Genomic DNA, 57,671 nt, shown 5'->3' with positions numbered 1-57,671 from the left:
CCTCCGGCGAAGAGGTCGCGGCCAACTCCAGCGATTCGTTCATTTCTTCGTGTACGCCGCGCAGCAGGTGCTCCATGGTCAGTCCTGTTGCTTGCCCGGTGAGCGCGTCCTTGATCGCATACTTCTTCGCGCGTTCCACGATACCTGCGATGAGTGCGCCAGAGACAAGGTCCGCCAGGTAGATGCGCTTATGATCGCCGCTCACCAGCGTCGCAAGGAAAAGCGCAGTCGTCTCGTCACGGGTGTAGAGCGCGTCGACCGCTCGCGTGATCATCCCGGCCACGGCCTCGTCGATACCGCCGGCGCGCGCAACCTCCGCCGCGTGGATGGGCACGGCGGGCGTCAGGTACTTCGAGAAGATGTCGAGCGCACCCGCGCGGTCGGGGCGATCCACTCGAATACGCACGTCGAGGCGCCCGGGGCGCAGGACGGCGGGGTCGATCATGTCCGCGCGGTTGGAGGCACCGATGATGACAACGTTGTCGAGAGACTCGACGCCGTCCATCTCGGCCAACAGCTGCGGGACGATCATCGTCTCGACGTCCGAGGACACACCCGTGCCGCGCGTGCGGAACAGCGCCTCCATCTCGTCGAAGAAAATGACGACGGGGGTATCGCCTGCCGCAAGCGCGCGGGCGCGGGCGAAGATCGCGCGGATCTGGCGCTCGGTCTCACCCACGAACTTGTTAAGCAGCTCGGGTCCCTTGATCGACAGGAAGAATGTCGAAGCACCGCCGCGCTTGGACAGGGAGTTCGCGACGGCCTTGGCGATGAGTGTCTTACCCGAGCCGGGAGGGCCGTACAGCAGGATGCCCTTGGGCGGGCGCAGGCCAAACTGACGGTACAGCTCGGGATGGTTGAAGGGCATCTCGATCGAATCGCGCACCTGCGCGATCTGGGCGTCCAGGCCGCCAATATCCGCGTAAGTCACGTCGGGAACTTCGGGAGTGAGCAGCTGCTCGACGTCCTCGCGCACGATGCGTTCAAGCGCGATGCCGGAGCGCATGTCCACGACGAGGGAATCCCCGGGGCGCAGGTTGCCGTGGCGCAAAGGTCCGGCCAGCTCCAACAGAGTCTCCGCACCACCCTCGGCGGCGACGAGCACGCGATCCGGACCCACCATCTCGAGGACCGACACCACTTGGCCGCTGCGCGCGAAGTCATCAGCGGCGACGGCGATCATCGTGTCGTCTAGGCGCACCCACTGCCCGTACGACAGGTCGGTGACGTCCAGCTTGGGGGCGACGGCCACGCGCATGCGCTTACCGCCCGAAACGACCTCGATCTGACGTGCGACCGGGAAGGCACGCACGAAGGTCGCGAGCGTCTGCGGCGGGCGCGAGACATCCGCCAGCTCGCCCTGGAGGCGAATCAGCTCGGTGCGGGCCGCCGTCAGTGCGCTGGTGAGGCGACCGTTCTTTTCCTCGAGCGAGATGATGCGCCGCTCGAGTGCTTGGCGCTGCTCGACCTCACTCATTGGTCTGAGCCTCGCGTCCCTGCGACGCCCACGTGTCTGCCTGCGCGACGACGTCGCGGCGCACCTTGCGGACCTTCTTCTCAGAGTTCACGCGCTGGCCGACCTTCTCCAGGGACCAGTCCTGCTCGTCGTCCCACGCACCGCCCTGGCCTTCGGCAGCCTTGGCTGGGCGTGTCGAGCGCTCCTGCGGCGTCACGCCGGGGGCGAGCAGACGAGTCACCACAAGGAATCCGGTGTGAGCGACCATACGATGCTCGGGGCGCACCGCCAGGCCGTCAAGATGCCACTCGCGGCGCATATCCTCCCACGCGATCGGATCTGTGAAGCGTTCGGATGCGCGCAGGTCCTCGACCAGGCGCGACATCTGGGTCACCGTCGCGACGTAGCAGACGAGAACGCCGCCGGGAATGAGCGCATGCGTGATGGCCTCGATGTTTTCCCAGGGGGCCAGCATGTCGAGGACTACGCGATCAATACTCCCCTCGTCGACCGCCCACAGCACCTCGTCCACGTCGCCGACGCGCAGATCCCACGCGGGATGACGGCGTCCGAACCACAGGTCCACGTTCGCCGCAGCGATGTCTGCGAAGTCCTGGCGGCGTTCGACGGAGATCAGGCGACCGCTCGGTCCTACGGCGTCCAGGAGCGCCATGGACAGGGCACCCGACCCGGCCCCAGCCTCGATGACCGTGGCACCCGGGAAGATATCGCCCATGTGGGTGATGACGCCCGCATCCTTGGGGTAGACAACCGCTGCGCCGCGCGGCATCGACATGACATAGTCAACCTGAAGGGGACGCAGGATCTGGAACTGACGCCCCTCATCGGTCACGATGACCTGGCCGTCGGGGCGGCCGATAACGTCGTTGTGGTTGAATCCACCGCGGTTGGACTGGAAGCGTCCGCCATGTACCAAGATCACTTGGTGGAAGCGTCCCTTCGGGTCGCGAACCTGAACGCGGTCGCCCTCGGTCAAGGGGCCTCGACGGGTGGTCTGGCCAAAGTCAGTGGCCGTTTCGGAATTATTACGCTGAATAGTCATTACGTAAAGAATAGCGCCTTGGGCCTCCCCGCCCCTGCCAGGACACAAATGGGGGTGGTGAGGGTTAGCGTGGTGTTCATGACAGACCTGATTGCCCCCTCCCCCGGTCCTCGTACGTGGGATCCCGCGCTGTCGGCCTCGCGCGCGAAGGAATACGAGCGCTGCCCCCTCCAGTATCGTCTGCATGTCTTGGACGGTTACCGCGAACCCGAGACGCGCGCGAAGGCGCTGGGCACGGTGGTCCACGCGGTCCTTGAGGAGCTGTTCGGACTGGCCCCGCACGAGCGTACGCCTGAAGCTGCCCGCTCACGGGTCGCCCCCGCCTACGAGGCCGTCGTGGCGAAGACCCCTGCGATTGCCGATCTTTTCGCCGATGAGGAGGACCTTCAGGCGTGGCTTGAGGACGCGCGCGGGGTCATTGACGGCTACTTCGCCATTGAGCAGCCGCAGTGGATCGCCCCGGCCGCGCGCGAGCAGCGCGTGACGACGACGACAGCGGGTGGCGTGCGCCTGCTCGGTTTCATCGACCGCATCGACGCAGCCCCCGATGGACGACTGCGGGTCGTCGACTACAAGACTGGCAAGGCCCCCGGACCGCGCTACGTGGACGAAGCACTCTACCAGATGCGCTTTTACGCGCTGCTCTTGGCCCGCACGAAGAGGCTGCCGGCCCGCATGCAGCTGGTCTACCTGCGCGCGGGTCAGGTCATCACCTTCGATCCGGTCGCCGATGATATTCGCGCCTTTGAGCGTCACATCGATGACCTATGGACGCACATCGCCTCCGACATCGCCAATGATTCCTTCGCTGCGCGCAAGAATCCGCTGTGTAATTGGTGTGGCGTGCGCTCACTGTGTCCGGTGTTTGGGGGAACCACTCCCCCGATGCCGATGGAGCATGCACAGTGGTTGGCTCGGACTCGGCTAGGCTAGGGGGCATGGATTCGAAGCAATGCGGACGTAGCGGCCTATACCTGTCGTCGATCGGTTTGGGGACCCTGACGTGGGGGCGCGATACAGATGCGCCTGAGGCCCTCGAAATGCTCACGCACTTCGTCGACGCGGGCGGTTCCCTCCTCGAGTGCTCCCCCTCGCACGGCGACGGTATGGCCGTGGACGTCGTGTCCGAGGCCGTAGCGTCGGTGGGCAGGCACCGCGTGGTTCTCGCGTGGCGCGGAGGGATGCGCCGTGCGACTGAAGGCGCGTGGGTGGGCGCGGCCGGACGCGGGGATCTGCTGCGCAGCCTGGATGATGCGTTGGCGCGACTGGACACGGATTATGTGGACGTGTGGCTCGTGGAGCCGCGCCCGGAGGTGCCGTTGGAGGAGACCCTGGAGGCGGCGACCCTCGCTTACCGTAGCGGGCGCGCCCGCTACGTGGGTCTATCGCGTTCGTCTCACTGGCAGCTGGCCGAGGCGGTCACTCGTGGTGTCGTGGGTGTCAGCGCACCGATCACGCTCGTCGAATTCCCGTTCTCCCTCGTGGATGCTGCCTGCGCATCAACGGTAGCGGAACTGGCCAGCAGGGGGGTTGGTGTTCTGGCCGCGTCGGCGCTGGCAGGCGGTGCCCTGACGGGCAAGTACCGCCACACGACCCCCGCCGATTCGCGTGCTGCTTCCCCGCATCTTCGTCACATGGTTGAGCCTTACCTGTCGGGTTTCGCGAACAGTGTTATCGAAGCGACGCACCGCGCGGCTTCAGGCCTGGATCGCCGCACGGGAGACGTCGCCCTGGCGTGGGTACGCGATTACCCGGGCATCTCCTCGGCTCTCATTGGACCGCGAACAACTCGACAGCTCGACACCCTCCTGGAGTACACGGAGCCGCTGCCCGCCCCGATTCGCGAGGTACTCTCCGAGGTTGCCCAGTAGCGGCGAGCAGCTTGCAGATACGAACGAGGGGCCGAACCGTGTGGTTCGGCCCCTCGCCTCATGCGCGTGCGAGACGATTGGTCTCAGTCATCGACTTCGATGAAGTCGTCGTCCTCGTCTTCGTCCTCATCGTCGTAGTCTTCATCATCTTCGTCGTAGTCATCCTCGTCAATCTCATCGAGGATGTCGAAGGGGAGTTCCACGCCCAGCTGGGTGAAGAGGATATCGTCGTAGGTGAAGAAGGCGTCGCGCAGCGCCAGCTCGGCGGCTTCGAGCGCGGCGTCATCAGCCTCGTCTCCATCGCGTGCGATGTCGAAGTGGTTCTCGAAAGCGTTGAGCAGGCGCGTCAGTGCGCGGCGGGCATCTCCAGTCATAGGTCACAGTCTACCGTGAGGACGCACACTTTTTCAGGGCAGGTTGAGCTGCGAACGGATAACGGACACCATGAGGTCCGTGCCTTTGATTTCCGCCGTCTGATCGGCACCCAGGATGCGCGTCTGCCCGTCGGAATCCAGCAGCTGCGAGGCACCCATGTTCGGACCCAGCGGCAGGATGACCCATTCCTTCGTGGGAACGTAGTGGGCGTCGGGCTCCTCCCCTTCGATCTGCGCGGTGATGTTGGCGATGACAACGCGGGCCTGCTGGCGCGCGGCGTCGGCGCGCTTGGACTCGCGCACGTCGGTCAGGTCGCCGACAGCGTAGACGGTGGAGTGGCCCGCCACCTGCATGGTCGGCTCGACCCGGATCGTGCCGTTGGGGTGCATGACAGACTCGTACTCGCTGCCGATCAGGAATCCGGTGTTGGCGCGTGCGCCGTAGCACTGGAACCAGAGGTCGGCCTCGATGACCTCGCCCTTCTTGGTTTCGACCATGAAGTGCGCGAGGTCGCCGACGTTCTGAGGGGGCAGGTAGGCCAGCTCGGAGCCGGTGACGACGCGAACGCCGAGGGTGGCCAGCTGCTCGCTGATCTCATTGCGCAGGGCGTCGGTGTAGCCGGGGGTGCCCAGGATCTGGTCCGAGGCCTCGACGATCGTGATGTCCAACCCGGGGAAGGCATTGGCGAGCTCACCGGTCAGCTCAATGCCGACGGTGCCACCGCCAACGATCATGACCGAGCGGGCACGCGAGAGGTTCTCGTGGAGTTGCTCGAGGCGCGCCTTGGCGACGGAGGAACGGTAGGAGGAGTACTTGGCCGGGAAAGGGTAGGTAGAACCCGTGGCGAAGACGACGTAGTCAGCCTCGATGGGGTCATGACCGAATACGTGAACGGTCGTTCCGTGGACGGCGGAGACGGTGCCTCGCACGACCTGGCCGCGGCTCAGGAGATTCGTGTAAGGCATGAAGATCGCGTGTTCCCACACCGTGTCAACGGCGGCGCGTAGCGCGGCCGCGTGGTGGACGAACTGGTCCTTCTGCTCAATGAGGATAACGTCCGCGAGGGGGTCAAGCCCCTTGGCGACCGTGACGCCTCCGTATCCTCCGCCGATGACTGCGACGCGTGCCATGACATTCCTCCTTTTGAATGGACCGCGTCTATTGTGTCATCTCACGCCCTCAAATGCGCGTGATAGGGACCTTAGTCCGCTTCCCCTCTGTCGGTGTGACTCTCAAGGCCCAGGCCGCGCGCAATATTGGGCTGGAAGAAGTTCGGTCCCTTTAAGACCTTGCCGTCCTCGCGGAGCTTGACGGATCCGTCGGGCATGAGCTTGGACAGGTTCGACGCCTGTACTTCGGCCAGGACCGAATCGAGGTTCATCCCCGACTCGATGGCCATGCCGTAGACGACGTAGACGAGGTCAGCCAGGGCGTCGGCGGCCTCGATAACATCGCGTTCCCCCTCGTCGGCGGCGACGGCCTCGGCGGTGGCGGCCTCGATGATCGCGCGGGCGCGCGGGCCGTAGACTGCGCCCATAAGTTCGGCGAACTCCTCGGCGATCAGGCTCATGCGCATGTTCATGCGCTCGTAGTCCAGCGTCGGATCGCTGAAAGGACGGATGGGGACGGAGTAGGTGTGGTGGAACTGCAGGACCAGCTCCATCGGGCTGGGTGCGGGTGTTGGGACGGACGAAGCCGTGGTGTCCTTCTCGCTCATGCGTGGTCCTTTCGTGCGTTATCCCAGGCAGTGGCCAGGATGTTGGAAAATGCTGTGACGGTCTGATGTCCGTCGACGAGGAAGTGGGAATCCATGACGTAGGTGGGAACCGAGGCCACCCCCATGTGCATCGCCATCTGATAGTCGGAGTAGACGCGCGAGGCCCATTCCTCGTCGCCAACAGCGAGGGCGGCGAGGTCGGGCGGCATGCCAATGTCCTGCGCGCAGCCGATGAGCACCTCGGGATGGGAGATATCCAGGCCCATTTCGAAGTGGGAACGCATAATCGCCTCGGCGACTTTGAGGTGGAGAGAGTCCGGGCCGGCGACCGTGTCGTTGTCGATGTCGGCGTCGTGGGCGGCCGCGATAACCCGGTGCGCACGGGAGGTAGGAGCGATGATGAGGGAGTCAAAGTCAAAGCGAATGCCCTCTCGAGCACCCAGCGCCCGCATGCGTTCGTCGGCCTCGCGTACCTCTTCCAGGTTGGCAGCCCCGGATTCAACCAGAGCGACGATGCGTGGCTTGTCGAGCGCTGCCTCCAGGTCGGGGTCGAGCAGGTAGGCGTGCAGGTAGACCTCCATCTCGGTGCCGTGTTCACAGCGGGACATGGCGGTGCGCAGGTGTCGTAGGCCCAGGTAGCTCCACGGGTCACACGTGTCGAGCCACATATCAATTCGCACAGCGTCTCCTCACGGTTGATATGGAAAACCCCGGGGCCTTTCGGCCCCGGGGCATTTCGTGCGCGGAGGGGGACTTGAACCCCCACCCTCGTAAAATGAGGACTAGCACCTCAAGCTAGCGCGTCTGCCTATTCCGCCACCCGCGCAGGTGATCGGCGCGAACCGTTGTGATCCGCAAGCGAGTAGAAGCTTAACACGATTACATCGACATGCGCCAATCGAAACTAGGAATCGGTTTTTTCGCCCTTCAGACGGGAGTCCAATGTCGAGAAAACCTTTGCAATTGCTTCAATATCGGCATCCGTCATGCCGTCTAGGAGATACTCAGCCACCGTCTGCTGATGCAATTCTGTGGCAGCAAGCACAGTCTGGATTCCCTGAGTGGTCAGGCATGCGTCGTAGCCGCGGCGATCAACCTTGGAAGGGATGCGCTCGACCCAGCCGTCGCGGGAGAGGTTAGAGACCAGGTAGGTCACACGCGACGGCGAGTAGACGACGCGATCAGCCAGCTCACCCATGCGCAAGCGATGGCTGGGGGCCTCCCACAGTGCCAGGAGAATATTGTAGTCGGGCATAGATACGCCGTAGGCGCGCTTTAGGCGTGTTTCGAGGATTCCCTGCAGGCGTCCGGACGCCTCGAAGAAGACTCGCCACGCGGCTGCACGCGCGCTATTGGCTTGAACGATCGGGGTGAGCCGTGCTCGCGATTCCACGTGTGCCTCTCTCATAGTCGTTTCGTGTGTTTCTCTCGGGATAATAGGGCATAGTGACTAAGAAAGCACCAAGAACCAGGGGATTTTATGTCGTTGACTTTTTCTGCTGTGCTGTTTGATGTTGACGGGACGATTGTTAATTCTGCGCCCGTCATCATGGGAGCATTCCGGAGCACATTGTCAGACTTTGGACTGGAGATTCCAGATGATCAGCGCCTTCGTACCTATGTTGGCCCTCCCCTGTGGTACTCGTTTGGCGACCTGGGTTATTCGGGGCAGCTGCGCGCGGACCTGGTTTCGCGTTACAGGGAACGCTACATGGACCACTATCTTGATCCTGAGCCTTTCGACGGTGTGCGTGATCTGCTGTGGGATCTGCACCATGCGGGCGTTCCCCTTGCGACGGCCACATCCAAGCAGACACCGATGGCGATCGCGCAGATGGAGCATTTGGGCCTTGCGGATGCCTTCGACGTGATCGCGGGGGCGACGCCGGATCCGGGGTCATCGAAGACGACGGTCATTCACGAGGCCGTGGCTCGCTTGGGCGCGATGGGTGCGGACGTGTCGCATCCCGTCATTGTTGGCGACTCTATCTGGGACGTGCGCGGCGGCCACGAGGCCGGCATCCCCGTCATCGGTGTCGGTTGGGGGTATGCGACGGAGGATGGCCTGGATGACGCCGAGGTTGTGTGCGAGACGGTCGAGGATCTTCGCGCGCTTCTCATGCCGACCGGCTACTGAGGGGCGTTAGCGGAAGTCGCGCGAGCGCACCTGGATGGGCAGACGCACGGGAGCGAGCCGGAAGGCTCGAACGTTGACTGCGCCGTCACCCCACTCGAGCGTGCCACGTACGAGCAGGGCACCCGACTCGAGGCCGATGCGTCGAAATTTGTTCCAGGTACCCACAGCCACCGAGACGTTAACGAATCCGGACTCGTCTTCGAGGGACAGGAAAGTGACGCCGCCGCCGGTGTGGGGGCGCTGTCGGTGCGTGACCAGCCCAGCCACGTCGACGATCCTCCCGTCAAGGTGGGCGCCGAGTTCTGCAGCGCGCAACACGCCGGGCGGCAGGTCCCCTCTCAGATAGGAGAAGGGGTGTTTCCCGGGGGTGAGTCCGGTTGTCTCGATATCGGCGCGCATCTGCTCGGTGTGCGTCAGAGGTGGCAAGTCGGGGACGCGGGTGTCTACTTCGGTACCCGGTAGGAAGGGCTGCCATTCCCCCTGGCGCGCAGTCGGCGCGGCCAGCGCCCCCGCGGCCCAGGTTCCCTCACGTCTGCCCACGCCCAAGCATTCCAGCGCTCCAGCCATAGAAAGACACTCCATGTCCGATGCGCTCAGGTGGGCGCGGTTCGCCAGGTCCGCTTGGGAGGAAAAAGCTCCCGTTTCTCTCACCCTCACGATGCGCTCGGCAGCCCGCCCCAGGCCTCGTACCGACGATAATCCGATGCGCACCACCAGCTCCTCGTCCACGTCCAGCGGAATGACCTGACGCGACGGGAGTGGGTCGGGGCGGCCCTCCCGATACTCCTGCTCCCCGGGAACGCCGGGTGCACATTGCACGCCCGTGTCCAGGAAAGAGTCGTTGACCGAGGGTCCCAGGACCGTCACTCCGTGCCTGCGCGCGTCCTGGACCAGCGTCGCCGGCGAGTAGAAACCCATCGGCTGGGAGGAGAGGATCGCCGCGTAAAAATGCTCGGGCGCGTGAACCTTGAGCCACGCGGAGGCGTAGACGATGTGCGCGAAAGAAAAAGAGTGCGACTCGGGGAAACCGAAGTCCGCGAAGGCCTTGAGCTGATCGAAGATGCGTTCGCGCGTGAGCGTGTCGATCCCGCGCTCTTCCATGCCCGCCATGAGTTCTCCCTTGAGGGCTTCCATGCGCTCGGGGCTACGCTTGGCACCCATCGCTCGGCGCAGCTGGTCAGCGCGTGCCCCAGACAGGCCAGCGGCATCCGTGGCAATGCGCATGAGCTGCTCCTGAAAGAGGGGCACCCCGAGGGTTTGGCGCAGCGCGGGTTCGAGGAGCGGGTGCAGGTAGGTGACCGGCTCACGTCCCGCACGCCGACGCAGATAGGGGTTGACCGCATGCCCCTGAATGGGGCCGGGGCGCACGAGTGCTACTTCGACGACGATGTCGTAGAAACAGCGCGGTTTGAGGCGCGGCAGCGTATTCATCTGCGCGCGCGACTCGACCTGAAACACACCCACGGTGTCGGCGGCGCAGAGCAGGTCGTAGACACGCGGGTCTTCTTCTGGCAGGGTATGCAACCCCAGAGGCTGATCCCGGCGTCCACGCAACGAACGTGGTGCCCACCCGCGCAAGCGTGGATTCGCCGGTCCATCCGCTCGAATGTCGTCAGCTTGTAGTTCGTCAAAGGCGACGCGCAGCGCCGTGAGCATACCGAGGGAGAGCAAGTCAAACTTGACCAGACCAGCGTCCGCGCAATCCTCCTTATCCCACTGCAACACCGTGCGTCCCTCCATGGCAGCCCATCCCACCGGACAGATACGAGAGACCGGCTGGTCGGTGAGCACCATACCGCCCGAATGGATACCCATGTGCCGGGGCAGGCGCAACAGAGCCCGGGCGGCGTCGCCAACGAGTGCTGGCACTTCCCCCTTTCCCCGCGACCACGCCTGCGCGCTGCCCGCCGGGTATCCCAGCGCCCGCGCCGCGTCACGCATCGCCGAACGTGGTCGATAGGTGATGACGTTAGCGACCTGTGCCGCGCGGTCGCGCCCGTAGAGGTCGTAGATGTGCCGGATAACCTCCTCACGCCTACAGGCCTCGATATCGATATCGATGTCGGGCGGCCCCGAGCGCGCGTCCGACAGGAAGCGCTCGAAAAGGAGGTTGTGGCGCACCGCGTCCACCGCCGTGATGCCCAGGCAAAAGCACACAGCCGAGTTTGCGGCACTGCCCCGCCCCTGACACAAGATGCCGCGCTGGCAACAAAAATCGACGATTTCCTTGACGATCAGGAAGTATCCCTCGAATCCGAGGCGCTCGATAATGACTAGCTCGCGGTCAATCGTCTCCCAGGCCCGCGGGTCTTCCTCCCGCGGGCCGTAGCGCTCGCGGGCCCCCTCGTGAGCGAGATAGGCGAGCCAGCTGCCAGAAGAGTATCCCTCTGGGACGTGGATGCGCGGAAGCCGGGGAGCGACGAGACGCAGGTCGAAGGACGCTTCCTCCGCGACCTCGCAGGAGTGCACGAGTGCCTCGGTGTGAGCGGCATGCAGACGGGCCATCTCTGCGGGTGAACGTAGGAAGGGCCGATGTGCTCCGAGGTGAGCCACGGCCTCGTCCAATGAGGAACGCAGACGGGTCGCCGCAAGGATGTCACCGAGGGCACGCTTGGAAGGCGCAGACATTCGCGCACCCGTCGTGGCGAGCAGTCGAACCCCCATCCCCTGTGCAAGCTCGGCGAGAGTGTCTCCCGCGTCGAGGCCGTCTCCGGCTGCTGCCTGCCACTCGATGAGGAGGCGATCCACCCCTCCAACCGCCTCCGCGAGCGCACCGGCCATGCGCCGCGCCCATGTGGGGCCACCGGTGTATAGGGCGCGCATGAGGGGTCCGCGCCTCCCCCCGGTCATGATGAGCAGGTCAGCGCCAGCCTCGTTTACGTCCTCGAGGGTAAAACGTGGAGCGCGCTCCCCTGTCTGTGACAGCGCGCGCTCGCTCATCATGCCGACGAGGTTTTCGTAGCCGTGGGGGCTTGAGGCCAGGATGGGGAGGCGGATACCTGGCTCCTCCGCGCCGGGGGCGAGTCCCCAGCCACTCGCCTGAGCGCCTGGAACGACTGCTCGCAGCGTGCTCGGGTCCAGGGTGATCTCGGCTCCGTAGACAATCGGCAGGCCGCAGCTGCGCGCCGCCATCGTGGTCTGCACAGTCGAGTACATGCCGTCGACATCGAGAATAGCGAGAGCATCCAAGCCCAGGCGTGAAGCCTGTGCGACCATATCCGCAGGCTCGTCGGTGCCTTCCAGGAAGGTGAACGCACTGTGTGCGTGCAGCTCGGCGTATCGGGGTTCATTGGTCACCCATCCATCATATCGAACATATGTTCGATAATGCTGTGTTGGCCCGCATTGCCTCCGTACAACCGAATCTCCTCCGAGATCTACAAGCCCTATCCTGGTCGCATGGATTCCATGCTCGCAGCGTCGCTTCCCTCCCCCGGCTCCCTCACTCTGGTTCGCCGCCCACTGCCACTCCTGGGGCCGCGCGACGTCCTCCTAAGAGTGGAAGCCACGACCCTGTGCGGCACGGACTTGCGTATCGTCACCGGACAAAAGACGCACGGCGTCGCCCCCGGCGCGATCCTCGGCCACGAGATCGCCGCGCGCGTGTGGAAGCTCGGCGTGGACCTTCGCCCAGGAATCGACGCGCCCGCACCGGGAACCCAGGTGGGCCTCGCCCCGGAAATCGCCTGCGGCCATTGCGCGCCCTGCACGGCCGGACGTTCAAACGTCTGCGCGAACATGGCGCTCTTTGGAACCGGAGTGGACGGAGGACTCGCCGACGTTGTCCGCGTACCCGAACGGGCGCTGGCATGCATCACCCCCAGCGCCCGCGAGATTGCGCCACCACTCCTGGCCCTGGCCGAACCCCTCTCATGCTGCCTGCGTGCCCGAACTCGCCTCCCCATCACCTCAACCTCGCGCGTCCTTATCCTGGGCACAGGCCCCATCGGCCTCATCCACTGCGCGCTCGCTGCCGCCGCGGGCGCGTCCGTCATGGCGTGCGGGCGACCCGCGCGTTTGGATCCCGCGCTCGCCCTCGGCGCGAGTACCGTGACCGCCTCACAGGGCGATGAACTCGTCGCGACGGTCCGCGAGTGGAGCGGTGGAGCTGGCGCGGACGTCGTCATCATCGCAGTGGGCGATCCCAGCCTCGTCCCCATCGCCGCCCAGTGCACCGCCATTGGCGGCTATATCTCCTGCTTCGCGGGCTTCCCCGCAGGAACGCTCGCCCAGATCGACCCGAACCTCATCCACTACCGAGAGCTCACCATCTCGGGTAGCGCGAACGCCACCCTGGAGGACTACGCGGCCGCCGTCGCCACCCTCTCAACGGGCGCGCTCGACCTGTCCCCACTCATCACCCACGAGTTCCCCCTCACCCAGGTGGATGCCGCGCTCGACGCCGTACGCTCGCGCGCCGGCCTCAAGGTCGCTGTGCGCCCCGGACGCGGCAAGCCGACCGAGTGCTAGTCAAGCAGCCCCCGCAGGTCCGCGGCGCTGAGTGACGCACTGGCACCCGTCCCATTCATCACCGAGGAAATGAGCCGACGCTTACGATCCTGCAACTCCACAACCTTCGCCTCGATCGTGTCAGCGGCAACCAGACGATAGACATTCACCTTCTTCGTCTGACCAATGCGGTGCGCGCGGTCGATCGCCTGCTCCTCAGCAGCCGGATTCCACCACGGATCCATGACGAAGACATAATCCGCCTCCGTCAGGGTCAGGCCCGACCCACCCGCCTTGAGAGAAATGAGGAACACCGGTGCCTCACCCGAACGGAAACGCTCGATAACCTCCGCCCGGTTGCGGGTCGAGCCATCCAACTGCACAACCGACACGCCACGCCGCTCCAGCACGTGCCGAATACGCGCCAGGAACGACGTGAACTGGCTGAAAATCAGCGCACGGTGGCCCAGCGGCACGATCTCGTCGAGGCGGTCCGCCACGTACTCCACCTTCGCCGACCCCACATGCACATAGGACTCCTCCACCAGGGCCGGGTCGAGCGCGAGCTGACGCAGCCTCGTGATCGATGCCAGAACGCTCATGCGATTCGCGTCCGGATCCACCAGCAAATCGAGGATGCGCGCGCGCTCGCGGGCCAGATACTGGTCGTAGATGTGGCGATGTTCCTTGCCCAGCTCGACGCGCACGACGTCGACGATCTTGTCGGGCAGGTCGGTGGCCACCTGTTCCTTCGTGCGCCGCAGGATAAAGGGCGCAACGTAGGAGGTCAGGCGCGCGAGCATGTCGGGATCCCCACCCTCGATGGGTCTGCGCACCTTCTGGGTAAAGGCCTCCCACGGGGGCAGCAGCCCCGGGCATGTCAAGGACAGAAGAGACCACAGGTCGCCCAGGGAATTCTCGATGGGGGTGCCACTCACTGCCAGACGCCAGGGGGCATCCATGTCGCGCAGTGCGCGGTATATTGCCGTGCGAGGATTTTTGACCGCCTGCGCCTCGTCGATAACGACGCCGGACAGGGCGACCTCGCGCCACTGCTCGGCTTCGAGGCGCACCAACGTATAGGAGGTAACGACGATGTCGCAGGCCTCGGCCTCCTCGCGGATCGTCGTTCCCCGGCGCGCGGCAGTCTCAGCGACGCAACGCACGCGCAGGCCGGGCGTGAACGTCGCGGCCTGCTCCGCCCACACACCCACGACCGAGGTAGGAGCGACCACGAGGACCGGGCCGCGCCCCACCTCCGCCGCGCGCAGGGACGCGATCGCCGACAGGATCTGCACGGTCTTGCCCAGGCCCATGTCGTCGGCCAGGACCCCACCCAGTCCGGCGGATAGACGCGAGGTCAGCCAGGCGTGCCCGTGCCGCTGATAGGGGCGTAGAAGCGAGGCCAGGGCGGGGATGGGGGCCAGCCCATTGTCCGAGTGCTCGCCACGCAGCGCGGCGATACGCGTGCGCCACGACGCCGAGAGCGACACTGAGTCGGCCTGCTTCTCGAAGATCTCGTAGAGGCCCACCTGCACGGGAGTGAGGCGCAGGCCCTCGCCCTCCCACCCCGCAAGAGACCGAGCCTCGTCCAGCAGAGTAGCCAACGCGCGGATGCGCGGGCCGTCCAGACGCACCCACACACCGTGGGCCTCAACATAGTCGTCACCGCGTGCGATCGCCTCCAACGCCTCACGTACGCTCAGCAGATGGTCGCCAACGCGCACGCGCACGTTCAGATCGAACCAATCCGACTCCGTGCTCTCGACGGACACGTCCACATCCATCCCGTCTTGCGACACCTCGATGGCGCGCACATCCTGCGCGACGTCCCACACGAGGCCGTCCACGCTCTCGCGATCAACGACGGTTGAGAGAAACTCCGGCACGCGCCACGGGTCGATGCGCCCCAAACCCGGCAACGGCGTCCACAGGTCTGCTCCCACCGAGATTCCCCACCTGTTGACGCGATCCGCGAGGGTGGCCACAGCCTCGTCCCCCATGCTGTGGGCGAGCGGGGCACGCGAGCGCGAGCGCCCCTCCTCGTACTCCGCCCACCAGCGCACGACGACGGAGTTCTCGTCGCAACGCAGCGTGCCCACAACCGTGACCTGCGGTGTCGCATCGGCGTCGAAGCTCCCATCTGAAGAACTCATGACGAAACGCCGACGCAGCGCCGTCAGCCACGTCCCTCGGAATTCCGCCACATCTGCGGCTGGAACAACCAGCAGTCGATCCAGCGGGAACCCTTCCAACGCCTTCAAGCCTTCGATGCGCGCCGCGCGCATCCCCCCGTCAAGCAACAGCAACCCCGTGTCGCGGTCAATACGCGGGTGTGCGACGACCTGATCACCGTTGCGAGCGACAACCCGCATCTCAAGGCCCTCCTCGGAGGTCCTCACGTCAATATCCGCATCCCACGTCGCATGCGACAGCACAAAAGGTTCACGCCCGTCCACCGACGCAAAAAGCTCCACCCCCGCGCGCACCAGGCGCGCGAGCCACGCGTACGCATGCTCGCCGAGCGAACTGAGCGTCACCTCGGTGCGCGCATGCCACGAACGCGACTCACGCGAGAGCCGATACCCCTCACGCAGCAGCGACACGTGAGTCGGATCCAAACCATCCGTCACCGACTCCCACTGCGTCGCCGTCAGGTCCAGCCACGACGCCCGTTTCGCACTCCACGCCGACGAGGCACCCCTGCGCAGCGGGATCAACGACACCGCCACGCTCGGATCGTGCGCATCGATAACGAGTGCCAGCGGATCCCCGCCGCGCTCACGAGATATGCCCAGCACCTGCTCGAGGACGCGACTCCACTCGGGCACGGCCCCCCTGCTCTCGAGCGCCTCGGCGCGCGCAGCGATCAGCACCGCCACGGCGTGCGGACAATCCGAACGCAAGGAACAGGCGCATGCGAGTGATGGGCGAAGCGCACCGTGGGCGATCCGTACACGATATGTCAGTCCCTTGTCTTTGACACGGGCCTCAAGATGGTCCTCGGATTGGTCCCAGAGCAGCTCTTTCACCGCTCCATTGCGTTCCAAACGCAGGCCGTTTGCCCAGGTGGCGGGGCCGACGAGGGCCATGATGTCATCGTCCGACATCGATGCGAGGATATCGCTGAACTCGTGGGTCACCATCCTTTCAGTCTACGGCACGGCCGCTGGACTCGTCACCGTCAGTTGTCAAGGCCCTCTGCCATCCACTCACCCCCACTCCACACGAGAAGCGCTACCTGTCCATCTTCGAGCGTGGCCCGCATGTAGGCGCGGGCGCGCTCCCCCGACCACCAGCACCCGCCCACGGGCCAGGGGCCAGCGATAGCGCGGATTCTGCAACGCTGACCGGCACACAGCTGGGGCGAGTACTGCGAGCGCTCCCAAGACTCACCCGAGGGAAGAAGCCGACCCGGTAACCCCTCCCCGCCGTTCTTGGTGAGGAGGTAGGCGGGGGTCGCTGTCAATGATCCGCGTTGGTCGACGCGCACGTCGCCACCAGCTCCCGGCTCTGCGACCAGGAGCACGGGGATGGGAGTGTCGAAGAGGGTGGACGGCGGCTCGGCGACGGCCCCCTCCCAGGCACCCACGCGAGAGCGCAGCGGCTCCTGGTTGCCCCAGGGTGCCATGACGATGCGGCTGCGCGGATCATACCCGCCCTGCACGCGCGGGACCAGCAGCGCGTCCGGCCCCGCCAGCCCCTGGATCCGCACGGCGCTGCGCGACACATCTGACTTCCTGTTGCTGCGCCCCCACAGGGCCGAGGGGCCGCTTCCAGGGCACGGGTCGCAGGCCGTGAGGCGAATCGAGCGGGCCTCGCCGGAGGGTCCCTGGTCGCACGCCATCCACCCTGTGAGAGTCCACCGCACGCGCAGGGCGATGTCGGCGGGCACCGACAGGTCGCACCCGCTCCACGTGCGGCTGCGCGAGCCGCCCCCGCCGTCCTCCACGTCGATACGAAGCGTGTGCGACACCAGAGCGGCACCATACAGTCGGCCAGCGAGCTCCTCGGCTGCGCGGATAATGGGGACCGTCATGGTCTGGACGCTTTCTCCCCCACCGTCGATGTCGTACTCGACCGTAATATCCGCCTGCGCGCGCTCGCTGGACAACACGGCGGCATCGCCTCCCGAGGCCAGGATCCACAGCCGTTCACCGACGTCGCCGAAGCGTTCGAGGACGGGGCCTCGTCCGAGCTGCAGCAGATCCGCGCAGCTGGTGATGCCCAGGCTCGCCAGGAGGTCGACGGTGGCAGAAGTCCGATCTCGCATCGACGGCGGCACGCATCCCAGAGCGCGGGACAGACCGATCCCTGACAGGAAGAATCGCGTGTCCTCGGCGGGCACAATTCGCCCCGCCCTGGCGGCCTCCACCGAGGCCAGCGGCCCGTCAGCAATACCGACAAAGCATTCGACACCCACAGCCTCTTCAATCGCATCAACGAGTAGGGAAGCTGCCTGTTCCTCGCCACCCGCCCAGCGCGCGGGGCCGCGCGCCCGACACCTGGCTAACCCCGGGCGCAGGCACTCGACACCGGCAGCGACCGTGTCGAAGGCATCGATGACACCGTTGAAAGCGCGGGCCTCACGGTCCGGATCACGCGGTAAGCAGATCAGCTCCGGGCACAGGTAGGTCGCCTCGCGCACACTCATACCTGCCCGCACACCGCAGCGCCGGGCGGATGCACTGGCAACCTCGATGCGCTTAGCATGAACAACCGCGCCGACACCACCCGGGGGCAGGTCGACCACGAGGCAGTTGACAGGCCAGTCAGGAATCCACAAGACCATGTAGCGCACCTAGACCACCAGCCGCATACTCCCCGCTCCTGCTGCGTCGCGCGAGAGTCCCGGCCACATGCGCAGTGTCACGAGGGTGCGCCCCAGAGAGCGGGCACGCGCCGCCAGGGTTCGTTGCTCGGTACGGGAGAGCTGGGGAAGATCCAGGCACACGACGTCGCACCCCTCCAGAAGTAGCGCGCACAGCTGCCCCGCGTTCGCCTCCTCATCAGGATTCAGGACCAGCACGCGCTCTAAGTCCATCCCCTGGCGCTGCGCCCACTCCCATCCGATATGGCGCACGCCATATACGCCAACCCATCCCTCAGAGGGGCAGACATCAATGAGGAGCCGAATCAACTGCCTCCTCTTCTGCGGACCCAGGAGCACCGGAACGAACCCACCCATCGAATACCTCTCCTCGACGTCGAGTCGACCACGCAGACCGACCGAATTTTCGGCGCGACTCAAGGCCTCGCGGGCCTTACGCAGGCGCACGCGCGCGTTGGACACCTCTCCTCCTTCCCCAACACATATAGAACATCTGTTCGATACGGGAAGTGTAGAACCCCGCTCACACACCTGCGTCCCGAGCGCACGTTCCCCATCTCATACGCAACAATGGAGAGGAGAGAAAAGGAGCACACATGAACATCGATACTCGCCCCCCAGCACCCGCCCCCTTCGAGGGAATCGATCTGCCCAGCTTCACCCTAACCTCGTCCACCCTTACCGACGGCACACCGATGCCGGAGGCGGCCACCGCGCGCGGAGGCTCGCTCTCCCCCGACCTGGCGTGGGAGGGGTTCCCGGAGGGCACGGCAAGCTTCATGCTGACCTGCTTCGACCCAGACGCCCCGATCCCCTCGGGCTGGTGGCATTGGGCGATCCTGGATATCCCCGCATCGATGACGCACCTGGACGAGGGTGCCGGCGCATCCGACCTAACCCTCGACGGTCCCGCATTCCACCTGCGCGGTGATGCGGGCGAGGCCTCCTATTTCGGTGCCGCGCCGCCCGCCGGTGACCGCCCACACCGCTACATTTTCACGGTGCACGCCCTCGACGTGGACACCCTGGGCCTCAATGACGACGCGACCCCCGCCATGGCCTCGTTCGCGGCGCTCGAGCACACGATTGCGCGCGCCACCCTGACCGTCACACACCAGGCCTGAGGACATGCTGCACATCATTTTCTGGGAGCCGGAGATCCCCGGTAACACGGGTGCGGCAATCCGCCTGTCGGCCTGCACGGGGTCCATGCTGCACCTCGTGAAGCCGCTGGGCTTCGACATGGACGATGCGAAGCTGCGCCGTGCGGGGCTGGATTACCACGACCTCGCGCACGTCATGGTGCATGAATCCCTGGACGACGCGCTCGCGCAGGTTCCGGGACGCGTGTGGGCGTTGACGGGGCATGCGAGCGCCATGTATTCGGACGTGTCCTACGCGGATGGCGACGGCCTGCTATTTGGGCGCGAATCGGTGGGCCTGTCCGAGGAGGCGATGAGCCACCCGCGCGTAGAGAAACGCATTCGCATCCACATGCGCGAGGGCGTGCGTTCACTCAACTTGGCCAATTCAGCATCGATCGTCCTGTACGAGGCGTGGCGTCAGCTGGGCTTCCCGGGCGGCGTCTAGCCGCTGGCAGACAAGAAACCGCAGACAGGAACGAGGCCCGGGTCGGATTACTCCGCCGGGCCTCGTGACGCGCGATCACCTCAGGGACGAGACTGTGGTCAGTGCCCCTTCCACGGCGAACTCGAGCGCTCGACCTGTTCGGCGAGCGACACGATCCTGCGCGGATTCGAACGCCACATCCACACGACCCCAATAAGGGAGACGAGTAACGGCAGATAGTAGAAGTCCGCGCCCATGCCGGTCCACGCCGAGCGCGCAACGTTGAGTTCGTCCAAGCCGAGGGAAGCAACCCACAGGATGATCGGCACGGCGATCGACAGACCGATGCTCACCCAGCCGACCTGTCGCATGCGCTTACCATTGTGAGTCAGGGCCGTCGCGGCGACGAGGTAGTCGACGCCAGCCAGGAGTGCAACGATCTGCGGACCCCAAGGCTTGCCCTGCCCATGGAAGAGATCGACGATAGCCGTTACAAAAATCCAGGCCCCCAGGAGCCAAAACAACGCAATGATAATGCGCCCAAGCCCCAGGGAGGGAGGGCGCTTATCGCGAGCGTCGCCAACATCAGGAGTCGCGTCTTGTTCATGCACGCTTTGATCCTACCGACAGGTCCGTTGTGTCGCACCGCGTTCCGCATGACAACGCGAGGAATGCGATGCGTGTGGCCCGATGCACCAAGCCGCTCCACCGACCTGTGGGACAGCGTCACACAAACGTGGGACAATGGGCCTATATGGACCGTGAGGCCCGTCATGAAAACAACCATCTGAGCGTTAAGCTCATCAACGAGGAGTTATCTACCTTGAGCGAATCGACCTACGACATCGTCATTCTGGGGGCGGGTTCCGGCGGCTATGCGACTGCCCTGCGCGCAGCACAGCTCGGCATGACAGTCGCCCTTATCGACGGCGATAAGGTGGGCGGCACCTGTCTGCACCGCGGTTGCATCCCGACGAAGGCGTACCTGCATGCCGCCGAGACGGCCGAGGCCGTGCGCGAGTCCGCGAAGTTCGGCGTCAACTCCACCTTCAACGGTATCGACATGGCCCAGGTCGGCAAGTACCGTGACTCGGTCATTGCTGGCCTCTACAAGGGCCTGCAGGGGCTTCTCAAGTCCCGCAAGGTCGAGCTTATCTCCGGCTGGGGTCGCCTCGCTGACGCCAACACCGTCGAGGTGGGCGGCCAGCGCATCACCGGCCGCAACATTGTGCTGGCCACCGGCTCCTACTCGCGTTCGATCCCCGGCCTCGAGATCGGTGGCCGCGTGATCTCCTCCGATCAGGCGCTCCAGATGGACTGGGTTCCCTCCTCTGTCGTGATCCTCGGCGGCGGCGTCATCGGCCTCGAGTTCGCCTCCGTGTGGCGCAGCTTCGGTGCCGAGGTCACGATCATCGAAGCCCTGCCCCACCTCGCCAACAACGAGGACGAGGCCATCTCCAAGCAGCTCGAGCGCGCCTACCGCAAGCGCGGCATCAAGTTCCACACGAACACCCGTTTTGCCTCCGCGACACAGTCCGAGCAGGGCGTACACGTGACCACCGAGGACGGCAAGGCGTTCGACGCCGACGTTCTCCTGGTCGCCGTTGGCCGCGGCCCCGTCACCGAAGGCCTGGGCTACGAGCAGGTCGGCATCACGTTGGATCGCGGCTTTGTCATCACGAATGATCGTCTGCACACCGGCGTGGGCAACATCTACGCGGTTGGCGACATCGTCCCCGGCCTCCAGCTGGCCCACCGTGGCTTCATGCAGGGCATCTTCGTCGCCGAAGAGATCGCCGGCCTGAACCCGACGATGCAGGCCGACATCGACATCCCGCGCGTGACCTTCTGCGAACCTGAAATTGCCTCGGTCGGCATGACGGAGAAGCAGGCCCGCGAGAAGTACGGCGATCAGGTGCGCACGGTCGAGTACAACCTCGCCGGCAATGGAAAGTCGTCTATCCTGGCAACGTCGGGTCTCATCAAGCTGGTCTCGGTTGAGGGCGGTCCGATCGTGGGCTTCCACGGTATCGGCGCGCGCATCGGGGAGCAGATTGGTGAGGGCGAACTCATGGTGAACTGGGAGGCGTACCCCTCGGACGTCGCGTCCCTGATCCACGCGCACCCGAGCCAGAACGAGTCGCTCGGCGAGGCAGCTATGGCGCTGGCCGGCAAGCCCCTTCACGTCCACAACTGATACAGCTTTTATTAGGAGAACACACATGGCAACGTCAGTGACTATGCCCGCTCTGGGCGAGTCCGTCACCGAGGGCACCGTTACGACGTGGCTCAAGCAGGTCGGCGATACCGTCGAACTCGACGAGCCCATCGTTGAGGTGTCCACCGACAAGGTTGACTCCGAGGTTCCTTCCCCCGTCGCCGGCGTCCTCCTCGAGATCCTGGTTCCCGAGGATGAGACCGTCGAGGTCGGCACCGAGATCGCGCGCATTGGCGACGCGTCCGAGGCCTCGGCCCCCGCTGCTGCTCCTGCCGCCGCCCCGGCAGCTCCCGCTCCGGCGGCTCCCGTGGCAGCTGCTCCGGCTACTCCTGCCGCCGCGCCCGCTCAGGGCACCGAGGTACGCATGCCCGCCCTGGGCGAGTCCGTCACCGAGGGCACCGTCACCACGTGGCTGAAGGCCGTGGGCGACGCCATCGATGCCGACGAGCCACTGCTTGAGGTCTCCACCGACAAGGTTGACTCCGAGGTCCCTGCTCCCGTCGCAGGTTTCCTCGCGGAGATCCGCGTGCCCGAGGACGAGACCGTCGAGGTCGGCACGGTCGTCGCGATCATCTCCGAGACTGCTCCATCAGCGGCCCCTGCAGCCCCTGCCGTTGCCGCCGCGCCTGTCGCTCCGGCTGCTCCTGCCGCCCCGGCCGCTCCGGCTGCTCCGGCTGCGCCTGCCGCCCCGGCTGCTCCTGTTGCTCCCGTCGATCCGTTCCCGAACGCGTCGACTCTGGCTGCCGCCGCAACTGGCGCTCCCGTCGTTGCGACGCCGGCCACCGCAACCGGCAGCGTCTACGTGACACCGATCGTGCGTAAGCTTGCCCGCGACCTCGGCGTTGACCTGGCCACTGTGTCGGGCACCGGCGTCGGTGGCCGCGTGCGCCGCGAGGATGTTGAGGCCGCCGCCGCAGCCGCTCGTGCCGCTGCTGCCACGCCTGTTCCGGCTCCGGCTCCCGCCGCAAAGGTCGAAGTTGTCCGCGAGCCCTCGCCGCTGCGTGGCACGACCGAGAAGATGTCGCGTCTGCGTCAGACGATCGCCCGCCGCATGGTGGAGTCGCTGCAGACCGCCGCCCAGCTGACCACTGTCATTGAGGTCGACGTCACCAAGGTTGCTGCGCTTCGCGCTCGCTCGAAGGACGCGTTCCTGGCCAAGCACGGCACGAAGCTCACCTTCCTGCCCTTCTTTGTGAAGGCCGCGACGGAGGCTCTGGCCTACCACCCGAAGATCAACGCGACCATCAACGACAAGGAGGTCACGTACTTCGATTACGAGCACGTGGGCATCGCTGTTGACACGCCGCGTGGCCTGCTCGTGCCCGTCATCAAGAATGCGGGCGAGAAGGACATCCCGGGTATCGCAGCGTCTATCAATGACCTGGCGGCGCGCACGCGCGACTCCAAGATCGGTCCCGACGAGCTGTCTGGCTCTACCTTCACGGTCACGAACACCGGTTCCGGCGGTGCCCTTTTCGACACGCCCGTCCTGAACATGCCCGAGACCGCGATCATGGGTGTCGGCACGATCGTCAAGCGTCCCGTCGTGATGAAGGGTATCGACGGCGCAGACGTCATCGCGATCCGCTCGATGGTCTACCTGTCGCTGTCCTACGATCACCGCTTGGTTGACGGCGCAGATGCTTCTCGCTTCCTCATGGATGTGAAGAAGCGCCTCGAAGCCGGCGAGTTTGAGGCCGACCTGGCTCTCTAATCCGCCTGTCAATGTGCTGATGGGGTGGGTCCGCGGACCCACCCCATCAGCACATGCACCACAATGCGTCTACTTGCCCGACTGCGTGGCATCCTCAGTCGACGCGTGTGTGAGCGTCGCGGAGACGACCTTGCCCGAGATCGGATCAACACGCACGTCCAGGTAGGTGGAATACGGCGCACCATACAGGTTGCAGCCACTGGCCGTGCACGTTTCGGCTTCCGATACGAGCAGGGTCACGCGCGCGTCCACGGCATCGGGTTCGCATGAGACGATGGCGACGTTCTGGACGCTTGACGACAGGGCGCGCACCTGCACGCCGCCTGCGCGCATATCCTCGATGCGCTGAGCGTCTTCCGTGAGCAGTTCACCGCCGAGTACGGCATCGAGCGTTGACGTATCCCCGTCTTTCATCGCCTGGTCGCGCGCCTGGATCGCTGAATTGATGAGGTCGGCGGCAGCCGTGGGATCGCAGAGTCCGACTGGCGTGTCTTCGGTCGGCGTCGTGGCAGGTGGCACCTGCGAAGGCTGCGACATTCGCGCGGATGTCCAAGCCCCGTACACGGCAACCGTCGCTCCCAAGGCAACAATGACGGAGCACGTGACGATCAACGCGGCCAATCCTTTACGGTGAGGAGACCGAGAGCTGTCCGAGGATGCAGCGCCGCGCCGCATGTGCGACGCGCGCACCTCGTCCTCGGTGAGTGTGTCCTCACGCAGGGCTGCCGCTCGTAGGTCGGCAATCACTCGTTCAGGGTCGATGGGTTCGCGCGCAATCACGTGCTCTACCGGGTCGCAGACAAGCGGCGTTGCTCCCGATCCGACGGTCGCAGCCAGCTCGTCGAAGCCCAACTCAGCCAGGACCTCGTCCATCTGAAGGAGCGACGCGATGCGGCGCAGGCACTGCCGATCCCCCTCCATACCCGACGTCTCGAGGCTCCACCCGGGAGTTCCCGCTCCAGGCCCGATCTCATCGATTATGTCGATAATGACCGCTCGTCCTTGTGGCGTCACGATGATGTTCGCGGGCGTCAGGTCTCCATGCACGATACCCGCGCCGTGCAGGGCGCTCATGCCGGCGGCGATCCCTTCGACAATCTGACGTCGCGTAGCCTTCGGACGTAGGTCGGCTGATCCGATCTCAACATCGAGTGGACGTCCGGGAACGAAGTCCTGAACGATGGCCCACCGCCCATCATCTGAGCGCACGACGTCACGCAGGGCAACGACGTGCCGGGAGGAAACAGACGTCCACGCCTTCCACCGGTCGAGCAAACGCTCCCCATCGTCGGAGGAGCGCAGGGCAAGAAGCGCTTCACCGTCACTCGAACGCGTCCTCCACAGGGGGCCGCGCGCGCCGACGTGGAACACCTGACCGATCTCGTATCCGCCTATATTCATGGTGATATTGTCTAAATTCGCAGAATGTGATGCAACTCATCTCACATAGTGCCAGGTCGGACGCGTGGACTTTCTCAGGGTGTATGCACGTAGAATGGAGATGCTATGAGTGAAAAGAATCCCCCCGCGAAGAGGCGCTTCTATCAGAACATCCTCGACGCATACCGACTGACCGCACGCACATATCCGGCACTCCCGTGGATGCTCCTGGGAACCGCCGCACTCGTCATCGCCGCGTTCATGCTGTTGGCGTTCCTGACGAACACCTCCTGGATTGGCTGGCTCATTGTCGGCATCATGGGGTCCATCACCGCGGCACTTGCCCTTCTCAGCTTCCTGGCACGCCGCGCGCTGTACGCACAGGTCGAGGAAACCACCGGTGCCATCAAGGTTGCACTCTCGCAGATTCAGCGCGGCTGGATTATCCCCGAGCAGCCCGTCGCTTTCACGCGCGAACAGGATCTTGTGTGGCGCATCGTCGGTCGCCCCGGCGTCGTTCTCATCTCTGAGGGTCCGGCCTCTCGTGTGCGCCCACTGCTGTCCGCAGAGTCCAAGCGCATCACCAAGATCATGCGTAACGTTCCCGTCCACCAGATCCAGGTTGGCCGCGACGAGGGGCAGATTCCCCTCAAGGACCTGCAGAGCGCGCTGCGTAAGCTAAAGAATGTCCTCACGGCCGAGGAGGTCCCCCAGGTGTCAGCGCGCATCAATGCACTACGTTCGGGCGAGCCGCCGATCCCTAAGGGCATCGATCCGCTGAGGGTCCGCGGCACGTCGAGGCGCGGACTGCGCGGCAACTGAGTCACACAGTCAAGTGGGCGAGCACTATGTGCTCGCCCACTTTTGCATCCAGGATGTGAGACTCGATGGACATGCATAGTATGCGTCTGTTTGCATAAACAGTATCACTGACCGCCAGCAATACAGATACCAAGGAACATAACCATGCACACAACGAAGATTCTCGCAGCCCTAACCATGGCGACGATGGTGGTCACTCTCACCGCCTGCGCCGACCCGATGACAAACTCGACAAGTGGCGCGCAGAGCAACGCCGCTGCCTCGTCGAACACCACGGCCTACGATGTCTCCCAGATCCCCACCGACGCCGACATCGCCGCGCTGGTTCCGGAGGATGTCAAGAAACGGGGAACACTGCGCAACGGCGCTTCGACGGGTTACGCTCCGGCCGAGTACATGGCCACCGACGGACAAACCCCCGTCGGCTACGACATCGACATCAACAAGGCACTGGCCAAGGTGATGGGCCTCAAGGAGGGCAGCACGCATCACGCCGAATTCCCCACGATTATCCCCGCCCTTGGCACGAAGTTCGATGTCGGCCTCTCCTCCTTCACGATCACCTCGGAGCGAGAGCAACAGGTCAACATGGTCTCCTATCTGAATGTGGGATCCGCATGGGGCGTCGCGACCGGCAACCCGAAGAACTTCGACACCTCCAACCCCTGCGGCACGACCGTCGCCGTTCAAACAGGCACCGCACAGGAAACCTATGCGGAAGAGCTGTCGAAGCAGTGCGAAGCTGACGGAAAGGGGAAGATCACCGTTATGCCACACGAGCTGCAAACCGATATCGCCACGAAGATCATCAGCGGCCAGTACGACGCCACCCTGGCCGATTCGACCGTGATTGGCTACACCGCTGCAGGTTCAGATGGCAAGATCGAACAACTCGGAGAGACGTTTGAATCCGCCCCCCAGGGGATCGCCATCAACAAGGATGACGCAGAGCTGACCGAGGCAGTCCAGAAGGCTATGCAGTACCTCATGGATAATGGCTACCTGAAGGATATCCTGGCTCACTACGGCGCAGACAGCGCGACACTTACCACCGCCCAGCTCAATCCATCGGTCGGCTGACGACGTGACACTCAACGCATAATATGCATTGTTATGCATATAGGTGCATAATGATAGCAACAGCGGGGCAGACGGCCCCCATCCCATCGGAAGGCACATCATGACCATCACGAAGGCACACGCTCTCATCGCACTCGCAGCCGCAGCAGTACTGCCCCTGGCCGCCTGCGCGGACCCGACCTCGTCCTCCAATGGATCGAACGCCGGCACGAGCGCGGCCGGCACGAGCGCGGCCACGACCTCGTACGACGTCTCCCAAATCCCCACGGACGAAGAGATCGCCGCCCTGGTCCCCGCTGAGGTCAAGGCACGAGGCATCCTGCGCAATGGTGCCTCGGCCGACTACGCGCCGGCAGAGTTCCTGGCCGACGATCTGCAGACCGCGCAGGGCTACGACGTGGATATCAACAAGGCACTCGCTAAGGTGATGGGTCTGAACGACGGCACCACAAACCACGCGGAGTTCCCCACGATTATTCCCGCGCTGGGCACCAAGTTCGACGTGGGTATTTCCTCCTTTACGATCACTTCCGAGCGTGAAGCACAGACCAACATGATTTCCTACGTCGAGGTCGGCTCCGCCTTCGGTGTCGCCGCGGGCAACCCCAAGAACTTCGACCCGACTAACCCGTGCGGAACCACCATCGGCGTCCAGACCGGAACCGCGCAGGAAGACTACGCGACCGAACTGTCGGCACAGTGCGTGGCCGACGGTTTGGACAAGATCACGATCATGCCGCACGACCAGCAGACTGACATCACACCCAAGGTCACCGGAGGGCAGTACGACGCGACCTTCGCTGACTCCACGGTCATCGGCTACACCGTCACTCTCTCAGGCGGCCAGATGGAGCAGGTAGGCGAGGTCGTCGAGTCCGCTCCCCAGGGCATCGCCGTCAACAAGAACGACGCCCAGCTGACTGAGGCGGTCCAGAAGGCCATGCAGTACCTGATGGACAACGGCTATCTGAAGGACATCCTGGGCCACTACGGCGCGCAGGACGCCGCTCTGACGACGGCTGATCTCAACCCGGCTACCACCGAATGAGGTTTGTATGGACACCATGAAAGACGGCGTTGAACTCATTAACGCCAAACCCGTTCCCAAGCCGGGGAGGTGGGTCAGCGCGATCATCGTCGCGATCCTCGCGGCGATGGCCATCCACGGCCTGGTCACCAACAAGAACTACCAGTGGAACGTCGTGTTCCAGTGGTTGTTCTCCCAGTCCCTCATGCAGGGCGTGGCCTTCACGATCATCCTGACGGTTCTCGCAATGGTGATCGGCACGGTGCTGGCAATCACGATGGCGATCATGCGTCAGTCGGTCAACCCGGTGTTGCGCTGGGTGGCGATGGCCTACATCTGGTTCTTCCGGGGTACGCCTATCTACACGCAGCTGATCTTCTGGTCGCTGCTGCCCACGCTCTACCCGTCGCTGTCGTTTGGCGTTCCGTTCCTGGGTTCGATGTTCGGCTGGGAGGTCAGCTTCGATACGGCCACCTACTTCACGCCGTTCTGGATGGCGTTCCTGGGTCTGGGTCTGAATGAGGGCGCGTACCTGGCAGAGATCATGCGTGCCGGTCTGCTGAGTGTCTCGAAGGGCCAGTGGGAGGCGGCGACGGCCCTGGGCATGCCGCGGGCGACGATCTTCCGCAGGATTATCCTGCCACAGGCGATGCGCGTGATCGTCCCACCGATCGGCAACGAGACGATTTCGATGCTCAAGACCACGTCGCTTGTCTCAGCAATCCCCTTCACGCTGGAGCTGACGTTCATCGCGCGTCAGCGCGGCCAGGCGACGTTTGCCCCGGTGCCTCTCCTGATCGCCGCGGCCATCTGGTATCTGGTGATCACAAGTCTGCTCATGTGGATCCAGTCGATCATCGAGAAGCACTTCGCGAAGGGCTTCGAGCGGCGCGATAACACGGGCGGGCAAAGCGCCTCGGGCGACACGGCCTCGGATGAGGACAAAGAGATGAATGGCAAGCTCAAGTTTATGGATGTGACACCATGACGGGTACGGATCTGGAGACGGCGACCGGCACGACGCCCATGGTGGCGGTGCGCGGAGTCCATAAGTTTTTCGGTGATCTGCACGTGCTGCGCGGCATCGATCTGGATATTGCTGCCGGTGAGGTGTGCGTCATCCTGGGTCCCTCGGGTTCGGGTAAGTCCACCCTGCTGCGCTGTCTGAACATGCTGGAGGACATCAGTGCGGGCCGTGTGTACGTCGATGGTCACATGCTGGGCTACCGTGTGGACTCCAAGGGTGTCCTGCACGAGCGCCGTGACAGGGTGATTGCGGCGCAACGCTCCCACATTGGCATGGTGTTTCAGCGCTTCAATCTCTTCCCGCACATGACGGCTCTGGAGAACGTCATGGAGGCACCGGTTCAGGTGCTCAAGCGTTCGAAGAAGGAGGCCCGCGCACAGGCTCTTGAGCTGCTCGACCGGGTGGGGCTGGCGGATCGCGCGGACCACTACCCCGCTGAGCTCTCGGGTGGCCAGCAGCAGCGCGTCGCGATTGCTCGCGCGCTGGCCATGGATCCGGAGATCATGCTGTTCGATGAGCCGACGTCCGCGCTCGACCCCGAGCTGGTCGGCGAGGTTCTTCAGGTCATGAAGGATCTGGCGGCGTCGGGCATGACGATGGCCGTGGTCACTCACGAGATCGGGTTTGCCCGAGAGGTCGCCGATCAGGTGGTCTTTATGGACGGCGGCGTGATCGTCGAGGCGGGTGCTCCCGCCGACGTGATCGATAATCCGCAGGAGGATCGCACCAAGGAGTTCTTCTCCAAGGTTCTCTGAGTTATTCGACGAGGCCGGGGCTGGTTCATTCCAGTCCCGGCCTTTGTCGTGGGTGCCTTCGGGCACGGCGGGTGCGCCTGGGCTGAGGGGATCGCGCGCGGTTAGTGGGTATGCGACGGCTCGCGATGAGGTCAGGTGAGCGTCACCAGGTCGAGGTAGCTGTCGTCCCAGAGGTCCTCGTCGGCGTCGGGAAGGAGCAGGACGCGCTGCGGGTTGAGGGCGGTGACGGCACCGGGATCGTGGGTGACGAGGATGACGGCTCCTTCGTAGTCGCGCAGGGCGGCGAGGATTTCTTCACGTGAGGCGGGATCGAGGTTGTTGGTGGGTTCGTCGAGGAGCAGGACGTTGGCACCGGAGACGACGAGGGTGGCCAGGGCGAGTCGGGTCTTTTCTCCGCCTGATAGGACGGACACGGGCTTGTCGACGTCGTCGCCTTGGAAGAGGAACTGGCCGAGGATGTTGCGCACGTGTGTGTCGTCGAGGGTGGGTGCGGCCTCGGCCATGTTCTCGCGGATCGTCCGAGTGTCGTCGAGGGTTTCGTGTTCCTGGGCGTAGTAGCCGAGTTTGAGGCCGTGTCCGGGCACGACGCGCCCCGAGTCGGGTTTCTCGATGCCGGACAGGAGGCGCAGCAGCGTCGTCTTACCGGCACCATTCAGGCCAAGCACGACGACCTTGGAGCCGCGGTCGATGGCCAGGTCCACGCCGGTGAAGACTTCGAGGGATCCGTAGGACTTGGAGAGGCCTTCGGCGGTGAGGGGGACGCGCCCGGAGGGAGCGGGGTCGGGGAAGCGCAGGCGCGCGACCTTTTCTTGGACGATCTCCCCTCCCGCCTGGGCGAAGAGTTCTTCGGCGCGGCGCAGCATTTGCTGGGCGGCGACGGCTTTGGTGGCCTTGGCACGCATCTTTTCGCCCTGGGCCTTGAGGTGTTCGGCTTTCTTCAGGGCGTTGGCGCGTTCCTTGCGGCGGCGGCGCTCGTCTTCCTCGCGCTGCTTGAGGTAGGCGTCCCACCCCAGGTGATAGATGTCGACGTGAGCGCGGTTGGCATCCAGGTAAAAGACCTGGTTGACGGTGTCGCCCAGGAGCTTAACGTCGTGGGAGATGATCATGACGCCGCCGGGGAAGGTCTTGATCCAGTCGCGCAGCCACATGATCGAGTCGTGGTCGAGGTGGTTGGTCGGCTCATCGAGGAGGAGCACATCCGCGTTGGAGAAGAGCACGCGGGCGAGTTCGACGCGGCGGCGCTGACCGCCCGAGAGCGTGTCGAGCCTCTGGTCGAGGACGCGGTCTTCAAGGCCGAGGGAGTGCGCGATTTGCGCAGCCTCGGCGTTGGCGGCCCATCCACCGGAGTTGGTGAACTGCTGGTCGAGCTTGACGTAGCGTTCCATGGCCCGCTGCTGGCGAGCGCCCTCGGTCGTGGACATCTCGTGCTCGGCCTTGCGAATGCGCGCGATGATCGAGTCGATGCCGCGCACGGAGATGATGCGGTCGCGAGCCTTCATCTCCGGGTCACCAACCTGGGTGTCCTGCGCGAGGTAGCCGACGGTGCCGTTGGAGCTGATGGTGCCGGTGTACTCGGCCGCTCCCCCACGGTCGGCTTCTCCGGCGAGGAGACGCATCGTCGTGGTCTTGCCGGCACCGTTGCGTCCGACGAGGCCGATGCACATGCCTTTGTCGATCCGGAAGGATACGTGGTTGACGAGTTCGCGGGCACCGATTCGCAGAGAGAAGTCCTGGACGTTAATCACGCTCCAAGAGTAGAGGGAGGGGCGGTTGTGGGCGAATCAACCCGGCCGATGACCCGTCCTGTTGTCCCACCTTGCAGCAATTGCGGGCACAATGGGTGGTGTATATAACCATTCCATCTCGGCATTGTGAGGATTCTACCCATGTCAGATAGCCCGGTCCCGTCTGGATCGGCGCGCCCCGCGCGCGCCCTCGACATCATTTCGGTCGCGTTCGTCGCGTTGCTCCTTATTTCTAATATCGCCGCGACGAAGGCGTTTATGGTGGGTTCTTCCACCCATTATTTGATTTTCGATGGGGGCGCAATTCTCTTCCCTCTGACCTACATCATCGGTGATGTGCTCTCCGAGGTGTATGGTTTTGCCCGCGCGCGGCGGGTCATCGTCATGGGCTTCGTGGCCTCGTTCCTGGCTTCGCTCACTTTCTTCATCGTCCAGTATTTGCCTCCGGCACCCGACTACGAGAACCAGGAGGCTTTCGCGGCGGTCCTGGGCGTCGTATGGCGTGCGGTTGTCGCGTCGCTCGCGGGTTACTTGGCCGGGCAGCTCCTCAACTCCTACGTGCTCGTGTGGATCCGTCGCCGCTGGGGTACCAAGCACTTGTGGGCGCGCCTGATCGGCTCGACGATCGTCGGTGAGGCCGCGGATACGATCCTGTTCTGCACGATTCTGTTCTACGGGCAAATGACGTTCGGTAACTTCGTTAACTACACGGTCACCGGCTACTTCTACAAGGTCCTCCTCGAAGTCGTCCTCCTGCCCGTGACCTATCCCGTGATCGCTGCCATCCGCCGCGTTGAAGGCTTGAAGAAAGACGAGGTGTTTGATCGATGAACGCGAACTGGCTGAGTGCTCCTTCCCCCGAGGAGTGTGCGCCCTTCGACGCCACGGCCTCGTCGGGAACCCACTGCCCCGACCGCGGGTTCGAGGTCGGCACTCGCCTGGGTGCCGACCGCGGCCTCGGGCGCACCGGTGTCATCCACACCGCGCATGGCGTGATCCGTACCCCGGCGTTCATTCCCGTGGGCACGAAGGCGAACGTGAAGGCACTGACTCCGGAGATGGTGCGTAGCCTCGGTGCACAGGCCGTCCTGGCCAACGCCTATCATCTCTACCTCCAGCCGGGTTCCGACATTGTGGACGACGCCGGCGGCTTTGCGTCTTTCATGAACTGGGCGGGTCCGACGTACACGGACTCGGGGGGCTTCCAGGTGCTGTCTCTGGGTGCGGGTTTCAAGAAGGTTCTCTCCCAGGAGTTTTCCGGCAAGGCCGACCCCAACGACCCGGCTGTCCAGATGCAGGCGATCAAAGCGTCAAATGCTGTTGTTGATGACGATGGCGTCGTGTTCTCCAGCCACATCGATGGCACGAAGCATCGTTTCAACCCCGAAGTGTCGATGGGTATTCAGCATCAGCTGGGTGCCGATATCATGTTCGCTTTCGACGAGCTGACGTCCCTGCTGCACCCGCGTGGCTACCAGGTCGAGTCGCTCGAGCGCACGCACGCGTGGGCCGCGCGGTGTCTGGCCGAGCACAAGCGCCTCACGCAGGAGCGTTCCCACAAGCCCTACCAGCAGCTGTGGGGCGTTATCCAGGGCGCCCAGTGGGAGGACCTACGTCGCCAGGCAGCGCGCACGATGGCCGACATGGAGGTGGACGGCCAGCGCTTCGACGGCTTCGGCGTGGGCGGAGCGCTCGAGAAGGAGAACCTGGGCACGATCGTGTCGTGGGTGTGCGAGGAACTGGGTGAGGACCGTCCCCGCCACCTGCTGGGTATCTCCGAGCCCGAGGATCTCTTCGCAGGTGTAGCAGCCGGTGCCGACACCTTTGACTGTGTTAACCCCTCGCGAGTGGCACGAAACGCGGCGATCTACACGCCCGATGGGCGCTTCAATATCACGAATGCGCGTTTCAAGCGTGATTTCACACCCCTCGTCGAGGGCTGCGAGTGCTACACCTGCACGCATTACACGCGCGCCTACGTCCATCACTTGTTCAAGGCGAAGGAGATTCTGTCCTCTACGCTGGCGACCATCCACAACGAGTGGTTTACGCTGCGACTGGTGGACGCTATCCGCGCCTCCATCGAGGACGGCTGCTTCGAGGCGTTCCGTTCCGATATGCTGGGCCGTTATCAGGCCGGGCGGCGTCCCTGACAAGAAGGAGTACCGATGAGTTTCAACGACAATATCCACCTGGATCCTTCGCGTGTGAGTACCTCCGGCGCTGGCCGGAAGATCGCTGGTGCCGGTGGCGGCTCAATCCTTGGAGTCCTGCTGATCCTGGGGTTCTCCTACCTCACGGGCATCGACCTGACCAGCCTCATCTCCTCCCAGGCCCCCTCGTCGTCCTCGTCCTCCTCGTCGGTCGACGTGTCGACGTGCCAAACGGGCGCGGACGCGAACGAGCGCGTGGAGTGCCGCATGGTGGCCACCGCGCAGTCCCTGGACGAGGTGTGGAAGACTCAGCTGGCCGATCAGCATACGGGAGTTTCCTACGAACTCCCCGATTTCCAGATCTTCACGAACAGTGTGTCAACCGCGTGCGGCTCGGCGACGAGCGCGGTGGGTCCCTTCTACTGCCCGGGCGACTCGACGGTGTACCTGGATCTCGGTTTCTTTGATGAGATGGTGACTCAGTACGGTGCCTCGGACTCGGTGCTCGCACAGGAGTACGTGGTCGCCCACGAGTGGGGCCACCACATTCAGAACCTGCAAGGTGTCTTCCGCACGTACAACACGCGCGAGACCGGCTCGCAGGGGGCGGGCGTTCGCTCCGAATTGCAGGCTGACTGCTATGCGGGCGTGTGGATGCACTGGGCGTCCACCACCCCCGATCCTTCGACGGGCACCCCCTACCTCCAGACCCCGACGTCCGACCAGATCATGGGCGCCCTCCAGACGGCCGAGGCCATTGGCGACGACCGCCTGCAGACGAAGTACCAGGGGACGACGAACTCCGAATCCTGGACGCACGGCAGCGCACAGCAGCGCGCGACGTGGCTGCAGACCGGCCTGGACTCCGGCAGCATTGCGACGTGCAACACGTGGGATGTTCCCCGCGTATGACCCTCGTTGTGCGCGCCGGTAGACTTGTTAAGACCGATCACAGGAGGATGTCATGACACGGAGTATCGTCAGCCAGGCACACGACTTTTACGACGCAGTGCCCTACGAGGTGCCCGTGCCGGACACGTCCCTCTACGAGCTGCTCGACACCGCGGCCCGCCTGTACCCGGATCGCGTGGCGCTCGATTACTTCGGTGCCACGACGACCTACGCGCAGGTTCGTGACCAGGTGCTGCGCGCTGCGCGCGTCTTGCACGAGGCCGGGGTACGTGCTGGGGACACGGTGGCGATTTCGCTGCCGAACTGCCCGCAGGCGTTCGTCGCCTTCTACGCGTGCATGCGCATCGGAGCGGTGGCCGCCCAGCACAACCCGCTGGCACCGGCCGCCGAGATCGCGGGCCAGCTGGAGCGCCACGGTGGCCGGGTCGCCATCGTCTGGGAAAAGTGCGTGGAGTCCTTTCCCCTGGATCGTCTCAACACGGTGTTCACGGTCGACATTTCGCACGGCATGCCCGCCTCGCAGCGTTTCCTCCTGAGCCTGCCGGTGCCTCGCGCCCGCCAGATGCGCGCGCAACTGCGCGGCCCCGCGCCCAAGGGTGCCATCTCCTGGGACCGCGCCACGGCCTCGTCAAGCCCCATCGACGCCGACCACCCGCTGCCCTCACCCGGTGACCGTGCCGTCATCTTGCACACGTCGGGGACGAACGGCGTACCCAAGTCCGCGCCCCTCACCCACCGCAATATCGGTGTCAATGTCAACCAGTGCATGTTCTGGGTGTGGAAGCTGCACGAAGGGGCCGAGACCTTCTTCTCACTGCTCCCCTACTTCCATGCCTTCGGCCTGACCTTCTTCCTGTGTGCGTCCGTGCGCAAGGCAGCCACCCAGGTGTTGCTGCCAAAGTTTGACGCACAGATGGCCCTCGAGGCGCACAAGCGCCGACCCGTCACCTTCTTCGTGGGCGTGCCGCCCATGTTCGAACGCATCCTGGCGCGCGCTAAGGAGACCGGCACCGATCTCTCATCCATTCGATACTCGGTAGCCGGTGCCATGCCACTGTCGACCGCGCTCGCGGATGACTGGGAGGCCACCACGGGCGGCCTCATCGTCGAGGGCTACGGCCTATCCGAAACCGCTCCCGTACTCACCGGCGCTCCTCTGTCCGCCAAACGCCGTCACGGCGTGCTTGGCGTCCCCTTCCCCTCCACGCAGCTGCGCCTGGTCTCTTTGCAGGACGATACTCTCGACGTCGAGGACGGGCAGCCCGGCGAAATCATCGTGCGAGGCCCTCAGGTCTTTGACGGCTACCTCAACGCACCCGAGGAAACCGCGCGCGTCTTCACGTCGGAAGGCTGGTTCAAGACCGGCGACATCGGCGTCAACGCCGACGGCTTCATCTCCATGGCCGACCGCAAGAAGGAACTGATCCTGTCGGGCGGCTTCAACGTCTATCCCTCCCAGGTCGAAGCGGCAATCCGCTCACTACCGGGCGTCGCGGATGTCGCCGTCGTCGGTGTGCCCGTCGCGGACGCCACCGAAGAGGTCACCGCCGCTATCATCATGGAGGAAGGTGCCCAGCGCCTCACGCTGGAGCAGGTGCGGCAGTGGGCCGAAAAGTCCATTGCTCACTACGCACTCCCCCGCCAGATCGTGTTCATCGCGGAGCTGCCGCGCAACCCGATGGGCAAGATCCTGCGCCGCAAGGTCGCCCAGGTCGTGCGCGAGAAGCTCGGGCGCTGAGCAAGCGTCAACGGCCGCAATACCTCGTCAGCTCGTTGATCGCTGTCTTCGTCTGATTGATCGCCTCGCTGAGGGGAATTCGTAGCTGTAGGCGTTCGCGTTGCGTGGTTCCGTGTGCCTTCCACTGGGCACGCAGTCGATCCTGCCTGCTCTGGCACTCGAGCAAGCGCTCAATCAACGCCACCACGTCCGAGGTCCGGCACAGACTCGGATCCGGATAAAAGCCAGCAAGGCGAGCGACACGGGCCAAGCGGATTCGCGCCATGATGTCCTCGATCATATGAGCCAGCGAACGCTGATCAAGGGTGTCGAAAGCCAGCGAGGACAGGAAGGCCTTCCCCTGCTCCGTGCGCCGCCACACACCGATGCTGCTGTCCACCTCCATGGCGTCGACGGTCAATCCCGTCGCACGCTTCCGGCGCGACGTGAGCGCTGCAGACAGACAGGCGTCGCCACGGGCGTTTTCCTGGATCAGGAGTGATGGATGCGGGAAGCAGCCGTGCACAAGAGCGGCAGTCGACTCGAACGCTCGCGTCTTTCCGAGGGATGCACGCAAGAATAACACCGCATCGATACGACGATTCGTCGCGGCTGTCGCGGGAATGCGAGTCGTGGTCTCCTGTGCGACTCCCAGGAGAGTCAGCCCCTCAATCTTGCCCAGGCCCTCGCGCTGCGTGCGCGTCAGGTCCACCTCGCGCAGCAGCACATCTGTGGGAATCGTGCGCTCGAAGCGACGGACGCCGGGCGGCAGGGCCAGTGTCGACCCCCAGTCGATGGAACTCACAGGAGCACCACAAAGCTCACCAGGGAGAAGTCTACTTCTGACGAGGCTCCTTGGGCAATCATTCCCGGCGTGAACAGCGATTCGAGGGTTGCTTCTTCTCCCTGCCTGATCGCCGCTGCGACGGCCTCGGTCAGCAGCGCCGAGTACTCGCTCATGTTCTCACCATCACGTGTGGCTCGGTTGAATTGCGCGCACAGGGCATCCAGTGGCTCATGGTGTTCCTCGCACAGCCGCCTGAGCAGGTCCAGGGAACGCGTTGGGTTGGATAGTGTCCGCGCGCCTGCTGCGTCCCGCGGCACGTAAATAAGAGAGAGCGGAGCGTTTGCACGGCTGGCGTCACTACCACCTGCACGCTGTTCGAGACAGAAGATCACTCCCGGACTCACGTGAGAGCGCAGGTCATCCGGAATTGACACGACCGCGTGCAAGCCCGTTGGCGCGCCTTCCAGTGTGCCCGGGTTCGCGTTCATGTAGCGCTCCAACTCGATTCGGAAATCATCCAACGCAAAATCCGTGATCGACATTCCCCGCCGTATGTCTTCGAGGTCAAGAGTCTCACTGCGCAGTGTGCGCAACTGATCCGAGCGATACTCCAGGTCGTTCATATCCTCCGATGGGGTGAGCAGATTCTCCTCGCCGGAGGCACTCGCATCGCCCAGAGCCATGCGTGACTTCACACGCGACTCAAGATTGATGTAGGACTCCAGGTCGACGTCCGGCCAGAAGGTCACCATCTGGATATGCTCATTCGTCGAGCCCAGGCGGTCGACGCGGCCGAAACGCTGCACGATACGAACCGGGTTCCAGTGCACATCGTAATTGACCACGCAATCGCAGTCCTGGAGGTTCTGCCCCTCCGAGATGCAATCCGTTGCGAAGACGATGTCGATCTCGCCCTCACGGTCCGCGAGGGCATTGGTTTCCTTCGAACGCGGCGAGAAACGACCGAGGATATCCTCGAAGCCACCACGCGCCCGGCGCTTTCCCGTGACTCGATTGCGAGTGCCTGTCACTTGCGCGCACGTCAGGCCGTGGCTCCGTTGCAGATCCGGTGCCAACTGGTCATAGAGATAGGTAACGGTGTCAGCGAAAGCGCTGAAGACGAGTACTTTTCTGTTACCCGAGTTAATCTGGCCGGCTCCGGTCTTCTCCGCGATCAGTGTCCGTAACGCGCCGAGCTTGGCATCACGATCCGGGGTCACTGCCCGGGCGTAACCAACCAGTTCGTCGAGAATCGCAATGTCGCGTACGAGGTCCACGGACAGAGCCTCGCGGTCCACATCGCGCAAGTCGACGCGGATCTGCGCCCCGACCTCGAACATCTCAGCATCTCGGTCATCGAGGCCGTCCTCAAGGCCCTCAATCCCGTATCCCACTGCTACAGAATCGACAGCATCGCGCGCGTCAAGCGCCGCGAGTCGATCCAGGATGTCGGCGCAAGAACTGCGCACGCGGTCCAGTGTCGAATGGAAAGCGCTCACGGAAGACTCCATGCGCTTGAGGAGGTTCACACGCATCAGCGCGGCGACCGCATTCGTACGATGCAGCTCACTGCCGAAATCATTGCCGAAACCCTCTCGGTAGTCGGCCTCGTAGGCAGGCCGCGCATCCTCACGCACGTAGGACAAAAGCTGATACTGGGCGAAACTCAGATCGCTGATCATATCGTAGAGCTGCCCGATGGGAGGCAGCTCGCCGCGTGAATCAATGGGCACCTGGACATTGCGCGGAGTGAGGCGGGTGGGGAATGTCCCCGTCTCGGTGCCGTAGTATTTCGCCACATGCTTGCGGCTACGCGCAATCGTCAGGGCGTCGAGGAGCGCAAAATAGTCCGCGTTGACGTACTCGGCGAAGCTCTCCGTCGTGTGACGTCCATGCGCCTGCGAACTCCACAGGTTGAAGCGCTTTTGTGCCAGTCGCATCACCGCATCGATGGAAACGATGCCATCGGTCTTCTCGAGGTAATCATCGCGACCCTCCGTGATGAGCTCAATCTGGTTACGCAGGTCGGTGAGACGATTATTGATCGGGGTCGCCGACAGCATGAGCACCTTCGTGCGTCCGTTAGCCCGGATCACCTCGTTCATCAGGCGCGTGTAACGATTCGTGCTCGCCCCGGTCACACTCCTATTGCGGAAGTTGTGGCTCTCATCGATGACAACCAGATCGAATGTCCCCCACTGCAGGTGTTCCAGGTCGATGTCCCCACTCTTGCCACGGCGACGCGACAGGTCCGTGTGGTTCAACACCTTGTAGGCGAATCGGTCCGCAGCCAAGGGATTACGTTCATCGCTCGTCTGCGTCCACAGCGTCCAGTTCTCACGCAGGCGCTTCGGACACAGTACCAATACGTTCTTGTTGAGCTGCTGGTAGTACTTAATGACGGCGAGCGCTTCGAATGTCTTGCCCAGGCCAACGCTGTCGGCGATGATGCAGCCGTTATACTTTTCCAACTTACGAATCGCCCCGATAACGGCGTCCTTCTGAAAATCGTAGAGTTTGCCCCAGATCACCGACTCGAAAAAACCGGTGTCTTCACGTGGATTGTGATCCTGGTTCTCCAGGAGGAACCGCCGAAAGATGTGGTACAGGGTCAGGAAATAGATGAACTCAGGAGCGTTCTCTGTGTAGAGAGCCTCCACCTGGTGAGCAATCTGCTCAGTGACATCACAGGTCTTTGTATCATCGGCCCACACGGACTCGAATGTCGCCATAAGAAATTCAACCTGTGCCTTGGCCTCATCCCCCGCACAATGGGTCATCATCGTCAGCGTATCCGGACGACGCTCAACTCCCAGTCCCTCAAGGGTGAAGGTGGCACCCTGTCCCGTCAACAGATGGGGACTCTTGGCGGAGTCCTCGACGATGTAACTGGGCGTCAACTGAAGCATGTGCTCGCGCTGCACGGAGCGGAACGTCACCTTCTCCCTCAGCCAGGATGCACACGCCCGCGCGAGAGCACGCTGGCTGAGCTTGTTGCGCAGCGTGAGTTCCAGGGACGAGTCAGCGAGCGCTTTTTCTCTCTCCCCCTGCGCACGTCGCGCGATATCAAACTCCGGTGCCCCCACGACCCATCCCATGTCTTGAATAAACGTCGGTTCACTGAACAGAAAACGCACGGAGTCGAGGCGTTCAAGCTCCTCGCGCAGCTCTCCAAAGGCGAACAGGCTGAAGTGCGCGCTGATAATCGACAGTTTCGCCTCGTCATCGAGGTTGGCACGCAGGGCGTCTACCAGGCGTTTGCCCTCGGTGTTGTCGAGAATCTCCATGGGCTTTGCCCCTCTCCTTCATGCCGTGACGCACATTAGGTTACCGGACCATCATGGGGAACGGGACACGCGACACTGGAGCCGCTCGCAGAAGAGAACGGGAGGCGCGGGACCAGTGACCGCGGGATTACATACGAGTGTCCCCGGAACCGAGCGGTTCCGGGGACACTGCGCGCAAAGGCATCTCAGACGTTGAAGCCGATTGCGCGCAACTGCTCACGACCATCCGGTGTGATACGGTCAGGACCCCACGGCGGCATCCACACCCAGTTGATCTGGACCTCGTCGGTGACTCCCGACAGGATGGTCTGCGCCTGGCGCTCGATCACGTCGGTCAGCGGGCATGCCGCGGACGTCAGCGTCATGTCGAGGCGTACCTGGTTCTCAGCACCGATGACGACGCCGTAGACCAGACCCAGGTCAACGATGTTGATGCCCAGTTCGGGGTCGATAACGTCCTTGAGGGCCTCCAGGACGTTCTCAGCAGCGAGGGTGCCCTGCTCGATGACGTCGGTGCCGTCAATCTGGCGGGTGGCCTCGGGCGACTGCGCCGCCTCGTTCGAGGCGGGCACGCCGAAGCGCTGCTCGACAGGCTCAGTCTGAGCCATCGGGTTATTCATAGCGATTCCTTTACTGCTCGTCGGGCTCGCCCGCAGCGGAAATATCGATACCGGACTTGGCCAACGCGTCGCGTAGGGCGTACCAGCCCAGCAGCGCGCACTTGACGCGGTTCGCGAACTGAGACGTGGACTCCAAAGCGGCCGCATCACCCAGCTCGTCGAGGATCTCGTCGTCGACGCCCAGGTTACGCGAATGCATCATGACTTCCATGTCCCGATAGAGGCGGCTGATCTCCTCAGCGGACTTGCCCTCCGTCAGGTCGGTCATCATGGACAGCGAGGCGCGCGAGATCGAGCAACCGTCGCCATCCCACTGCATTGATGCAAGGAAGTCGCCGTCCAGCGTGACGCCCAAAGTGACCTCGTCGCCGCATGTCGGATTCACCTGGTGAGAGGACGCGTCCTGCCCAGAGGGGTCTCCCTCCCCGTGCTTTTCACGCGCATGGTCCAAGATCACCTGCTGATACAACTGCTCGAGACTACCCATAGCTACCTTTCTCAAAGGATCCGACGACTCGCACTGATTCTACCGACCGAAGAAGGCTCGTACCTTCGACAAGCCATCCACCAGACGCTCAATTTCCTCGGGCGTCGTCGTCGGTGCCACCGATGCGCGCGCCGAGGAGCGCACCTGGAAGAAGGTGTGCAGCGGAATCGCGCAGTGGTGCCCGACGCGAACAGCGACATCCACCGAGTCCATGAACTGGCCGACGTCGTGGGGGTGTACGCCGTCCACGGCGAAGGCCACGACACCGATGCGGTCCACGTCCGAGGCGGGACCCAGCACGGTGATGCCGTCAATTGAGGAGAGGCCATCGAGCATCATGCGGGTGAGCGCATGCTCGTGGGCTTCGACGCGGGTCATGTCGAGGCCAGCCAGGTAGCGCAGCGCCTCAGCCCAGGCTGCGATCTGTGCGACGGGCTGGGAACCCGCTTCGAAGCGCTCGGGCGGTGCCATGAAGGTGGACTCCTCCATGGTGACCCACTCGATCATGGAGCCGCCCGTGAGGACGGGAGGCATCGCAGCCAGCAGCGTTCGCCGCCCCCACAGCGCACCCGCGCCCGTGGGTCCGAGCATCTTGTGCGAAGAGAAGACCGCGAAGTCTACATCCAGCGTGGACAGGTCGAGAGCCATGTGGGCGCTCGACTGGCAGGTGTCCAGCAGGATGAGCGCGCCAACCGCGCGCGCAGCAGCCGTGATGGCGGTGACCGGGGAGACGGCACCCGTCACATTGGAGACGTGTGTGAAGGCCACAAGGCGCGTATTTGGCGTGATGACCGACAGGGTGTCGAGGTCGATGCGGCCGTCCGGGGTCAGGTCGAGCCATGCCAGTTCAGCGCCCGTGCGCGCACACAGTTGCTGCCAGGGAACGATGTTCGCGTGGTGCTCGGCGCGCGAACACACGATGCGGTCGCCGGGTCCCACGCGCATAGGCGCGGCCTCGTCCCCGCCCAGGCCGCAGGACGCGTTGCCCATCGATAGGGCGACCAGGTTGATGGCCTCGGTGGCGTTCTTCGTCCACACGATCTCGTCCGGGTTTGCACCCACGAACGAGGCCAGGGTGCCCCTCGCGCTCTCGAAGGCGTCGGTCGCTTCGTCACCCAGCAGGTGCGTGCCCCTGTGGACGGCACCGTTGGAGCGTCGGTAGAAGTCAGCCTCGGCGTTGATAACGGCCTCAGGCTTTTGCGAGGTCGCCGACGCATCGAGGTACGCAATGGGTGCCCTGCCGCGCCCGACGCGACTCAGGATCGGGAAGTCTGATCGGATCGCGTCGAGCTCGGCGGCGGTGAAGTCCTTGGACACGGGTATCAGAGACCCAGGTACTTGTCGTAGCCGTTCTCTTCGAGTTCGTCGGCCAGCTCGGGGCCACCCTGGGCGGCGACGTGGCCGTCGACGAACACGTGAACGTGGCTGGGCTTGATGTAGCGCAGGATGCGGGTGTAGTGCGTGATCAGCATGACGCCGCAGCCGGTCTCGCCGTGGACGCGGTTGACGCCCTCGGAGACGATGCGCAGTGCGTCGACGTCAAGGCCGGAGTCAGTCTCGTCGAGGACGGCGAAGGAGGGCTTGAGCAGCTCCATCTGAAGGATCTCCAGGCGCTTCTTCTCGCCACCGGAGAAGCCGACGTTGACGTCACGCTCGGCGAAGTCGGGGTCCATGCGCAGGTTTTCCATGGAGGTCTTCATCTCCTTGACCCACGTACGCAGGGCGGGAGCCTTGCCATCGATAGCGGTCTTGGCGGTGCGCAGGAAGTTGGAGACGGACACGCCCGCAACCTCGACGGGGTACTGCATGGCCAGGAACAGGCCAGCCTTGGCGCGCTCGTCGACGCTCATGTCGGTGATGAGCTGATCGTCGAGCCAGGCTTCACCGGAGGTGATCTCGTAGTCGGGGTGCCCGGCGAGGGCGTAGGCCATGGTGGACTTACCGGAGCCGTTGGGACCCATGATGGCGTGGATTTCGCCGGAGTTGATGGTGAGGTTGACGCCCTTGAGGATTTCCTTGGGACCCTCGGCGGTCTCGACGGAGACGTGCAGATCCTTAATACGCAGAGTCGACATGTGTATTCCTTACAGCTCAGTTGTTACGGGACTTGGCCAGCTCGGCCTCGACGGTTGCCATGAGGTGGTCGACCACCTCGGGGACGCCGATCTGGTTGATCAGTTCGGCGAAGAAGCCGCGCACGACCAGGCGGCGTGCCTCGTGCTCAGGAACACCACGGCTCATCAGGTAGAAGAGCTGCTCGTCGTCGAAGCGACCGGTCGCGGACGCGTGGCCCGCACCTTCAATTTCGCCGTTCTCGATCTCGAGGTTGGGCACGGAGTCGGCCTTGGCACCTTCGGTGAGCACGAGGTTACGGTTCAGCTCGTAGGTGTCCGTGCCGTCGGCGGCCTCGCGGATCAGGCAGTCGCCGATCCACACCGAGTGTGCGTCCTTGCCCTGCAGGGCTCCCTTGTAGGTGACGCGCGAGAAGCACTTGGGCTGGGAGTGGTCAACGAACACTCGGTGCTCGAGGTGCTGGCCGCCGTCCACGAAGTAAATGCCGAGCATGGTCAGCTCAGCGCCAGGACCGCGGAAATCAGTATCCGCGCACAGACGCACAAGGTCGCCGCCGAAGGTGACGACGATGTGGGTGAGTTTAGAGTCGCGGCCCAGGGCCAGGCGCTGGTTCGAGGCGTGCAGGACAGTGTCGTCCCATTCCTGCAGCGACACGACGGTCAGGTTCGCGCTATCACCGGTCTCGACCTCGACGGTTTGGTTCAGAGCGGCCTGCGCGGAGTCGGCGTGCGAGAGGATGACGGTGGCCTTGGAGAAAGCACCTGCGCGAATCATGAGGTGCTGCGCACGGGTGCCCTCGACGTTAGCAACGTTGATGCGCACCGGAGCGTCCAGCTCGGCTTCGGCCGGGATCTCAACGACTGTCGCCTGCTCGAAGCCGTTCCAGGCGACGACGGCGGTGCGGTCGCCGGGAGCCAGGACGGTGCCCAGGCGCTTGTCATCACGCGCGACGGTCTCGACGGTAACCGGCGTGGGAGCGTCCACCGTGACGGGGGCATCGCCCACGTCGTAGTTGGCGGGTTCAAACAGGCGCTCGATGCGACGCATCGGGGTGAAGCGCCAGTCCTCTTCGCGGCCGTGCGGCACGGCAATGTCGTCCAGCTCGAAGGAGGTCGGGCGGTCGGCGCGCGAGGGGTGCGCCTTCTCGGAGCCGCCCCCGTGCGAGTGGGCCTTGTTCATGGTCTCGGCAATAGTGTTGGGGGTCGTCATCAGCCGACGGATCCTTCCATCTGCAGTTCAATGAGGCGGTTGAGCTCGAGGGCGTACTCCATGGGCAGCTCCTTGGCGATCGGCTCAACGAAGCCACGCACGATCGTCGCCATGGCCTCGTTCTCGTCGAGGCCTCGGCTCATGAGGTAGAAGAGCTGATCGGCGCTCACCTTGGTGACGGTGGCTTCGTGCCCCATCTCAACGTCATCGGTGCGCACATCCACGTAGGGGTATGTGTCGGTACGCGAAATCTTGTCCACCAGCAGGGCATCGCACAGCACGTTCGACTTAGAGTGACGGGCACGCGCATTGACCTGGACGAGGCCACGGTAGGACGTGCGGCCACCGCCGCGCGAGACGGACTTCGACACGATGGAGGACGAGGTATGGGGTGCCATGTGCACCATCTTGGCTCCGGTGTCCTGCTGCTGGCCGGGGCCAGCGAAGCCGATGGACAGGGTCTCGCCGCGGGCGTGCTCGCCCATGAGGAAGCAGGCGGGGTACTTCATGGTGATCGCGGCCCCCATGTTGCCGTCGACCCATTCCATGGTGCCGCCTTCTTCGACGATAGCGCGCTGGGTGACCAGGTTGAGGACGTTCGTCGACCAGTTCTGGATTGTCGTGTAGCGAACGCGTGCGTCCTTCTTCACGAAGATTTCAATGACGCCGGAGTGCAGAGAGTTCTCGTCGTAAATCGGGGCGGTGCAGCCTTCGACGTAGTGGACGTAGGATCCCTCGTCGGCAATGATGAGCGTGCGCTCGAACTGGCCCATCGCAGACGTGTTGATACGGAAGTAGGCCTGAAGCGGGATGGTCACGTGCACTCCCTTGGGGACGTACACGAAGGAACCACCCGACCATGCAGCCGTGTTCAGCGCGGAGAACTTGTTGTCGCCCGCGGGCACGCACTTGCCGAAGTATTCCTCGAAGATCTCGGGATACTCACGCAGACCGGTGTCGGTATCCGTGAAAATGACGCCCTGGCGCTCGAGGTCTTCCTGGATCTGCTGGTAGACGACCTCGGACTCGTACTGGGCAGCGACGCCGGAGACCAGGCGGGCCTTCTCGGCTTCGGGGATACCCAGGCGGTCGTAGGTGTCACGGATTTCATCGGGCAGGTCCTCCCAGTCGTTGACCTGTCGATCCGTGGGACGCACGTAGTACTTGAAAGCGTCGAAGTCAACGTGGGAGAGGTCCGGACCCCACGCTGGCATCGGCTTGCGCTCGAACAGATCCAGCGCCTTCAGGCGACGCTCCCGCATCCACTGCGGCTCGCCCTTGACATCCGAAATAAAACGGACAATTTCTTCATTAATGCCGGTAGGGACATCCTTCGAGTAGTCGTCGGAATCATGCCAACCGTATTCGTAACCGCCAATCGACTCGATGATCTCGTCATCGGTCATACGACGGTCTTCAGCGCCCACGGCGGGTGCCTGCGTCATAGTTGTGTCAACCTCTCGTTCTTACCTGTGTGCTACTTGCGTCGCACATTCCTCGCACCCGGGCGGATGATGGGCATGCCCACCGGGATGTGGGTGGTGCACACGTGTCCCCCGCCCGCAAGCGTGGAAAGTCTCTGGACGTGCACGTCGAGCAGCTTGCCAAAGGCAATCGTCTCGGCGTCGCACAGCTGAGGGAAGTCCCCCGCTACGTTCTGGATTGGGCAGTGACCCTGGCACAGTTGAACGGCCAGCGTGCCACCTCCAATGTCTCGGACTGTCGCGGCGTACCCGTCCTGCGTAAGCGCGTCGGCAAGCGCCTGAGCACGGACTCGAGGGTCCGATCCCGCGTCGCGCACGATGGGCGCGTAACGGCGCTCGATCTCGCGCGAGCGCGCAGCTGCGAAAGACTCGACGGCCTCCTCACCCCCGACTTGCCCCAGGTATCCCAGTGCCTTGGAAGCCAAGTCGGAGTATCCGTCGGCGAGGTGGATGTGTGCCCGCTCGGTGGCGACGTAGTGACGCGCGGGGCGCCCGCGCCCCCGCTTGGAAGGCGCACCGGGTTCGTGCTCAGCGATCTCCTTGGACTCCAGCAGCAGCGTGATGTGGCGGCGCACGGCCGCCGTCGTCAGGCCGAGGACCTTGGCGATCGCCGAGGCCGTCACCGGCCCCTTTTCGACGATGAGATCGAGCACCTGCTGACGAGTTGTGGCGTCTACTTCTTCGGCCACCTGTCCTCCGCTCCGACACGCAAGTCGCGCGCCCCCAATCCGTGCTTTTCTCTGGGAAGAAGTCTACGCTAATTTGGATAAAGAGGCGTTGCGAAAAGCATGTCAGAGTGTTACACGACCCACATGTCGAGGGACTTATGGCCTATTACCTGACAATCAGCGAAGCCAGGGCGCCCCCGGCTCTCGCAGGCCTTGCCAGCCACGGCCTCGTGCGGCGTGCGCAGCCATGATGCCGATGACGGTCGAAGGATTGTGCAGGCGACCGGCAAACACCCATTCCATGGCGTCGGTCAGTGAGACCCACGCGTACTCCATGGTTGCTTCCTCATCCTCGCGCTCAAAGGTCGTGCCCGTGGGTGCGAGGTCTCGTGCCAAGAAGACGCGAATAGGCTCCGTCGATCCGCCGGGCGAGGTGTAAAAGTCAACGAGCGTGTCCCAACGCCCGGCGCTCAGGTCCGCCTCTTCCGCAAGTTCACGCTCGGCTGCAACCAGAGGATCCTCACCGGGGATATCAAGCAGTCCAGCGGGAATCTCCCACAGCGACGCGCGCACCGGGTGTCGGTACTGGCGCTCGAGGAGAATTTCCTCGGCACCGGCCTCGCCGCGTATCACGACGACAGCGACGGCACCGGGGTGGCGGGTGTACTGGCGGACAACGGGTTCCTCACCCTCCACGACCACGACACGGTCCTCCACCATGTCCACGATACGGCCGCTCCACACGACCTCGCTCGCTGCGACCTTGTGTGGGGTCGGCTGGTCAGCGATCGCGCGGACCTGCTCGCTCGACAAAAAATGCATGTCGTCTCTCATTCCTTCTCGTCCGAGCGCGATGAGTAACGTCCCACGTGACGCTTCAACGCAGCTTCAATCAGCCCCGCGAACAGCGGATGCGGGCGCGTCGGACGACTCTTAAACTCCGGATGCGCCTGCGTTGCAACATAGTAGGGGTGCAGAGCCGAATCAAGCTCGACGAACTCAACAAGTGAGCCATCCGGAGAGGTTCCGCAAACCTTCAAGCCTGCCTGTTCGAGGCGGTCGCGGTAGGCATTGTTGACCTCGTAACGGTGACGATGCCGCTCACTCACATCGGTCGTGCCATAGGCTGCGGCAACAATCGAATTCGGAACGAGCCGTGCGGGGTATGCACCGAGTCGCATTGTTCCGCCCATATCACCGTCTCCATCAACGAATTCATGCTGGTCGGCCATCGTATGAATGACGGGCTCGGTCGTGTCGGGATCCATTTCGGTCGACGAAGCACCGGGGATGCCAGCGAGATGTCGGGCAGCCTCAATGACCATGCACTGCAGTCCCAGGCACAGGCCCAGCGTCGGAACACGATGCTCGCGTGCCCAGCGCAACGCGCCAAGCTTGCCTTCAATACCACGAATGCCGAAGCCTCCAGGGACGACAATCGCGTCGACGCCAGCGAGCTCGCGGGCAGCCCCTTCGGGCGTCTCGCACGTATCCGACGCAACCCAGCGAATATCAACTCGGGCGTTGTTCGCGAAACCGCCGTGCTTGATTGCCTCAGACACCGATAGATACGCGTCATGCAGGTCGATGTACTTGCCGACGAGGGCAACCTCAAGGCGGTGCTTAGGAGAATGCACGCGCTCCAGAAGTTCCTTCCATTCCTTCCAATCGACATCGCGGAAGGACAATCCGAGGCGCTGGACGAGGTAGGCGTCGAGGCCCTCTCGATGCAGCGTCAGCGGCACGTTGTAGATGGAAGGAACGTCGGCGCATTCGATGACCGCTTCGCGGTCAACATCGCACATGAGAGCGACCTTCGACTTGACTCCCTCGGGTAGCGCACGATCAGTGCGCAGCACGAGCGCGTCCGGCGCGATGCCAATTGATCGCAGTGCGCTGACGGAATGCTGCGTCGGCTTCGTCTTCAGTTCGCCGGCTGCGGGCAGGAAAGGAATCAGCGACACGTGCACGAAAGCAACGTTCGAGCGGCCGAGGTCGTGGCGCACCTGACGGGCTGCTTCGAGGAACGGCTGCGATTCGATATCGCCAACTGTTCCACCAATTTCCGTGATGATGACGTCAGGACGCTCACCGTTCTCATCGGGCTGAGCCTGACGACGCATGACGTTCTTGATTTCGTCGGTGATATGAGGAATAACCTGAACCGTGTCACCCAGGTATTCGCCGCGACGCTCCTTGGCAATGACCGTGGAATACACCTGGCCGGTGGTCGCATTAGCGGCACCCGACAGGTTCACATCGAGGAAGCGCTCGTAGTGGCCAATATCCAGATCGGTCTCCGCACCATCCTCAGTGACAAAAACCTCGCCGTGCTGGAAGGGGTTCATTGTGCCGGGGTCGACGTTGATGTAGGGATCGAGCTTCTGCATGACCACGTGCAGGCCCCGCGAACGAAGGAGCCTCCCCAAGCTGGAGGCGGTCAGGCCCTTGCCCAATGAAGAGACGACGCCACCCGTCACGAAAATATGCTTGGTCATGGAATTTTCCGCACGCACTGTGCGCATTGAAGTACTCACCATGGAACTTCAGCTTAACACTGCACGAACGACTCGTCCCCCGCTGACCTGGGCAGATCAGCGGGGGACGACGAAGTAAATCGCGTCGTGACGCGCTTTACTTGTTGCTCGGGATGACAGACTGTGCGCCGGAACCCACGCCGTAGGCGCGCGCTCCAGTCGCCTTGGTCGACAGGGCGAGCGCGGTATCGACCGTCGCGAGGGTGGTACCCACCGAATCGACGGTCGTCACGGCGGTGCCGGCGCTGCGGATGCGGGAGATCATCGCGTCGCGCGAGGAAGCATCACCCACGACCACACCGGAGGTGGAGCCGACGGCCTGCGCCATGCCCACCCAGGCGTCAGGACTCGTAGGAGCGGACGAGGCCGTGGCCGCACTCTGTGCACGCGCACCGATAGCAACGAGAGTCGTGGCCTTGCCGGCGGGATCCTCGTCGATCATCATGAGCGGGGTCGACTTGTCGGTGAGGATCTGGCGCAGCAGGTCGGTCTCGGAGCCGCTCGAGGTCAGGACCTGGACGATGGAGTAGCCCACGACGCCATCGGCGCTGGCGGTCTTAGCGGCGGCAGATTCAAGGTGAGAGGCCAGCGACGTCGACAGCGTGGCACGGTACTGGCTCATGGAGGTGGACTGCCAGTTGTCGGTCAGCGTCACGCGGCCGACGACGGACGCACCCGCGTCGGTCAACGTGGAGCGTACAGCGGCCACGTCATCGTCGGAGGCACCGGGTAGCACAACGAGCGCGACCTGGGTGCCGGTCAGTGAGCCGGTCAGGGACGAGGACGCGAGGGCCTTGAGGCCCGCGGCTTCAGCTTCGGCCTGTGCGCTTAGCTGCGGGTCGGAGGCGGCCGCAGACGACGAGCGGTTCATGCCCGTATTGATCGTGCGCTGCAGGGGCCCGGCCCCCAGGACGACGCCAACGGCCAGCGCCATGAAGATCCCGATGATCGAGACAACGTGGTAACGGAAGTTAATCATTGGGTTCCTCCAGCAAGATGCGGCAGCGACGTAAAGAGCGACGTGATCGGGTACAGCAGATCGTTACCCCACGGGGTGGACCACAGGGCGACGCCCATGAGAATGACTGCGACGACCGCAAGCATCACGAGCGTCCATCCGCGCGGGCGGGGACGGAATGTGGCAGCGACGGCGTGGGCTCCGATCAGGCGCGAGCCGCACGCAAGGCGCGAGAAGAAGGCCGGGGCGACGAGGGAACGCCCTGCGTCGACCAGCTCGGCCTCTCCGTAGGAGACGCCGGCAGTCACGACAGCACTGGCATCCGAATGGGCTGCGACGACCATTGCGGCATCAAGTGACGTTCCGGACATCGCGACAGAGTCGTAGACGATGCCCATACGATCTAGGCGCTCGGAGCCGGGAGCCAGGCCGTCACCGCCGACGCGCACGATGAAGGAGCTGGCCTTGCGGATCGCTTTCTCGCTCATGAGTTCGGCGTCCCCGATCACAGCATCGAGCGTCAGGTGCGCTTTGAGGGCGACGTCCGCTCCCCCGTCCACCGCCACGACGTAGGGTGCCGCTTCGGCGCGCCACCGCGCGAGCGCGCGCAGCTCACCAGCAGCGTCGGATGCATCAGTCACCAGCAGGATGGGACGGTTGCCGAGCTCGTGCAGCTGAGGAACACCCTCACCACGTAGGACAGTTGCTCCATCCTTCGCCAGATAGTCCTCGATCGCGCCCTCAAAACCTGCGAAGAGGGCTGCGGAGTCAGCGACCTCGATCTCGAGGTCCTCGTCCTCGACCCGCTTACCAGTGGCGATAACGGTGCTTTCGAGCAGCACTTTGCCGCCCGTAACCGTCACTTCCTGTCCTTCGCGCAAGGACATAATGTCCTGTCCCAGGTCATCCACGAGGAGGATACCGGCATCAAGAATGAGCCGTGGACCCAACGCGGCCGTGCGCCCCGTCAGCGAGGGCTGCGCGTTGAGGACTGCAACGGGGCCAGCAGCCACGAGCGCAGCGGCACTATCCTTGTCGAGGTCGGCAACGTTGATGACGGCGATGTCGCCCGTCTCAAGGCGCGTCGCCAGGTGCTTGGGCCGGTCGTCAATGCGAACCCGCCCGCTCCGGGCACTTGCTGTTGTTGAACGTGTGTCACTCATCCCTGCGATTGTGACACGGCGGAAGCCAGGACGCGCGATGCGTGGCGGCGCGCCGCCTGCGAGTGCGGATCCCCACCCATCATGCGGGTCAGCTCGGCCTCGCGCTCCGCGCCTATCACCTCGCGGACGCTGGTCGTGCCATCAGTCTTTTCGATGACCAGGTGTTGGTTGCCGAAGGCTGCGACCTGAGCCAGGTGGGTGACGACGATGACCTGGCGCGATGCGGCAAGACGCTTCAGACGCGCACCAACCTCCGTTGCGGTCTGCCCGCCGATACCAGCGTCGATCTCGTCGAAGATAAACGTCGACGAGGCCTCAGTGCGCCCCAGCATCAGCTCCAGGGCAAGCATGACGCGCGAGAGTTCACCGCCGGATGCACCCTGGCCGAGCGGGCGCGCGGGCGCGTGCGGGTGCGGCTGGAGGCGGAAGACAACCGTCTCGCAGCCGTGCGAGGTCGGCTTGGTGGCCTCCAGGTCGATGTCAAGGGTCGCGTCGGGCATCGCGAGGGCGTGGAGCTCCTCGTTGACGCCTGCAGCCAACTCGCGGGCCAGGCGCGTACGTGCCTTCGTCAGGCGCGCACCGACATCGAGGACGAGACTCTGAGCCGCGGCCAGCTCGCGCTCAACGACCTCGGGGTCCGAGGCCGGGGCAGACAGCTCATCCACGCGCGCTCGAGCGTCATCCGCCCAGGTCAGCAAAGACTCAACGTCGGCCGCACGCCCGCGCAGGACATCCTTGATGGCTGCGCGTCGCGCATGAATCTGCGCGAGGCGCTCCGGATCCGCGTCCAAGCGGGACAGGTAGACCGCGATGTCGTCTGCCAGTGCATCCAATTCGAGTGCCTGACTGCGCGCCCGCCCAGCGAGCTCTGCCACGGCCTCGTCGAAGCGAGAGGCGTCATCCAGCTGAGCGTAGGCACTGCGCGCGGACTCGACCGCCCCCGAAAAGTCGCCGCGATCATCGCCCTTCAGGAACCCCTGTGCAACGCCCATGAGCGCGCGCAGATCCTCGACGTTGGTCAGGCGTGAGGCCTCGCGAACCAGCTCTTCCTCCTCACCTACCTGGGGATCCAAGGCCTCGATCTGAGCCAGGGCCGCGCGCAGATCCTCCAGTTCCTCCTCGCGTTCGCTCGCGTCCCCAAGCAGCGCATCGAGGCGGTGCTTCGCGTCCACAGCAGCGCGGAAAGCCTCGCGGTATTCCTTCACCAGGACGGCGTGCGCAGTACCACCAAACTGGTCGAGAGCACGGCGCTGGGCGGCTTCCCCCGTCAGGCGAACCTGATCGGCCTGACCGTGAATCGTCACCATCGAACCGACGATCTCAGAGAGCGCGGAGGCAGGAACGGGCCGCGAACCCAGGTGCGCGCGCGACCTGCCGGCCGCCCTCACGGAGCGTCCAACGATCAGCTCGCCTCCCTCGACGACGCCACCGGCTTCCTCGACGCGGGCAGCCACCTCCTCAGTCACCGAAAAAATACCGTCGACTGAGAGACGATCCGCACCCGAGCGCACGAGCGCCGCGTCCGCGCGAGCCCCCAGCAGAAGCTGCAGGGAGGACAAGACCATCGTCTTACCCGCGCCCGTCTCACCCGTCACGACGACCAGACCGCCTCCAATCTCGACATGCGCAGAAGCGATCACGCCGAGATTAGCGATATCGAGAGACTCAATCACCGCGGGCCATCCCTCCACCCGCGCACGGGAAGATTGAACTTGCGCACGAGGCGCGCCGAAAAGGGCGTGTCATCCACACGCACCAGCTGCACCGGCGAAGAACCCACGCGAGCGCGGACCACTGCCCCGGCCGGAACAGTCATCCGACGCAAGCCATCGCACCACATTTCGGGAGCCGTCCACATGTCATCGAGCACAACGATCTCCACGCAGGCCGAGGGCCCCACCACGAGCGGGCGGGTGAACAGGCCATGCGCGGCCAGCGGGGCGACGACAATTGCCTCCGTGTCGGGCCACACGACGGGGCCACCCGCCGAAAACGAATAAGCTGTCGAACCCGTCGGAGTTGACAGGATCATGCCGTCGGCACCGTAGGTCGACACCTCCTGGCCATCGACGACCAGCGCAAAATGCACCGGATGAGCGACGTCCGTGTGCATGATAACAGCCTCGTTGAGGGCCCAGTCCGAGGCCCTCGAACCGTCCGAGCGCTCCATCGTAACGTCCAACGTCATGCGTCGTTCGACGGTGAAGTCCCCCTCGGCAATCTTGCGCGCGAGGTCGCCCGTGCCCGTCGAACCGAGCTCCGTCAAGAACCCCATGTGCCCGGCATTGACACCGAGGAGTGGCACACCCAGAGCGCGTGCACTCGAGGCGGCCACGAGGAACGTGCCATCACCACCGATCGACAGCACCAAATCGATGCCACCCGAGGACGCATCCTCGACGACCTCAATCCCCCGCTCCGCCAGCGCATGCGTGAGCGTCACTGCGCTGGTCACAGCATTCGTACGGTTGCGATGACGCACCATCAGTACTCGAGTCACAACGCTCCTCCTGCAGGTCCCTCGGCGACGGCCGCCCGGATGTAGTCCGTCAGCTCTTGCGGGTTGATCGGCTCCGGGTAGTCGCGGCGCATGTACAGGAAATACTCGACGTTGCCGGAGGGGCCGGGCAACGGGGACGGTGCGATGGCGGCGATGTCCAGCCCCAGGCCGATGGCACAGCGCGCCACGTTTTCAACAGTTTCGACGTGGTGTTCAGGGTTGCGCACCACTCCCCCGTGGCCCAGGCGCTCCTTGCCGATCTCGAACTGGGGCTTGACCATCAGCAAAAAGTCAGCGTCGGGTGCCGCCGCCGCAACCAGCGCAGGTAGAACGAGAGTCAGCGAAATGAAGGACATGTCGCCCACGACGATGTCCGGTGCCGGAGCGACCGAGGCGGGATTCAGCGTGCGTACGTTCGTGCGGTCGTGGACCTCAACGCGAGGATCGGACTGCAGCTTCCACGCAAGCTGGCCGTAGCCAACGTCAACGGCAACGACCGAAGCAGCTCCGCGCCGCAGCAGAACGTCAGTAAAACCTCCCGTCGATGCGCCAGCGTCGAGCGCGCGCCGCCCCTCGATCAGAGGAGCCTTCTCACCGAGCGTGTCCAGCGCACCTGCGAGCTTGTGCGCCCCACGCGACACGTACTCGGGATCGTCCGACTCCTCGACGATGATCGCCTGCGCCGGATCCATCTGTCGGGCGGGTTTCAGGACAACCTGGCCGTCAAGCTTGACCCGACCATCCTCAATCATCTGCGCTGCTGCCGAGCGCGACTTCGCCAGGCCTCGGCGCACCAACTCCGAATCGATCCGTCGCAACTTCACGCGTCGTTCCTCCCCTGCTCACGTGCTCCGACGCGCGCCGCGGAACCTTGCATCTCCGCGGGCACGTCGGCCGACAGCGCCCGCCGAAGGTCGGCCTCAATGACCTGAAGCGTCGAGATTTGCATCTGCACGCCAAGCTCATCGAAGCCGACCAGACGGGCAGCCGTCTGTTCACTCAGGGCCATCAGGCCTCGTCGTCCATATCTGCCGTCGCCTCCAGCAGGGCCTCCAGTTCCTCCTCACCGGGCAGGAACGCGGGGGTCTCCTCGCTGGGTTCGGGAAGTTCGTCGGCAGCCTCGGCCACCGCAAAGTCCTCATCAGCAGCTGTGTCAACGGCGAGGGCCTCAGGTTCGGCCACGATGCCTGCCGGATCGTCGTTGTCGACGACAGTAATCTCAGGGCAGGTCACCGGATTACCGGAGCCGTCCGACCATTCCCAGGCAGCAGCGGCGAGCGCGCGGTAGGAGTCGATGGAAATCGTCACCGCGTCGGTCAGTTCGATGTCATCCAATGTCAGCGTACCGCCGCGCGTCACCTTGGCAACCTGCGACAGGCCGCAGGTCCACGTGCCGTCGCGATGGTGCTTGGGAGCCGGGTGGGCCTCCAGCATGCCGCGCATATCAAGTGCCAGGTATGTGGGACGCTGGCCGCGAGGAGCACGCAAAACAGCGCGAGCCTGGTGGACACCGGTCAGCACGTGCATCGCGGGGACGCCAGCTGCGACGGCACCCATAATGTCGGTCTCAAGGCGGTCGCCCACTGCCATCGGGTTCGTGGCACCAACGAGCTGGCTCGCGCGGCGGTAGATACCCGGCTCGGGCTTGCCACCGGCGGTGGGACGCTTGCGGGTCGCGTGCTGAATCGCACGCACCAGCGAGCCATTGCCGAGCGCCTGACCGCGCTCGACGGGCAGGGTCGCGTCAAGGTTCGAGGCATAGAAGGCAGCACCGCGTTCAATCGCGAAAGCTCCCTCGGACAGGAGCGTCCAGTTAACCTCCTTATCGAGGCCCTGCACGACGGCAGCAGGCTCGTTGTCGGCACTGTCCACCAGCTCAAAGCCCTGCTCTTCGAGAGCCTGGCGCAAACCGGGACCGCCGAGTACGAAGACCTTGGCACCCTCGTCGAGTTCCTCCGCCATGATGGCGGCAATGTCCATAGCCGACGTCATGACCATCTCGGGGGTCGCCTCGAAGTCCATGCTGTTGAGCTTGTCGGCCACCTGCTGCGGGGTGCGCATCGCGTTGTTCGTGACGAACGCGGAGGCCATGCCCATCGTGCGCGCCTCGATAACGGACGAGGCAGCGTGCTCGATCCGCTCGTCACCGGACCACGCCGTACCATCGAGGTCAAGCAACGCGCAGTCATATTCCTCGGCCAGTGCGTTCTTGCAGCCGCGCAGCGGCGAACGCTTATCATCAACGTCGGCGTCCTGGAACAGGGCAACGTCAACGATCTCGGTATCCTCAACCTCGGCGGGCATCTCCGCAATGACAGCCTCGGCTTCGTCCACGCGACCCAGTTCCGTCAGGCGCTCAGCCTTAACCTCCATGAGACGACGGCGGAGCTCATCGTCGGCCGATTCCGGCAGCACGGCAAGCGCATCGTCGACGATCACGAGGCCGACGTCGGACTGACCGAGGTCAGCACGTGCGCCGGAGGAGACGAGTACCAGCTCGACCTGTTCCGCAAGATCCAGAGTCGTGGAGTCGGTTGCGTCGATGATCTCAACGGCCTTCTCGGGGTGGCCAAGCCCGCGCTCCGCGTCGGCTTCGACAGCGCGCAGCGAGTCATCCCCACGCATGCGTCGCACGGCGCGCACTTCGCGCAGCGCCTCCTCATAACGACCCGAGGCGTACGCGGTCAGAGCAGCGGCCTCGCGAACGACATCGACGCGACCCGCACGGCTCACAGCAGCCTGGGCATGCTGGTAGGCGGCCTCGGGATCGAGATCAATCAGCTGACCGGCCATCACCAGGTGCCGCGCAACAATGTCACGGTTGGGACCCGACAGCGTCGCCAGCGCGCGCATAGCATCACGGTCAAGCTCCTGGGAACTCACGCCAGCAGGAATCGTCGGCTCATTGCCGTTAGGAGACACGTACTCGTCCGTCGACGAATAGTTCTGGTAGGTGGCGTCCTTGCGGCGATCATTCTGACGAGGCCTGCGACCGTCGCGCTCAAAACGGCCGCCCTCACGACGGTCACCGCGCATGCCTCCGCGACGGTCATCACGACGCTGGAAGCCACCACGGCCGCCCCGGCGGTCATCACGGTGATCGTCACGGCCACCAAAATCACGGCGCTGGAAATCACGCTCGCCATCACGACGATCATCACGACGATCATCACGACGGAAACCGCCACGATCGTCACGACGCTGGTAACCGCCTCGACGGTCATCACGACGCTGGTAACCGCCTCGACGGTCATCACGGTGATCGTCACGGCCACCAAAATCACGGCGCTGGAAATCACGCTCGCCATCACGACGATCATCACGACGGAAACCACCACGATCGTCACGACGCTGGTAACCGCCTCGACGATCTTCAAAGCCACCGCGACGATCATCACGACGCTGATAGCCACCACGATCACCCCGGCGATCATCACGGCCACCAAAATCACGACGCTCACCATCACGACGCTGGTAACCGCCACGATCATTGTTGCGTTCCCGCCACTGGGGCTGACGCTTCGAGTAATCACCACGGCCGAATCCGCCGCGTCCTTGAGTCTCTTCTGCCATGGTGCCTAACCTCTATTCCTGCGCTCGTCGGCGCTCTTGTCTGTGGTGCGCTACAGGCGCGTTCAACCACCCAAGTTTAGACGACGTTACGTCTGTTGGAGGGGGTGGGTGTGTAAAAGGAGAGGGATGACACCGCGTGGTGCGGTGTCATCCCTCTCTGATCTGGTGTGTTGTGGCGGTGTCCTACTCTCCCACAACCTATCGGTTGCAGTACCATCGGCGCTGCCGGGCTTAGCTTCCAGGTTCGGAATGTTGCTGGGCGTTTCCCCGGTGCTGTGACCACCACAAGACTGGTGTTCAACACGCT

The 57,671-nt window shown here is 64.1% G+C and carries 50 protein-coding genes, 1 tRNA gene and 1 rRNA gene (1 of these 52 running past the window's edge); 18 read left to right on the top strand and 34 right to left on the bottom strand.

The genetic code is table 11. From position 1 onward, the window contains the following. Together arc and O3932_RS04750 are read right to left on the bottom strand one after the other, a co-directional pair. Positions 1 to 1,477, bottom strand: the 5' portion of a protein-coding gene (gene arc, locus O3932_RS04755) for a proteasome ATPase (protein WP_371536608.1). Its footprint begins 68 nt before the window's first position; only the first 1,477 of its 1,545 coding nucleotides appear in the window; the start codon lies at positions 1,475 to 1,477; its stop codon lies off the left edge, out of view. Beyond that, on the bottom strand, positions 1,470 to 2,519 hold the full coding sequence (locus tag O3932_RS04750) for a tRNA (adenine-N1)-methyltransferase (RefSeq protein ID WP_296504403.1): 1,050 nt from the start codon (positions 2,517 to 2,519) through the stop codon (positions 1,470 to 1,472). The genes arc and O3932_RS04750 overlap by 8 nt, the downstream gene beginning before the upstream one ends. Before the next feature lie 78 nt (positions 2,520 to 2,597). Between O3932_RS04750 and O3932_RS04745 the strand changes: the two genes are divergently transcribed. Further along, positions 2,598 to 3,452 (top strand): PD-(D/E)XK nuclease family protein, encoded by an 855-nt coding sequence (locus O3932_RS04745; RefSeq protein ID WP_296504405.1) that lies wholly within the window; start codon positions 2,598 to 2,600, stop codon positions 3,450 to 3,452. Between the two features lie 5 nt (positions 3,453 to 3,457). Further along, the gene (locus O3932_RS04740; RefSeq protein WP_009649014.1) at positions 3,458 to 4,390 is read left to right on the top strand and encodes an aldo/keto reductase; all 933 of its coding nucleotides are present in this window, start codon (positions 3,458 to 3,460) and stop codon (positions 4,388 to 4,390) included. An 83-nt stretch (positions 4,391 to 4,473) separates the two neighbouring features. Here the strand turns inward: O3932_RS04740 and O3932_RS04735 are convergent, their stop codons facing one another. From O3932_RS04735 to O3932_RS04710, 6 genes are all read right to left on the bottom strand, one after another. After that, complete coding sequence (locus O3932_RS04735; RefSeq protein WP_009649043.1) at positions 4,474 to 4,764, bottom strand: hypothetical protein; 291 nt, start codon at positions 4,762 to 4,764, stop codon at positions 4,474 to 4,476. 33 nt (positions 4,765 to 4,797) lie between these two features. After that, entirely contained in the window at positions 4,798 to 5,895 is a 1,098-nt protein-coding gene (locus O3932_RS04730; protein WP_299239427.1) for an NAD(P)/FAD-dependent oxidoreductase, read from the bottom strand. 71 nt (positions 5,896 to 5,966) lie between these two features. After that, complete coding sequence (locus O3932_RS04725) at positions 5,967 to 6,482, bottom strand: nucleoside triphosphate pyrophosphohydrolase family protein (protein ID WP_009649020.1); 516 nt, start codon at positions 6,480 to 6,482, stop codon at positions 5,967 to 5,969. Then, entirely contained in the window at positions 6,479 to 7,162 is a 684-nt protein-coding gene (locus O3932_RS04720) for a DsbA family protein (RefSeq protein ID WP_315293779.1), read from the bottom strand. Before O3932_RS04720 ends, O3932_RS04725 begins: the two co-directional genes overlap by 4 nt. A 59-nt stretch (positions 7,163 to 7,221) precedes the next feature. Then, positions 7,222 to 7,308 (bottom strand) — tRNA-Leu (locus tag O3932_RS04715). Positions 7,309 to 7,386: 78 nt separating this feature from the next. Beyond that, a complete protein-coding gene (locus tag O3932_RS04710) occupies positions 7,387 to 7,875 on the bottom strand; it encodes a MarR family winged helix-turn-helix transcriptional regulator (protein WP_009649005.1) in 489 nt (162 codons plus the stop codon). Between the two features lie 87 nt (positions 7,876 to 7,962). Between O3932_RS04710 and O3932_RS04705 the strand changes: the two genes are divergently transcribed. Continuing rightward, a complete protein-coding gene (locus tag O3932_RS04705; protein WP_314567874.1) occupies positions 7,963 to 8,619 on the top strand; it encodes an HAD hydrolase-like protein in 657 nt (218 codons plus the stop codon). Positions 8,620 to 8,625: 6 nt separating this feature from the next. Here the strand turns inward: O3932_RS04705 and O3932_RS04700 are convergent, their stop codons facing one another. Next, on the bottom strand, positions 8,626 to 11,916 hold the full coding sequence (locus O3932_RS04700; RefSeq protein WP_371536603.1) for an error-prone DNA polymerase: 3,291 nt from the start codon (positions 11,914 to 11,916) through the stop codon (positions 8,626 to 8,628). A gap of 111 nt (positions 11,917 to 12,027) precedes the next feature. Between O3932_RS04700 and O3932_RS04695 the strand changes: the two genes are divergently transcribed. After that, positions 12,028 to 13,089 carry an alcohol dehydrogenase catalytic domain-containing protein gene (locus tag O3932_RS04695; RefSeq protein WP_371536669.1) on the top strand — a complete coding sequence of 354 codons (1,062 nt, stop codon included), beginning with the start codon at positions 12,028 to 12,030 and terminating at the stop codon, positions 13,087 to 13,089. Here the strand turns inward: O3932_RS04695 and O3932_RS04690 are convergent. The 3 genes from O3932_RS04690 to O3932_RS04680 are packed head-to-tail and all read right to left on the bottom strand — an operon-like array spanning position 13,086 to position 18,361. Continuing rightward, positions 13,086 to 16,214 (bottom strand): SNF2-related protein, encoded by a 3,129-nt coding sequence (locus O3932_RS04690; protein ID WP_371536601.1) that lies wholly within the window; start codon positions 16,212 to 16,214, stop codon positions 13,086 to 13,088. The two genes, O3932_RS04695 and O3932_RS04690, sit on opposite strands and share 4 nt — an antisense overlap. A gap of 38 nt (positions 16,215 to 16,252) precedes the next feature. Continuing rightward, positions 16,253 to 17,860, bottom strand: coding sequence for a DNA polymerase Y family protein (locus O3932_RS04685; RefSeq protein ID WP_371536598.1), 1,608 nt, complete (start codon positions 17,858 to 17,860; stop codon positions 16,253 to 16,255). A gap of 9 nt (positions 17,861 to 17,869) precedes the next feature. Continuing rightward, a complete protein-coding gene (locus O3932_RS04680; RefSeq protein ID WP_009649061.1) occupies positions 17,870 to 18,361 on the bottom strand; it encodes a hypothetical protein in 492 nt (163 codons plus the stop codon). A gap of 134 nt (positions 18,362 to 18,495) precedes the next feature. On the opposite strand from O3932_RS04680, the gene O3932_RS04675 reads away from it, so the two are divergent. After that, positions 18,496 to 19,023, top strand: coding sequence for a YbhB/YbcL family Raf kinase inhibitor-like protein (locus O3932_RS04675; RefSeq protein ID WP_371536595.1), 528 nt, complete (start codon positions 18,496 to 18,498; stop codon positions 19,021 to 19,023). Between the two features lie 4 nt (positions 19,024 to 19,027). Beyond that, complete coding sequence (locus tag O3932_RS04670) at positions 19,028 to 19,489, top strand: tRNA (cytidine(34)-2'-O)-methyltransferase (RefSeq protein WP_009649011.1); 462 nt, start codon at positions 19,028 to 19,030, stop codon at positions 19,487 to 19,489. Positions 19,490 to 19,587: 98 nt separating this feature from the next. Here O3932_RS04670 and O3932_RS04665 read toward each other — a convergent pair whose 3' ends face one another. Then, entirely contained in the window at positions 19,588 to 20,079 is a 492-nt protein-coding gene (locus O3932_RS04665) for a hypothetical protein (protein ID WP_371536592.1), read from the bottom strand. 212 nt (positions 20,080 to 20,291) lie between these two features. Between O3932_RS04665 and lpdA the strand changes: the two genes are divergently transcribed. Next, a complete protein-coding gene (gene lpdA / locus O3932_RS04660; protein WP_371536667.1) occupies positions 20,292 to 21,665 on the top strand; it encodes a dihydrolipoyl dehydrogenase in 1,374 nt (457 codons plus the stop codon). A 25-nt stretch (positions 21,666 to 21,690) separates the two neighbouring features. Beyond that, positions 21,691 to 23,400, top strand: coding sequence for a 2-oxoglutarate dehydrogenase, E2 component, dihydrolipoamide succinyltransferase (gene sucB / locus O3932_RS04655; protein WP_371536589.1), 1,710 nt, complete (start codon positions 21,691 to 21,693; stop codon positions 23,398 to 23,400). Positions 23,401 to 23,469: 69 nt separating this feature from the next. On the opposite strand, the gene O3932_RS04650 is transcribed toward sucB, so the two are convergent. After that, the gene (locus tag O3932_RS04650) at positions 23,470 to 24,801 is read right to left on the bottom strand and encodes a protein kinase (protein WP_371536586.1); all 1,332 of its coding nucleotides are present in this window, start codon (positions 24,799 to 24,801) and stop codon (positions 23,470 to 23,472) included. 105 nt (positions 24,802 to 24,906) lie between these two features. On the opposite strand from O3932_RS04650, the gene O3932_RS04645 reads away from it, so the two are divergent. From O3932_RS04645 to O3932_RS04625, 5 genes are all read left to right on the top strand, one after another. Beyond that, a complete protein-coding gene (locus O3932_RS04645; RefSeq protein ID WP_371536583.1) occupies positions 24,907 to 25,602 on the top strand; it encodes a DUF4191 domain-containing protein in 696 nt (231 codons plus the stop codon). 144 nt (positions 25,603 to 25,746) lie between these two features. After that, the gene (locus tag O3932_RS04640) at positions 25,747 to 26,682 is read left to right on the top strand and encodes an ABC transporter substrate-binding protein (RefSeq protein WP_371536580.1); all 936 of its coding nucleotides are present in this window, start codon (positions 25,747 to 25,749) and stop codon (positions 26,680 to 26,682) included. A gap of 100 nt (positions 26,683 to 26,782) precedes the next feature. Beyond that, the gene (locus tag O3932_RS04635) at positions 26,783 to 27,730 is read left to right on the top strand and encodes an ABC transporter substrate-binding protein (RefSeq protein ID WP_296504425.1); all 948 of its coding nucleotides are present in this window, start codon (positions 26,783 to 26,785) and stop codon (positions 27,728 to 27,730) included. A gap of 7 nt (positions 27,731 to 27,737) precedes the next feature. After that, complete coding sequence (locus O3932_RS04630) at positions 27,738 to 28,697, top strand: amino acid ABC transporter permease (RefSeq protein WP_371536577.1); 960 nt, start codon at positions 27,738 to 27,740, stop codon at positions 28,695 to 28,697. After that, positions 28,694 to 29,491, top strand: a complete 798-nt coding sequence (locus O3932_RS04625; RefSeq protein WP_371536575.1) for an amino acid ABC transporter ATP-binding protein — start codon at positions 28,694 to 28,696, stop codon at positions 29,489 to 29,491. Before O3932_RS04630 ends, O3932_RS04625 begins: the two co-directional genes overlap by 4 nt. A gap of 131 nt (positions 29,492 to 29,622) precedes the next feature. Here the strand turns inward: O3932_RS04625 and O3932_RS04620 are convergent, their stop codons facing one another. Then, entirely contained in the window at positions 29,623 to 31,236 is a 1,614-nt protein-coding gene (locus O3932_RS04620; protein WP_371536572.1) for an ABC-F family ATP-binding cassette domain-containing protein, read from the bottom strand. A 141-nt stretch (positions 31,237 to 31,377) separates the two neighbouring features. Here O3932_RS04620 and O3932_RS04615 point away from each other — a divergent pair, with 141 nt between their 5' ends. Genes O3932_RS04615 through O3932_RS04600 form a run of 4 tightly spaced genes read left to right on the top strand, consistent with a single transcriptional unit; the run spans position 31,378 to position 36,039 of the window. Continuing rightward, positions 31,378 to 32,067, top strand: a complete 690-nt coding sequence (locus O3932_RS04615) for a queuosine precursor transporter (RefSeq protein WP_296504427.1) — start codon at positions 31,378 to 31,380, stop codon at positions 32,065 to 32,067. Further along, complete coding sequence (gene tgt / locus O3932_RS04610; RefSeq protein WP_296504428.1) at positions 32,064 to 33,389, top strand: tRNA guanosine(34) transglycosylase Tgt; 1,326 nt, start codon at positions 32,064 to 32,066, stop codon at positions 33,387 to 33,389. Before O3932_RS04615 ends, tgt begins: the two co-directional genes overlap by 4 nt. A 15-nt stretch (positions 33,390 to 33,404) precedes the next feature. Beyond that, positions 33,405 to 34,301 (top strand): neutral zinc metallopeptidase, encoded by an 897-nt coding sequence (locus tag O3932_RS04605; protein WP_371536569.1) that lies wholly within the window; start codon positions 33,405 to 33,407, stop codon positions 34,299 to 34,301. A 52-nt stretch (positions 34,302 to 34,353) separates the two neighbouring features. Further along, complete coding sequence (locus tag O3932_RS04600; protein WP_371536566.1) at positions 34,354 to 36,039, top strand: AMP-binding protein; 1,686 nt, start codon at positions 34,354 to 34,356, stop codon at positions 36,037 to 36,039. 7 nt (positions 36,040 to 36,046) lie between these two features. Here O3932_RS04600 and O3932_RS04595 read toward each other — a convergent pair whose 3' ends face one another. The 18 genes from O3932_RS04595 to O3932_RS04510 all read right to left on the bottom strand — a co-directional run bounded on the left by O3932_RS04595 (position 36,047) and on the right by O3932_RS04510 (position 56,827). Beyond that, positions 36,047 to 36,823, bottom strand: coding sequence for a DUF4391 domain-containing protein (locus O3932_RS04595; RefSeq protein ID WP_371536563.1), 777 nt, complete (start codon positions 36,821 to 36,823; stop codon positions 36,047 to 36,049). Beyond that, positions 36,820 to 40,092: a helicase-related protein gene (locus O3932_RS04590; protein ID WP_371536561.1), complete on the bottom strand. Its 3,273-nt coding sequence runs from the start codon at positions 40,090 to 40,092 to the stop codon at positions 36,820 to 36,822. Before O3932_RS04590 ends, O3932_RS04595 begins: the two co-directional genes overlap by 4 nt. A 185-nt stretch (positions 40,093 to 40,277) precedes the next feature. Further along, positions 40,278 to 40,712 carry a metal-sulfur cluster assembly factor gene (locus O3932_RS04585; protein ID WP_371536558.1) on the bottom strand — a complete coding sequence of 145 codons (435 nt, stop codon included), beginning with the start codon at positions 40,710 to 40,712 and terminating at the stop codon, positions 40,278 to 40,280. Positions 40,713 to 40,722: 10 nt separating this feature from the next. Beyond that, a complete protein-coding gene (gene sufU / locus O3932_RS04580) occupies positions 40,723 to 41,199 on the bottom strand; it encodes a Fe-S cluster assembly sulfur transfer protein SufU (RefSeq protein WP_009649025.1) in 477 nt (158 codons plus the stop codon). 39 nt (positions 41,200 to 41,238) lie between these two features. After that, positions 41,239 to 42,516, bottom strand: coding sequence for a SufS family cysteine desulfurase (locus O3932_RS04575; RefSeq protein WP_371536555.1), 1,278 nt, complete (start codon positions 42,514 to 42,516; stop codon positions 41,239 to 41,241). Between the two features lie 5 nt (positions 42,517 to 42,521). After that, positions 42,522 to 43,274 carry a Fe-S cluster assembly ATPase SufC gene (sufC, locus tag O3932_RS04570; protein ID WP_009649021.1) on the bottom strand — a complete coding sequence of 251 codons (753 nt, stop codon included), beginning with the start codon at positions 43,272 to 43,274 and terminating at the stop codon, positions 42,522 to 42,524. Positions 43,275 to 43,290: 16 nt separating this feature from the next. Next, positions 43,291 to 44,481 carry a Fe-S cluster assembly protein SufD gene (gene sufD / locus O3932_RS04565; RefSeq protein WP_371536552.1) on the bottom strand — a complete coding sequence of 397 codons (1,191 nt, stop codon included), beginning with the start codon at positions 44,479 to 44,481 and terminating at the stop codon, positions 43,291 to 43,293. Further along, entirely contained in the window at positions 44,481 to 45,926 is a 1,446-nt protein-coding gene (sufB, locus tag O3932_RS04560; RefSeq protein ID WP_371536549.1) for a Fe-S cluster assembly protein SufB, read from the bottom strand. The genes sufD and sufB overlap by 1 nt, the downstream gene beginning before the upstream one ends. A 32-nt stretch (positions 45,927 to 45,958) precedes the next feature. Beyond that, the gene (locus O3932_RS04555; protein WP_009649042.1) at positions 45,959 to 46,654 is read right to left on the bottom strand and encodes a metalloregulator ArsR/SmtB family transcription factor; all 696 of its coding nucleotides are present in this window, start codon (positions 46,652 to 46,654) and stop codon (positions 45,959 to 45,961) included. Between the two features lie 156 nt (positions 46,655 to 46,810). After that, entirely contained in the window at positions 46,811 to 47,455 is a 645-nt protein-coding gene (locus O3932_RS04550; protein ID WP_371536548.1) for an NUDIX domain-containing protein, read from the bottom strand. A gap of 8 nt (positions 47,456 to 47,463) precedes the next feature. Further along, the gene (locus O3932_RS04545; protein ID WP_371536546.1) at positions 47,464 to 49,131 is read right to left on the bottom strand and encodes a CTP synthase; all 1,668 of its coding nucleotides are present in this window, start codon (positions 49,129 to 49,131) and stop codon (positions 47,464 to 47,466) included. Positions 49,132 to 49,267: 136 nt separating this feature from the next. Continuing rightward, positions 49,268 to 50,149 carry a copper transporter gene (locus tag O3932_RS04540; RefSeq protein ID WP_299239383.1) on the bottom strand — a complete coding sequence of 294 codons (882 nt, stop codon included), beginning with the start codon at positions 50,147 to 50,149 and terminating at the stop codon, positions 49,268 to 49,270. Beyond that, positions 50,146 to 51,291, bottom strand: a complete 1,146-nt coding sequence (gene steA / locus O3932_RS04535) for a putative cytokinetic ring protein SteA (RefSeq protein WP_371536543.1) — start codon at positions 51,289 to 51,291, stop codon at positions 50,146 to 50,148. Before steA ends, O3932_RS04540 begins: the two co-directional genes overlap by 4 nt. Beyond that, positions 51,288 to 52,964 carry a DNA repair protein RecN gene (recN, locus tag O3932_RS04530; protein ID WP_371536540.1) on the bottom strand — a complete coding sequence of 559 codons (1,677 nt, stop codon included), beginning with the start codon at positions 52,962 to 52,964 and terminating at the stop codon, positions 51,288 to 51,290. Before recN ends, steA begins: the two co-directional genes overlap by 4 nt. Continuing rightward, positions 52,961 to 53,791, bottom strand: a complete 831-nt coding sequence (locus O3932_RS04525; protein ID WP_034505647.1) for an NAD(+)/NADH kinase — start codon at positions 53,789 to 53,791, stop codon at positions 52,961 to 52,963. The genes recN and O3932_RS04525 overlap by 4 nt, the downstream gene beginning before the upstream one ends. Continuing rightward, on the bottom strand, positions 53,788 to 54,615 hold the full coding sequence (locus O3932_RS04520) for a TlyA family RNA methyltransferase (RefSeq protein ID WP_371536538.1): 828 nt from the start codon (positions 54,613 to 54,615) through the stop codon (positions 53,788 to 53,790). The genes O3932_RS04525 and O3932_RS04520 overlap by 4 nt, the downstream gene beginning before the upstream one ends. After that, complete coding sequence (locus O3932_RS04515) at positions 54,612 to 54,800, bottom strand: hypothetical protein (RefSeq protein ID WP_009649049.1); 189 nt, start codon at positions 54,798 to 54,800, stop codon at positions 54,612 to 54,614. The genes O3932_RS04520 and O3932_RS04515 overlap by 4 nt, the downstream gene beginning before the upstream one ends. Continuing rightward, on the bottom strand, positions 54,800 to 56,827 hold the full coding sequence (locus tag O3932_RS04510; RefSeq protein WP_371536535.1) for an HAD-IIA family hydrolase: 2,028 nt from the start codon (positions 56,825 to 56,827) through the stop codon (positions 54,800 to 54,802). The genes O3932_RS04515 and O3932_RS04510 overlap by 1 nt, the downstream gene beginning before the upstream one ends. Positions 56,828 to 56,887: 60 nt before the next feature. Here O3932_RS04510 and O3932_RS04505 point away from each other — a divergent pair, with 60 nt between their 5' ends. Beyond that, on the top strand, positions 56,888 to 57,373 hold the full coding sequence (locus O3932_RS04505) for a hypothetical protein (RefSeq protein ID WP_371536532.1): 486 nt from the start codon (positions 56,888 to 56,890) through the stop codon (positions 57,371 to 57,373). A 161-nt stretch (positions 57,374 to 57,534) separates the two neighbouring features. On the opposite strand, the gene rrf is transcribed toward O3932_RS04505, so the two are convergent. After that, positions 57,535 to 57,651 (bottom strand): 5S ribosomal RNA (gene rrf / locus O3932_RS04500). Positions 57,652 to 57,671: the final 20 nt, after the last annotated feature.

The sequence above is a fragment of the Pauljensenia sp. 20925_1_25 genome, from assembly GCF_041433955.1.
Lineage (GTDB): Bacteria > Actinomycetota > Actinomycetes > Actinomycetales > Actinomycetaceae > Pauljensenia.
Note: the sequence above shows the minus strand (reverse complement) of the source record. Positions and strands in the feature narration are given on the sequence as shown.

Excerpts from the sequence above, each read along its gene's own strand:
- O3932_RS04545 (WP_371536546.1), bottom strand. The coding sequence starts at position 49,131 with ATGACCAAGCATATTTTCGTGACGGGTGGCGTCGTCTCTTCATTGGGC.
- O3932_RS04750 (WP_296504403.1), bottom strand. The coding sequence starts at position 2,519 with ATGACTATTCAGCGTAATAATTCCGAAACGGCCACTGACTTTGGCCAG.
- O3932_RS04645 (WP_371536583.1), top strand. The coding sequence starts at position 24,907 with ATGAGTGAAAAGAATCCCCCCGCGAAGAGGCGCTTCTATCAGAACATC.
- steA (WP_371536543.1), bottom strand. The coding sequence starts at position 51,291 with ATGAGTGACACACGTTCAACAACAGCAAGTGCCCGGAGCGGGCGGGTT.
- O3932_RS04725 (WP_009649020.1), bottom strand. The coding sequence starts at position 6,482 with ATGAGCGAGAAGGACACCACGGCTTCGTCCGTCCCAACACCCGCACCC.
- O3932_RS04640 (WP_371536580.1), top strand. The coding sequence starts at position 25,747 with ATGCACACAACGAAGATTCTCGCAGCCCTAACCATGGCGACGATGGTG.
- O3932_RS04730 (WP_299239427.1), bottom strand. The coding sequence starts at position 5,895 with ATGGCACGCGTCGCAGTCATCGGCGGAGGATACGGAGGCGTCACGGTC.
- O3932_RS04515 (WP_009649049.1), bottom strand. The coding sequence starts at position 54,800 with ATGGCCCTGAGTGAACAGACGGCTGCCCGTCTGGTCGGCTTCGATGAG.
- O3932_RS04745 (WP_296504405.1), top strand. The coding sequence starts at position 2,598 with ATGACAGACCTGATTGCCCCCTCCCCCGGTCCTCGTACGTGGGATCCC.
- O3932_RS04585 (WP_371536558.1), bottom strand. The coding sequence starts at position 40,712 with ATGAATAACCCGATGGCTCAGACTGAGCCTGTCGAGCAGCGCTTCGGC.
- O3932_RS04540 (WP_299239383.1), bottom strand. The coding sequence starts at position 50,149 with ATGATTAACTTCCGTTACCACGTTGTCTCGATCATCGGGATCTTCATG.
- sufD (WP_371536552.1), bottom strand. The coding sequence starts at position 44,481 with ATGACGACCCCCAACACTATTGCCGAGACCATGAACAAGGCCCACTCG.
- O3932_RS04705 (WP_314567874.1), top strand. The coding sequence starts at position 7,963 with ATGTCGTTGACTTTTTCTGCTGTGCTGTTTGATGTTGACGGGACGATT.
- O3932_RS04670 (WP_009649011.1), top strand. The coding sequence starts at position 19,028 with ATGCTGCACATCATTTTCTGGGAGCCGGAGATCCCCGGTAACACGGGT.
- sufB (WP_371536549.1), bottom strand. The coding sequence starts at position 45,926 with ATGACGCAGGCACCCGCCGTGGGCGCTGAAGACCGTCGTATGACCGAT.
- O3932_RS04550 (WP_371536548.1), bottom strand. The coding sequence starts at position 47,455 with ATGCATTTTTTGTCGAGCGAGCAGGTCCGCGCGATCGCTGACCAGCCG.
- O3932_RS04590 (WP_371536561.1), bottom strand. The coding sequence starts at position 40,092 with ATGGAGATTCTCGACAACACCGAGGGCAAACGCCTGGTAGACGCCCTG.
- tgt (WP_296504428.1), top strand. The coding sequence starts at position 32,064 with ATGAACGCGAACTGGCTGAGTGCTCCTTCCCCCGAGGAGTGTGCGCCC.
- O3932_RS04735 (WP_009649043.1), bottom strand. The coding sequence starts at position 4,764 with ATGACTGGAGATGCCCGCCGCGCACTGACGCGCCTGCTCAACGCTTTC.
- O3932_RS04600 (WP_371536566.1), top strand. The coding sequence starts at position 34,354 with ATGACACGGAGTATCGTCAGCCAGGCACACGACTTTTACGACGCAGTG.
- sucB (WP_371536589.1), top strand. The coding sequence starts at position 21,691 with ATGGCAACGTCAGTGACTATGCCCGCTCTGGGCGAGTCCGTCACCGAG.
- O3932_RS04675 (WP_371536595.1), top strand. The coding sequence starts at position 18,496 with ATGAACATCGATACTCGCCCCCCAGCACCCGCCCCCTTCGAGGGAATC.
- O3932_RS04740 (WP_009649014.1), top strand. The coding sequence starts at position 3,458 with ATGGATTCGAAGCAATGCGGACGTAGCGGCCTATACCTGTCGTCGATC.
- O3932_RS04605 (WP_371536569.1), top strand. The coding sequence starts at position 33,405 with ATGAGTTTCAACGACAATATCCACCTGGATCCTTCGCGTGTGAGTACC.
- O3932_RS04695 (WP_371536669.1), top strand. The coding sequence starts at position 12,028 with ATGCTCGCAGCGTCGCTTCCCTCCCCCGGCTCCCTCACTCTGGTTCGC.
- O3932_RS04650 (WP_371536586.1), bottom strand. The coding sequence starts at position 24,801 with ATGAATATAGGCGGATACGAGATCGGTCAGGTGTTCCACGTCGGCGCG.
- O3932_RS04510 (WP_371536535.1), bottom strand. The coding sequence starts at position 56,827 with ATGCGCGGTGACCGTCGTGAGGGCGGCCGTTTTGAGCGCGACGGTCGC.
- O3932_RS04685 (WP_371536598.1), bottom strand. The coding sequence starts at position 17,860 with ATGGTCTTGTGGATTCCTGACTGGCCTGTCAACTGCCTCGTGGTCGAC.
- O3932_RS04690 (WP_371536601.1), bottom strand. The coding sequence starts at position 16,214 with ATGGTGACCCACGAGTTCAGCGATATCCTCGCATCGATGTCGGACGAT.
- O3932_RS04630 (WP_371536577.1), top strand. The coding sequence starts at position 27,738 with ATGGACACCATGAAAGACGGCGTTGAACTCATTAACGCCAAACCCGTT.
- O3932_RS04625 (WP_371536575.1), top strand. The coding sequence starts at position 28,694 with ATGACGGGTACGGATCTGGAGACGGCGACCGGCACGACGCCCATGGTG.
- O3932_RS04615 (WP_296504427.1), top strand. The coding sequence starts at position 31,378 with ATGTCAGATAGCCCGGTCCCGTCTGGATCGGCGCGCCCCGCGCGCGCC.
- sufC (WP_009649021.1), bottom strand. The coding sequence starts at position 43,274 with ATGTCGACTCTGCGTATTAAGGATCTGCACGTCTCCGTCGAGACCGCC.
- sufU (WP_009649025.1), bottom strand. The coding sequence starts at position 41,199 with ATGGGTAGTCTCGAGCAGTTGTATCAGCAGGTGATCTTGGACCATGCG.
- O3932_RS04635 (WP_296504425.1), top strand. The coding sequence starts at position 26,783 with ATGACCATCACGAAGGCACACGCTCTCATCGCACTCGCAGCCGCAGCA.